The 57,671-nt window shown below is 39.5% G+C and carries 49 protein-coding genes, 2 pseudogenes and 1 riboswitch (1 of these 52 only partly in view); of the genes and pseudogenes, 20 read left to right on the plus strand and 31 right to left on the minus strand.

Annotation, left to right across the window (positions count from 1 at the left end):
* Window positions 1-4 precede the first annotated feature (4 nt).
* A complete protein-coding gene (gene yidA, locus ACYUCW_RS04195; protein ID WP_004248301.1) occupies window positions 5-811 on the minus strand; it encodes a sugar-phosphatase in 807 nt (268 codons plus the stop codon).
* A 123-nt stretch (window positions 812-934) separates the two neighbouring features.
* Window positions 935-1,321, minus strand: coding sequence for a helix-turn-helix domain-containing protein (locus ACYUCW_RS04200; protein WP_460408231.1), 387 nt, complete (start codon window positions 1,319-1,321; stop codon window positions 935-937).
* Between the two features lie 338 nt (window positions 1,322-1,659).
* On the opposite strand from ACYUCW_RS04200, the gene mgrB reads away from it, so the two are divergent.
* Both mgrB and ACYUCW_RS04210 read left to right on the plus strand, forming a co-directional pair.
* Entirely contained in the window at window positions 1,660-1,836 is a 177-nt protein-coding gene (gene mgrB / locus ACYUCW_RS04205) for a PhoP/PhoQ regulatory lipoprotein MgrB (RefSeq protein ID WP_387520973.1), read from the plus strand.
* Between the two features lie 146 nt (window positions 1,837-1,982).
* A complete protein-coding gene (locus ACYUCW_RS04210) occupies window positions 1,983-3,365 on the plus strand; it encodes an amino acid permease (protein WP_004248300.1) in 1,383 nt (460 codons plus the stop codon).
* 100 nt (window positions 3,366-3,465) lie between these two features.
* Here ACYUCW_RS04210 and pagP read toward each other — a convergent pair whose 3' ends face one another.
* Both pagP and ACYUCW_RS04220 read right to left on the minus strand, forming a co-directional pair.
* Window positions 3,466-4,104 carry a lipid IV(A) palmitoyltransferase PagP gene (pagP, locus tag ACYUCW_RS04215; RefSeq protein WP_004243456.1) on the minus strand — a complete coding sequence of 213 codons (639 nt, stop codon included), beginning with the start codon at window positions 4,102-4,104 and terminating at the stop codon, window positions 3,466-3,468.
* A gap of 617 nt (window positions 4,105-4,721) precedes the next feature.
* Window positions 4,722-5,366, minus strand: coding sequence for a hypothetical protein (locus ACYUCW_RS04220; protein ID WP_108716909.1), 645 nt, complete (start codon window positions 5,364-5,366; stop codon window positions 4,722-4,724).
* A gap of 324 nt (window positions 5,367-5,690) precedes the next feature.
* Window positions 5,691-5,779, plus strand: a riboswitch (TPP riboswitch).
* Between the two features lie 50 nt (window positions 5,780-5,829).
* Between ACYUCW_RS04220 and thiD the strand changes: the two genes are divergently transcribed.
* The gene (thiD, locus tag ACYUCW_RS04225) at window positions 5,830-6,627 is read left to right on the plus strand and encodes a bifunctional hydroxymethylpyrimidine kinase/phosphomethylpyrimidine kinase (RefSeq protein ID WP_004250817.1); all 798 of its coding nucleotides are present in this window, start codon (window positions 5,830-5,832) and stop codon (window positions 6,625-6,627) included.
* A gap of 52 nt (window positions 6,628-6,679) precedes the next feature.
* On the opposite strand, the gene fbaB is transcribed toward thiD, so the two are convergent.
* From fbaB to tnpA, 9 genes and pseudogenes are all read right to left on the minus strand, one after another.
* Window positions 6,680-7,729, minus strand: coding sequence for a class I fructose-bisphosphate aldolase (gene fbaB / locus ACYUCW_RS04230; protein WP_004243453.1), 1,050 nt, complete (start codon window positions 7,727-7,729; stop codon window positions 6,680-6,682).
* A 49-nt stretch (window positions 7,730-7,778) separates the two neighbouring features.
* Window positions 7,779-8,672, minus strand: a complete 894-nt coding sequence (gene yegS, locus ACYUCW_RS04235) for a lipid kinase YegS (RefSeq protein WP_004243451.1) — start codon at window positions 8,670-8,672, stop codon at window positions 7,779-7,781.
* A 308-nt stretch (window positions 8,673-8,980) separates the two neighbouring features.
* A complete protein-coding gene (trhP, locus tag ACYUCW_RS04240) occupies window positions 8,981-10,360 on the minus strand; it encodes a prephenate-dependent tRNA uridine(34) hydroxylase TrhP (RefSeq protein ID WP_004243450.1) in 1,380 nt (459 codons plus the stop codon).
* 119 nt (window positions 10,361-10,479) lie between these two features.
* A complete protein-coding gene (gene baeR, locus ACYUCW_RS04245) occupies window positions 10,480-11,187 on the minus strand; it encodes an envelope stress response regulator BaeR (protein WP_004243449.1) in 708 nt (235 codons plus the stop codon).
* Between the two features lie 65 nt (window positions 11,188-11,252).
* The gene (baeS, locus tag ACYUCW_RS04250) at window positions 11,253-12,629 is read right to left on the minus strand and encodes an envelope stress sensor histidine kinase BaeS (RefSeq protein WP_460408232.1); all 1,377 of its coding nucleotides are present in this window, start codon (window positions 12,627-12,629) and stop codon (window positions 11,253-11,255) included.
* A pseudogene (mdtC, locus tag ACYUCW_RS04255) lies at window positions 12,626-15,710 on the minus strand (multidrug efflux RND transporter permease subunit MdtC). Before mdtC ends, baeS begins: the two are co-directional and overlap by 4 nt.
* Window positions 15,707-18,838, minus strand: coding sequence for an MdtB/MuxB family multidrug efflux RND transporter permease subunit (locus tag ACYUCW_RS04260; protein WP_460408233.1), 3,132 nt, complete (start codon window positions 18,836-18,838; stop codon window positions 15,707-15,709). Before ACYUCW_RS04260 ends, mdtC begins: the two are co-directional and overlap by 4 nt.
* The gene (locus tag ACYUCW_RS04265; protein WP_004243444.1) at window positions 18,838-20,073 is read right to left on the minus strand and encodes an MdtA/MuxA family multidrug efflux RND transporter periplasmic adaptor subunit; all 1,236 of its coding nucleotides are present in this window, start codon (window positions 20,071-20,073) and stop codon (window positions 18,838-18,840) included. The genes ACYUCW_RS04260 and ACYUCW_RS04265 overlap by 1 nt, the downstream gene beginning before the upstream one ends.
* Window positions 20,074-20,376: 303 nt before the next feature.
* A pseudogene (tnpA, locus tag ACYUCW_RS04270) lies at window positions 20,377-20,793 on the minus strand (IS200/IS605 family transposase).
* A 22-nt stretch (window positions 20,794-20,815) separates the two neighbouring features.
* Here tnpA and ACYUCW_RS04275 point away from each other — a divergent pair.
* From ACYUCW_RS04275 to ACYUCW_RS04285, 3 genes are all read left to right on the plus strand, one after another.
* Window positions 20,816-22,024 (plus strand): RNA-guided endonuclease InsQ/TnpB family protein, encoded by a 1,209-nt coding sequence (locus tag ACYUCW_RS04275; protein WP_285236047.1) that lies wholly within the window; start codon window positions 20,816-20,818, stop codon window positions 22,022-22,024.
* Between the two features lie 361 nt (window positions 22,025-22,385).
* Window positions 22,386-23,852 carry a dipeptide/tripeptide permease DtpA gene (gene dtpA / locus ACYUCW_RS04280; protein ID WP_163748886.1) on the plus strand — a complete coding sequence of 489 codons (1,467 nt, stop codon included), beginning with the start codon at window positions 22,386-22,388 and terminating at the stop codon, window positions 23,850-23,852.
* Between the two features lie 184 nt (window positions 23,853-24,036).
* Entirely contained in the window at window positions 24,037-24,666 is a 630-nt protein-coding gene (locus ACYUCW_RS04285; protein ID WP_004248294.1) for a helix-turn-helix domain-containing protein, read from the plus strand.
* 7 nt (window positions 24,667-24,673) lie between these two features.
* On the opposite strand, the gene ACYUCW_RS04290 is transcribed toward ACYUCW_RS04285, so the two are convergent.
* A complete protein-coding gene (locus ACYUCW_RS04290; protein ID WP_004248293.1) occupies window positions 24,674-25,354 on the minus strand; it encodes an RES domain-containing protein in 681 nt (226 codons plus the stop codon).
* Between the two features lie 214 nt (window positions 25,355-25,568).
* Entirely contained in the window at window positions 25,569-26,942 is a 1,374-nt protein-coding gene (locus tag ACYUCW_RS04295; protein WP_004248292.1) for an MFS transporter, read from the minus strand.
* Between the two features lie 766 nt (window positions 26,943-27,708).
* Here ACYUCW_RS04295 and ACYUCW_RS04300 point away from each other — a divergent pair.
* Window positions 27,709-27,930 carry a hypothetical protein gene (locus tag ACYUCW_RS04300; protein WP_063215491.1) on the plus strand — a complete coding sequence of 74 codons (222 nt, stop codon included), beginning with the start codon at window positions 27,709-27,711 and terminating at the stop codon, window positions 27,928-27,930.
* A 63-nt stretch (window positions 27,931-27,993) separates the two neighbouring features.
* Here the strand turns inward: ACYUCW_RS04300 and mgtE are convergent, their stop codons facing one another.
* The 6 genes from mgtE to purM all read right to left on the minus strand — a co-directional run bounded on the left by mgtE (window position 27,994) and on the right by purM (window position 35,741).
* A complete protein-coding gene (gene mgtE, locus ACYUCW_RS04305; RefSeq protein ID WP_012368037.1) occupies window positions 27,994-29,457 on the minus strand; it encodes a magnesium transporter in 1,464 nt (487 codons plus the stop codon).
* Between the two features lie 233 nt (window positions 29,458-29,690).
* Window positions 29,691-31,226: an exopolyphosphatase gene (ppx, locus tag ACYUCW_RS04310; RefSeq protein WP_004243438.1), complete on the minus strand. Its 1,536-nt coding sequence runs from the start codon at window positions 31,224-31,226 to the stop codon at window positions 29,691-29,693.
* 3 nt (window positions 31,227-31,229) lie between these two features.
* The gene (gene ppk1, locus ACYUCW_RS04315) at window positions 31,230-33,311 is read right to left on the minus strand and encodes a polyphosphate kinase 1 (protein ID WP_460408234.1); all 2,082 of its coding nucleotides are present in this window, start codon (window positions 33,309-33,311) and stop codon (window positions 31,230-31,232) included.
* Window positions 33,312-33,357: 46 nt separating this feature from the next.
* Window positions 33,358-33,948 carry a spermidine N1-acetyltransferase gene (speG, locus tag ACYUCW_RS04320; protein ID WP_004243436.1) on the minus strand — a complete coding sequence of 197 codons (591 nt, stop codon included), beginning with the start codon at window positions 33,946-33,948 and terminating at the stop codon, window positions 33,358-33,360.
* A 109-nt stretch (window positions 33,949-34,057) separates the two neighbouring features.
* Window positions 34,058-34,687 (minus strand): phosphoribosylglycinamide formyltransferase, encoded by a 630-nt coding sequence (gene purN, locus ACYUCW_RS04325; protein WP_004243435.1) that lies wholly within the window; start codon window positions 34,685-34,687, stop codon window positions 34,058-34,060.
* Window positions 34,688-34,700: 13 nt separating this feature from the next.
* Window positions 34,701-35,741 carry a phosphoribosylformylglycinamidine cyclo-ligase gene (gene purM / locus ACYUCW_RS04330; protein ID WP_004248288.1) on the minus strand — a complete coding sequence of 347 codons (1,041 nt, stop codon included), beginning with the start codon at window positions 35,739-35,741 and terminating at the stop codon, window positions 34,701-34,703.
* Window positions 35,742-35,972: 231 nt separating this feature from the next.
* Between purM and upp the strand changes: the two genes are divergently transcribed.
* From upp to hda, 4 genes are all read left to right on the plus strand, one after another.
* Window positions 35,973-36,599 carry a uracil phosphoribosyltransferase gene (gene upp, locus ACYUCW_RS04335; protein WP_004248287.1) on the plus strand — a complete coding sequence of 209 codons (627 nt, stop codon included), beginning with the start codon at window positions 35,973-35,975 and terminating at the stop codon, window positions 36,597-36,599.
* 108 nt (window positions 36,600-36,707) lie between these two features.
* Complete coding sequence (gene uraA, locus ACYUCW_RS04340) at window positions 36,708-38,009, plus strand: uracil permease (RefSeq protein ID WP_020945844.1); 1,302 nt, start codon at window positions 36,708-36,710, stop codon at window positions 38,007-38,009.
* Between the two features lie 295 nt (window positions 38,010-38,304).
* Window positions 38,305-39,510, plus strand: coding sequence for a mechanosensitive ion channel family protein (locus ACYUCW_RS04345; protein ID WP_004243426.1), 1,206 nt, complete (start codon window positions 38,305-38,307; stop codon window positions 39,508-39,510).
* 162 nt (window positions 39,511-39,672) lie between these two features.
* The gene (gene hda, locus ACYUCW_RS04350; RefSeq protein ID WP_036896130.1) at window positions 39,673-40,380 is read left to right on the plus strand and encodes a DnaA inactivator Hda; all 708 of its coding nucleotides are present in this window, start codon (window positions 39,673-39,675) and stop codon (window positions 40,378-40,380) included.
* A gap of 109 nt (window positions 40,381-40,489) precedes the next feature.
* Here the strand turns inward: hda and ACYUCW_RS04355 are convergent, their stop codons facing one another.
* The 3 genes from ACYUCW_RS04355 to bepA all read right to left on the minus strand — a co-directional run bounded on the left by ACYUCW_RS04355 (window position 40,490) and on the right by bepA (window position 44,425).
* Window positions 40,490-41,740: an MFS transporter gene (locus ACYUCW_RS04355; protein ID WP_004248286.1), complete on the minus strand. Its 1,251-nt coding sequence runs from the start codon at window positions 41,738-41,740 to the stop codon at window positions 40,490-40,492.
* Window positions 41,741-42,587: 847 nt separating this feature from the next.
* Entirely contained in the window at window positions 42,588-42,944 is a 357-nt protein-coding gene (gene arsC, locus ACYUCW_RS04360) for an arsenate reductase (glutaredoxin) (protein ID WP_004243423.1), read from the minus strand.
* A gap of 8 nt (window positions 42,945-42,952) precedes the next feature.
* Window positions 42,953-44,425 carry a beta-barrel assembly-enhancing protease gene (gene bepA / locus ACYUCW_RS04365; RefSeq protein ID WP_049199531.1) on the minus strand — a complete coding sequence of 491 codons (1,473 nt, stop codon included), beginning with the start codon at window positions 44,423-44,425 and terminating at the stop codon, window positions 42,953-42,955.
* A 154-nt stretch (window positions 44,426-44,579) separates the two neighbouring features.
* Here bepA and ACYUCW_RS04370 point away from each other — a divergent pair, with 154 nt between their 5' ends.
* Entirely contained in the window at window positions 44,580-45,668 is a 1,089-nt protein-coding gene (locus tag ACYUCW_RS04370; protein WP_004243419.1) for an AI-2E family transporter, read from the plus strand.
* 110 nt (window positions 45,669-45,778) lie between these two features.
* Here ACYUCW_RS04370 and bcp read toward each other — a convergent pair whose 3' ends face one another.
* Both bcp and ACYUCW_RS04380 read right to left on the minus strand, forming a co-directional pair.
* Entirely contained in the window at window positions 45,779-46,249 is a 471-nt protein-coding gene (gene bcp / locus ACYUCW_RS04375; protein ID WP_063215489.1) for a thioredoxin-dependent thiol peroxidase, read from the minus strand.
* Between the two features lie 19 nt (window positions 46,250-46,268).
* Window positions 46,269-46,826: a glycine cleavage system transcriptional repressor gene (locus ACYUCW_RS04380; RefSeq protein WP_004248283.1), complete on the minus strand. Its 558-nt coding sequence runs from the start codon at window positions 46,824-46,826 to the stop codon at window positions 46,269-46,271.
* Between the two features lie 216 nt (window positions 46,827-47,042).
* On the opposite strand from ACYUCW_RS04380, the gene dapA reads away from it, so the two are divergent.
* The 6 genes from dapA to ACYUCW_RS04410 all read left to right on the plus strand — a co-directional run bounded on the left by dapA (window position 47,043) and on the right by ACYUCW_RS04410 (window position 53,642).
* Window positions 47,043-47,942 carry a 4-hydroxy-tetrahydrodipicolinate synthase gene (dapA, locus tag ACYUCW_RS04385; protein WP_004243415.1) on the plus strand — a complete coding sequence of 300 codons (900 nt, stop codon included), beginning with the start codon at window positions 47,043-47,045 and terminating at the stop codon, window positions 47,940-47,942.
* 16 nt (window positions 47,943-47,958) lie between these two features.
* Entirely contained in the window at window positions 47,959-49,005 is a 1,047-nt protein-coding gene (gene bamC / locus ACYUCW_RS04390) for an outer membrane protein assembly factor BamC (RefSeq protein WP_004243414.1), read from the plus strand.
* A 223-nt stretch (window positions 49,006-49,228) separates the two neighbouring features.
* The gene (gene purC, locus ACYUCW_RS04395) at window positions 49,229-49,942 is read left to right on the plus strand and encodes a phosphoribosylaminoimidazolesuccinocarboxamide synthase (RefSeq protein ID WP_004243413.1); all 714 of its coding nucleotides are present in this window, start codon (window positions 49,229-49,231) and stop codon (window positions 49,940-49,942) included.
* A gap of 246 nt (window positions 49,943-50,188) precedes the next feature.
* Window positions 50,189-51,073, plus strand: a complete 885-nt coding sequence (gene ypfJ, locus ACYUCW_RS04400) for a KPN_02809 family neutral zinc metallopeptidase (protein WP_004243412.1) — start codon at window positions 50,189-50,191, stop codon at window positions 51,071-51,073.
* 62 nt (window positions 51,074-51,135) lie between these two features.
* Complete coding sequence (locus tag ACYUCW_RS04405; protein ID WP_004243411.1) at window positions 51,136-51,588, plus strand: DUF441 domain-containing protein; 453 nt, start codon at window positions 51,136-51,138, stop codon at window positions 51,586-51,588.
* 2 nt (window positions 51,589-51,590) lie between these two features.
* Entirely contained in the window at window positions 51,591-53,642 is a 2,052-nt protein-coding gene (locus ACYUCW_RS04410) for a tRNA(Met) cytidine acetyltransferase TmcA (RefSeq protein ID WP_004250833.1), read from the plus strand.
* On the opposite strand, the gene ACYUCW_RS04415 is transcribed toward ACYUCW_RS04410, so the two are convergent.
* Entirely contained in the window at window positions 53,584-53,781 is a 198-nt protein-coding gene (locus ACYUCW_RS04415; protein WP_004243408.1) for a YpfN family protein, read from the minus strand. The genes ACYUCW_RS04410 and ACYUCW_RS04415 overlap by 59 nt on opposite strands.
* A 97-nt stretch (window positions 53,782-53,878) precedes the next feature.
* Here ACYUCW_RS04415 and ACYUCW_RS04420 point away from each other — a divergent pair, with 97 nt between their 5' ends.
* A complete protein-coding gene (locus tag ACYUCW_RS04420; protein ID WP_004250834.1) occupies window positions 53,879-54,253 on the plus strand; it encodes a DUF454 family protein in 375 nt (124 codons plus the stop codon).
* Between the two features lie 16 nt (window positions 54,254-54,269).
* On the opposite strand, the gene ACYUCW_RS04425 is transcribed toward ACYUCW_RS04420, so the two are convergent.
* The 3 genes from ACYUCW_RS04425 to ACYUCW_RS04435 are packed head-to-tail and all read right to left on the minus strand — an operon-like array spanning window position 54,270 to window position 56,442.
* A complete protein-coding gene (locus ACYUCW_RS04425) occupies window positions 54,270-54,938 on the minus strand; it encodes a M15 family metallopeptidase (RefSeq protein ID WP_004250835.1) in 669 nt (222 codons plus the stop codon).
* On the minus strand, window positions 54,935-56,065 hold the full coding sequence (gene dapE / locus ACYUCW_RS04430; protein WP_004250837.1) for a succinyl-diaminopimelate desuccinylase: 1,131 nt from the start codon (window positions 56,063-56,065) through the stop codon (window positions 54,935-54,937). The genes ACYUCW_RS04425 and dapE overlap by 4 nt, the downstream gene beginning before the upstream one ends.
* A gap of 5 nt (window positions 56,066-56,070) precedes the next feature.
* The gene (locus ACYUCW_RS04435) at window positions 56,071-56,442 is read right to left on the minus strand and encodes an ArsC family reductase (protein WP_004248275.1); all 372 of its coding nucleotides are present in this window, start codon (window positions 56,440-56,442) and stop codon (window positions 56,071-56,073) included.
* A gap of 200 nt (window positions 56,443-56,642) precedes the next feature.
* Between ACYUCW_RS04435 and ACYUCW_RS04440 the strand changes: the two genes are divergently transcribed.
* Window positions 56,643-57,203, plus strand: coding sequence for a hypothetical protein (locus ACYUCW_RS04440; RefSeq protein WP_004248274.1), 561 nt, complete (start codon window positions 56,643-56,645; stop codon window positions 57,201-57,203).
* Window positions 57,204-57,272: 69 nt separating this feature from the next.
* On the opposite strand, the gene ACYUCW_RS04445 is transcribed toward ACYUCW_RS04440, so the two are convergent.
* Window positions 57,273-57,671: the 3' portion of a response regulator gene (locus tag ACYUCW_RS04445; RefSeq protein WP_004248273.1), read on the minus strand. It continues 225 nt past the right edge of the window; the window shows 399 of its 624 coding nt (coding positions 226-624); its start codon lies off the right edge, out of view — the gene reads right to left on this strand; it ends in the stop codon at window positions 57,273-57,275.

Consider the following 57,671-nt stretch of genomic DNA (forward strand, 5'->3'; position numbering starts at 1 on the left):
GTGTTTAAATAAATTTATTGATAGCGACAGCAACACCGTGTTCTTTATTAGATAATGTAATAAATTTCGCCACTTTTTTGATCTCTTCAGGGGCGTTTCCCATCGCAACACCCAATCCTGCATACTGTAACATCGCTAAATCATTATCTTGATCGCCAATACACATTATTTTCTCTGGAGTGATTTTTAAATGTTCTGCTATTTTTTGTACCGCGTTTCCTTTATTGACATCGGTATTTAATATCTCAATAAAATAAGGAGCACTACGTAATATGCTGTATTGTTGATAGATATTAGCAGGTAAATATTGCATTGCGTTATCTAATACCGTAGGTGTACCAACGATCATAAATTTACTAAAGCGCATATCTCTTTGCATTTCGCTTAAGGGGCGATAATAGAGAGGTGTCCACGTTAAGAATGCTTCACGACAAGTAAAATGGCTAATATGGCGATTGGTAGTATAAATTTTATTATCACTTAAAACATGAAAGTGAACACCTATCTCACGGGAGAGATCTTCAAAATAGAGGTAATCTTCAAAATTGAGCAAGTCTTCGGTGATAATTTCACCATTTTCTGCTTGGTGAATTTGGCTACCATTATTGCTAATGCAAAAGTTATCAGATGTATCAAGATTAAGTGCTTTTAAATAGGGAGAGATGCCGTTAAAAGATCGCCCAGATGCAAGAACAATGTGCACTCCAGAATTTTTAGCATGTTGGATCGCTTGATGTACTTCAGGTGTGATCTCATGTTGTTCGTTTAGTAACGTTCCATCTAAATCAATAACGATAAGCTTAATACTCATTATCATCCCCATATTAAAGTAAAGCAGTTAATGGTTGGTAAGGGCGAGGTATTATCATCACATAACTGGGGCTTTATTTATGTGACACGAAAGAGAATATCTCTATGCCACATAAAAGTCAGTCTAATCACAACAAAGTGATTGCAAATGTAAGGGCTGTTTTGTCTCTAACTCGATATTTTGATTTTGCCTAAAGTCAAATGGAGTGATGCCACACTCTTTACGAAACATATAAGTAAAGTGTGATTGCGAGCCAAAGCCGAAATCTAATGCAATATCAAATATTGAGCGGTCACTGGTGCGTAAAAGATGGATAGCCCCCGCTAAACGGCGTTGGCGAATATACTTTCCTAAAGAGGTGCCCGTGACTTCTTTAAAAATTTTCTGCATATGCCAAAGGGAATAGCCGGAGTAAGCCGCTAGCTCTTCAAGGTGTATTACGCGACCTAAATGCTCCTCAATCCATTTACTTAGCGCGCAAACTAATGCGAGATGATTATCTTGTGGCATTACAGTTCCATTCTATCGATGAAGTTAAGGTAAAAAAACAAAATTAACTCCTTAATATTATACAAAAAGTGGCAAACAGAGAAATCCATATTAGTTGATTGCTGTTTCTATGTGTTGGCAAAATGTGTAATTAAAATAAAAATGCCTATTTTGCGTACAATTAAGAAAAAATAGTGCCAATTATCTGTTTTCTGTCGAGGAAGCATTTAACTTTCTTTATGAAAACTATGCTAAATTTAATCTTAGAGATAACTTATTGCGAATTTTATAACAACAGTGATAGGCGTTGTTATCGTATTAAAGCGAATGCCTATTTTGTAATAAGTACTATTAACAAAATGTATTTAAAGGATTTTAATTTGAACGCAAAGAAAATAATTATTAGCTTAATAATTATATTAGCTATCAGCTTGGGGTTGTACCTTGTGGTGTTAGATAATTTTTGCGATCAAGGCGAAGATTTTCAGCAAGGTATCTGTCGCTTTACCATCTTATTCCCCTCTAAGCAGCCGTAAAAAACCCGCTTTCTATGCTTTTTCCCCTCTATCACAAAATGTATTTGTTATTCAAGTCAGATTAGTGTTTTAATGGTGGCTTGAAATAAACAAAATCGTAAACATTGATTTACACTTTTACCTGATAGATGAAGAAAAGAGGATGTATGGCGAAAGAGTCGCAACAAGCAGAATTAAAGCGCGGTCTTAAAAATCGACATATCCAGCTGATTGCGCTGGGTGGGGCTGTCGGCGCTGGTCTGTTTCTTGGTATCGCGCAAACCATTAATATGACTGGGCCATCAGTTATATTAGGCTATGCGATTGGTGGTTTTATTGCGTTTATGATCATGCGCCAACTTGGTGAAATGGTTGCCGAAGAGCCGGTTGCGGGTTCATTTAGTCACTTTGCCAATAAGTATTGGGGGCCATTTGCTGGCTTTTTATCAGGTTGGAACTACTGGGTTATGTTTATTCTTGTCGGTATGGCTGAATTAACCGCCGCAGGAAAATATATTAATTATTGGTTACCTGATATTCCGGTGTGGGTTTCGGTAGCGGTGTTTTTTGTTGCTATTAATTTAATTAACCTAATTAATGTCAGAATGTATGGTGAAACCGAGTTTTGGTTTGCCATTATAAAAGTTTTGGCGATCGTTGGTATGATTTTATTTGGTAGCTATTTATTGGTCAGTGGTAATGGTGGTCCGCAAGCCTCTGTGAGCAATTTATGGGAGCTAGGTTTCTTCCCTCATGGCTTTACTGGGTTTATGTCTGCATTAGCTATTGTGATGTTCTCATTTGGGGGACTTGAGCTGGTGGGGATCACCGCCGCAGAAGCAGAAAATCCTAAAGTAAGTATCCCCAAAGCAACTAACCAAGTTGTTTATCGTATTTTGATTTTCTATATTGGTTCATTGATTGTACTGCTTTCTCTTTATCCTTGGACCCAAGTGGTGAAAGGAGAAAGTCCTTTCGTACTTATTTTCCATAATTTAGATAATTTTGTTGTTGCCCATATTTTAAATGCGGTGGTTTTAACCGCGGCATTATCTGTCTATAACAGTGGCGTTTATTCTAATAGCCGGATGCTGTACGGTTTAGCCAAACAAGGCAATGCACCGCATTCATTATCTAAGGTTAATAAACGTGGTGTACCTGTTATTTCTTTGGGGTTATCTGCGATAGCCACATCACTCGGGATCTTGGTTAACTATTTACTCCCTGATCAAGCTTTAGAGCTATTAATGGCATTAGTGGTAACAACATTAGTGCTTAACTGGATCATGATCTGTTTAGCAAACTTAAAATTCCGTGCAGCTAAAATTAAAGAGGGTGTAGAGCCTTCATTTAAAGCACTTTGGTATCCTTATGGTAACTATCTGTGTTTAGCCTTTTTATGTATGATTTTGGTCATTATTCTAATGATGCCAAAAATTAATATTTCCGTTATTTTGATGCCATTTTGGGTAGGCTTACTCTGGATAGGTTTTAAGATCTCAAGAACTAAAAAATCGCTGACAACCACACAAGCAAGGCAAGATAGTTAAATTATCTTGGCTAAGTTAGCCTAAGCGAAAGATAAGAAAAACGCGATATTAAAAAAGTGACTCTAAAAAGGGTCACTTTATTTTTTATTAGGGCAATCGATCACTGCCAACGTAACCAAGCAAATAAAACATTACCGTTATTATAGGTTCCTGGTACATAAGTCGCCTGTAATGATAAGTGTCCATAACCGACTGACACTAGCGGTAGAGGTAATGGCATAGGAATATAGTTATACTCATGACGAGCAGTCACACTTAAGGTAAAGCCCGCCCCCATGCGAAAACCCTCTCTATCTCCACCGGGATACCACATTTTTTCAAAACCATAGCCCATAATAGGTTGTACACGATTATTGGAATCCATAAAGGCCATAGCATATAAGCCATGCCAATCACCCTCATTATCATAACGATATTTACCCATACCAAATCCCCAAGGCGTTTCGTTATAACGATTGGTTTTTTCTTTATCGTAAGTAAAACGGTTATGCCAAGTCCATACCGGTAAATAGTAGTTATATTGGTCATTATCCCAAGTTTGGGTAAGATTACGTTTAAATTTTCCCCAATAGCTTTCCTCATTTTTTTCTGAGAAAGTGTTCTCTGCTGGCTGAGGTTTTTTTGTCGTAATAGTCTGAGGTGTGTTTTGCGTATTTTCAGAAGCAAAAGCAGGTGCTGTTAACGTAACTGAAAACAGTGTAGCTGCTAATAGGCTAGAGTGAAAATAGGTAGATGACATATATAACTCCGAATACGGCATTGCGGTGGTTCTGGTAATGTTAAAAAAATTTGTGTCATAGTGTTATTTAATTAGTGAAATATTCAGATAAGAGCTATCCGAAATTGAACTATTTTAATAACATTATATTTAATTTCAAATGGTTACAAAGAGATGTATCTCAGTTGCTCCCATTTAAAAGATAATTATTTATAGTATTAGTTAATATAATTGAGGATTTATTAAGCTTAATAATGATACATAATTTATTAGATTTTAGAATAAAACAAACTAAGTAAGATAATAACGATTAAATATTATCTAAAAAACATTATAACATAATATAACGATTACATATCCATCGGTTTTTTTATCGCATATTGAAATATTAATATAACGTTAATAATGAATAGTGTTTGTTATATGGGCAAAATTGCAAAGGAGCAGGATAATAGAGTAATTAATAATGAGAGTTAAATAAAAAAAGCAAAAAACGAAGATGTGTTTATAAAGTGTTTAAGTTTTATGGCTGCTGGATAAAGTGATCACTTCACTATAGCACCCCTAAAGAAGGGGTAAATCTGTGAGTTATGAGTAACGAGGGGAAAACCCACAGATTTTAAGAAAAAATCGTTTAATTATTGAGATAACGGTTCTTTACTAATAACTAATAGTCGATGAGTATGAATATCGCGATCTTTTTCCCAGCAAAAATCTTCCCATTTTTCATAAAGTTCATCAGTGTTATTTAGTTTAATAAGAGGCCGCTCTTCTTCAGTTCCATCAGAAATATAAATGTATAAATTGGCTTTAAAAGCCCAGTCAATCATTGTCTCCCAGAATCGTTTACCAGCGCCCGTTTGTTCTTCATCAGAGACAACGATATTATAATTTTCGAGTAAATAATTAAAAAATGCCCTAGGAATAGCTCGGGTCACAGTACTATGTTCTTCAGCAACCGTGCGCCAAACTTTGACTTGTGTACATATAGTTTTGGTATACACAATGTCTTTACGAAAAATAACTTCTACCAGATAAACGGTTTCAAAAGGAACCGTTGTCGTGATCAAACGATATTGATTTCGTTTTAATGATTTTACAAAACGATATCCTACGGGAATGTTATATTGAGGTAATTCAAAATCTTGAACCCCCTGTTCAAGAAATTCTTTTGTGTGCTCGATATTTTTAGAGTGAATTTTTAATTTCGCATTAAAATCTGCATCAGGAATAAGATAAGGCATTGATTGTCCATTTTGTTGTTGCGATGGTTCATTTTTCATTTAGCCCCTCCGCATATCAGTGGTGGTCAAGAAATGCATTATAAATACCTCATTTAGCAGATTATATATCGATTGTCGTTAAAATGAGCAAAATATTTTATTTTATGCTTATCATTGTTTTATGTTGAGAATATATATTCAAGATTGATAGCTAATAAAATATAAATCATCGAGCCTGCCTCTATTATAGATAAGCTAGATTAATTTATCTTCTAAAATAGAAAAGTTAACTTAAAGCACGTTAAGTGAGCTGATAAAGGTTGTCACTATCAAACTAGCTTCTTTATCTTCTGCATGCGATACTCTTGTGGCTTATATCATATAAGCTTTGGCTCGGGGCGCCTATTGGCTGAGATGAACCCGTATAACCTGATCTGGATAATGCCAGCGTAGGGAAGTCAAGGTCACTGTGCTGATTAACAGAGCCCGACTTTTCTGTAACTGGTAAAGGAGGAGTTAATCAGTGAGATATAACGCGTTGTCTATCGCCGGCACCGATCCGAGTGGTGGGGCGGGGATACAGGCTGATCTGAAAACATTTTCCGCACTGGGTGTATATGGCACAACAGTCATGACTGCACTGGTAGCGCAAAATACCTGTGGTGTACACTCTGTCTATGATTTATCCCCTGATTTTGTCGCAGCACAATTAGATGCGGTACTTTCTGATGTCAGAATAGATAGCGCTAAAATTGGTATGCTTTCTAATGCCAGTATTATTGATGTTGTTTGCGATAAACTGCAGCAATATCCCATTCCTTTTGTCGTACTTGATACTGTTATGCTTGCCAAAAGTGGCGATCCACTGTTACAACCTGATGCTATTGATAAAATGTTCACTCAGTTATTACCCCGCGTTGATTTGATCACGCCAAATCTGCCTGAGGCGGCAGCACTATTAGGTTGTGATATCGCGACAGATGAAACAACTATGAAACAACAAGGTGAAGCATTACTTTATCAAGGTTGTCAGGCGGTATTGATGAAAGGGGGCCATTTAAGCGAGAAAGAAAGTCCTGATTGGTTATTGACCCAAGATGGGCAATGGCGATTTACTTCGCCGCGCATCAATACAAAAAACACTCACGGTACGGGATGCACACTTTCAGCCGCTTTAGCTGCTATTCGTCCTCAAGTTTCTGATTGGCAAAGTTGTGTTAAACAAGCAAAAGCCTATTTACAGCAAGCGTTAGAACAGGCAGACAGTTTAGAGGTGGGACAAGGTTTCGGCCCTGTACATCATTTTCATCGCTGGTGGTGATATCAAAAAGCCCCTATTAAAGGGGCTTCAATGCGTAATTTAATCGTAAAAATTAAGCAATAGTCACAGATTTATCTAAATAGACATCTTGTACGGCATTAATTAGAGCAACACCGTCTTTCATGGATTTCTTAAAGGCTTTACGACCTAAGATAAGCCCCATGCCTCCAGCACGTTTATTAATGACTGCAGTACGTACTGCATCAGCAAGATCGTTATTACCCGATGCTCCACCTGAGTTAATTAATCCTGCACGTCCCATATAGCAGTTAGCTAATTGGTAACGCACTAAATCAATGGGGTTTTCGCTCGTCAGTTTAGTGTAAACACGCTCATCAGTATGACCAAAACCAATCGCTTTAAAGCCACCGTTATTTTCAGCCATTTTCTGTTTAACAATATCGGCACCAATGGTTGATGCTAAATGGTTGGCTTGACCTGTTAAATCAGCACTTGCATGGTAATCAACCCCATCTTTCTTAAAGGCTGGATTACGTAAATATGCCCATAATACGGTAACCATGCCTAATTCATGGGCACGTTCAAATGCCATCGAGATCTCTTCGATTTGGCGGCGGCTTTCTGGAGAACCAAAATAGATAGTCGCACCTACAGCAACAGCCCCCATTTCAAAGGCTTGTTCAACACTGGCATACAGCGTTTGGTCGTATTGAGTTGGATAGCTTAATGTTTCGTTATGATTAAGTTTTACCAAAAATGGGATTTTGTGTGCATAACGACGAGAAACAGAAGCTAGAACACCATAGGTGGAAGCAACACAGTTACATCCGGCTTCAATGGCAAGCTCAACAATATTTTTGGGATCAAAATAGAGTGGGTTCGCGGCAAATGAGGCAGCGGCAGAGTGTTCAACACCCTGATCGACAGGTAAAATAGAAAGATAACCCGTTCCTGCTAAACGACCATGGTTAAACAGGGTTTGCATAGAACGCAATACGGTATTAGGGCGATTGTTATCAATCATCACACGATCAACAAAGTCAGAACCTGGCAGGTAGAGATTTTCGCTTGGGATGGTTTGGCAGCGATGTTCCAATAATGAGTTAGCATCAGCACCTAACAAACTTACTATATCAGTCATTACTTACTCCAGTTCACGATGAGATGATAGTGATTGTCATTTATCTACATTAAGATAACAAGTCACATTGGGGCGGTAACCGGCAGTGGATCGCTTCAGGTAGTACAATAAATTCAAATTTATCCCCTAAAAGGGGTTCACCATCTAAATTAAATACCATTTCATGAGCCGCACTAATAGTGACCCAATCACTTTCTCGCTCAATAATTTTGTCATTTTTCTTACGATCGAACAGACTGGTTAATAGAGAAGGAAGCAATTCACGGGCTTCAACAAGGGTAATATTGAGTTTATTGTCATTAATCAGTGCTTCGGGGCAAAGTTGTTGTCCACCTCCCGCTTGGCGTCCATTACCAATACCGATAATTAAAGCTTCACCTTTCCAATGAAAATTTTCAGCTTCAACGGTGCATTGATCCGCTTTTAAGGTATCAATACGCAATAAACCATTAATAAAATATGCAGCACCACCTAAGGCGGATTTTAGTGCTTCAGGGGTTTCAGTGGTGATCTTGGTACCAAAGCCACCTGAGGCCATATTGATAAAGTAATGTGTTTTGTTCACATTAATAATATCGACAGGAACGGCGCGACCTTTAATCGCTAAACTGAGCGCTTTGTCCATCTCTAATGGGATTTGTGCACTGGTGGCAAAATCATTTGCAGTCCCTAAAGGGATAATGCCTAACGCGGGGGGCGAAGAGGGGGCTAAACGAACCAGCTCAGAGGCGACATTGTTGATCGTACCATCACCCCCTGCGGCGATAATGGTTTGCGCTTGAATATGTAGTGCTTCTTGCACAAAGCGTTGAATATCACTTGATTCCCATGTCACTCTGACTTGGATATCATTACCTTCCTTGCGTTGTTGATAAACCGCTTGTCGCAGAGCCTCATTGCCTGAGTTTTTTCCATTGATAATCAGCAAACTGATTTGGCCCATCAATATGACTCCTTAATTAATATGACTTATTTAAAGATAATGGATATTAGGCGAATTACCATTTTTTTTACAAAGTATCACCAAAGCCAAAAGCAATTTACGTTACTCAAAAAATAATAATAAAAATAGCGGGGGATAAAAAAAGAAAAGGCAAATCCAAGGGAGATTGGATTTGCCAAGGAGGTGGTTCCTAGTCTTACTGTATTCATTCTAGTTCTTTATTTTTCGAAATAGATAATACGGCAAATGAATAGGTATTGATGTGATCTATCTTTGAAATTGACCACATCAAATCAGATAATGATGATTTACTTCACTTCTACCGCATCAATTTTATGAGGTTGACGGGTTGTCGTTCCTGGCAGATTACGAATAAGCAGTGCAAAGTTTAAATCAACATCGTCAGGAACAGGTAAATAAACCACATGGCCATTACCCGGAGCAACATCTGTCGGCTGTTGTTTTTTATTAAATAACGCATCTAAAGTGAATTGAATATTTCCTGTTGGTGTCATTAGCTCTAAGCTATCACCTAAGATAAATTTATTTTTAACATCCACTTCAGCTAAACCGTTAACACGTTTACCTGTAAATTCCCCTACAAACTGTTGTGTATCTGATACAGAATAGCCGTATTCATAGGTTTGGTAGGCATCATGGGTATGGCGACGTAAAAAACCTTCGGTATAACCGCGGTGTGCCAAACCTTCTAGCGTTGTCAGCAGTGTTGGATCGAAAGGCTTACCTGCAACAGCATCATCAATAGCACGGCGATACATCTGTGCTGTGCGTGCGCAATAATAGAAAGATTTAGTACGACCTTCAATTTTCAGTGAATGTACACCCATCTTAGTTAATTGCTCAACGTGTTCGATAGCGCGCAGATCTTTTGAGTTCATAATATAAGTACCGTGTTCGTCTTCGAACGCAGTCATATATTCACCCGGACGTTTAGCTTCTTCAATTAAGAACACTTTATCAGTGGGGGCACCTACACCTAACGTTGGCTCAACATTTTTTACCGGGATAGGTTGGTACTTCTCGACAATATTCCCCACTTCATCTTCTTTGCCTTCTTCAACTTTGTATTCCCAACGGCAGGCATTTGTGCATGTACCTTGGTTTGGATCACGTTTATTGATATAGCCTGATAATAAGCAACGACCCGAATAAGCCATACACAAGGCCCCGTGAACGAAGACTTCAAGCTCCATATCAGGGACTTGTTTACGAATTTCTGCAATTTCGTCAATAGATAGCTCACGAGAAAGAATAACGCGAGTTAAGCCCATTTGACGCCAGAATTTTACGGTAGCCCAGTTAACGGCGTTAGCTTGTACTGAAAGGTGGATATCCATATCAGGGAAAGCTTCACGCACCATCATGATCAAACCCGGATCAGACATAATCAGCGCATCAGGCCCCATATCAATAACTGGTTTTAAGTCACGGATAAAGGTTTTTAATTTTGCATTATGGGGGGCGATGTTAACCACAACATAGAAGCGTTTACCTAATTCATGCGCTTCTTGTATTCCTTTAGCAAGGTTTTCGTGGTTAAACTCATTATTACGTACGCGTAAACTATAGCGAGGCTGACCTGCATAGACCGCGTCTGCGCCATAAGCGAATGCATAGCGCATATTTTTTAATGAGCCTGCAGGAGAGAGCAATTCGGGTGTAAACATGATTAATTTCCTGGTTCTGATTTCAAGTCAGTCCCCTACACAAAAGGTAAGGGTATATCATAAAGGGGAGGATTCTAGCGCTTAACTGTAGCGAGGTTCAATGTATTCCTGAAAAAATATCATCGAAAACGATAGGCTGCGGTTTCCCAACGATAGCCTTGTCCATAAATTGAACGAATAAATTCAATTTGATCGTTAAGTTGCTCAAGTTTGCGTCGTAAGTTTTTTATATGGCTATCAATAGTACGGTCGGTTACGATGCGATAATCATCATACAGATGATCCATTAACTGGTCACGGCTTAACACTTTGCCCGGTTGTGTAGCTAATGCTTTAATAAGACGAAATTCAGCGGTAGTTAAATCAAGAATTTTATTATGATATTGAATTTGGTAAGCCTGCTCATCAATAATAACTAAGGCGCTATTTTGCACAATATCCTGTGGCCGATAATAGCGACGCAATAATGTTTTTACACGGGCAACCACTTCCCGAGGGCTATAAGGTTTGCAAATATAGTCATCAGCACCAATTTCCAACCCTAATAGTCGGTCTACTTCTTCTGTTTTTGCGGTGACCATAATAATAGGAATATCGGAGAACTGACGTAACTCTTTGCATAGGGTAATGCCATCTTTACCCGGTAGCATCAGATCAAGCAGTACTAAATCGTAATGAGATTGTTTGATATGTTGTATAACCTCAGTACCATCTGCCAGCCACTGCGTTTGATAATCAGATGCTTGAAGATAATCAATAAGTAATTGTGCCAATTTCGGCTCATCTTCAACGATTAAAATTGAATATGTAGATGTGGTCGTGGTCATTGTCTATATGGCTCAATAGTTATCAATTAGGACAATAATATTCAGTATAATCAATAGAGCAAAATTTAATTATCTTCAGAATAGACAGGTAATACGATAAGTATTTTTACTCCACCGATAGCGGATGGTATAGCCGTGATTTTACCATTATGAGCTTCGACAATATTTTCGCAAATCGCAAGCCCCAAACCAGAGCCACCGCTGGAACGATTACGAGAGCTTTCGGCCCGATAAAAACGTTGGAATACCGCTTCATATTGTGCTTTATCTAGCCCCGGGGCACTATCTTCCCACACAATCAACACATTATTATGTTCTCTTTTGCTACTAATATGCAATTGACCACCAGAATTGGTATAACGAACACTGTTTTCTAATAGATTATGAAAAAGTTGGATCAACCTATCCGGATCAGCTTGTACAATCAGTTTGACGTTATCATCTAAATCAGTCTGTAAAGCAATCTCTTTGGCTTGATAAATATGCCGATAAGAGGCGACAGCTAACAAAATAATTTCATTAATATCAATAAAATCCTTACGATAGGTCAAAGAGCCTCTATCAGATAATGATAACTGATGTAGATCGTTTACCAGTTTAGTTAAATTTGTTACTTCAAAGAGTAATGAATTTAAGGTTTCTGCAGTTGGCTTTCTTACACCATCTTGTAACGCTTCAAGCTCTCCTTTTAAGATAGCCAATGGCGTACGTAACTCATGGGAGATATCTGCCATATAATCACGGCGAATTTGCTCATTTTTTTCCAGTGTACTGGCAAGTTGATTAAAATCCGTTGCTAACTGGCTGATTTCATCTTTATTGGTTGGGGTCACGCGAACAGCAAAATCGCCAGCGGCTAATTTATGGGTTGCCTCCACTAATCGCTTTACTGGGCGGATCATGCTGCGTGACAGTATTAACGTAATTAATAGCGCAAAAAGCACCGTTAAGCCGGCAATGATCCAACTGGTGCGTAACTGTTGCTTATCAAAGCTAATATCTGCTTCGTTGCTGATTTTATCCGCTGCACTGACAATCACCCAGCCGACAATTTCATCATGGTAAGTAATAGGTTTTTTAAAGGTTTCTGCGGGAAATTGATTATCATGGCCAAATAAGCGTTTCATCTGTTTATCGACGATCCAAAACTGAGTACGCCATCCTCGAGGGGCAGGGCCTTCACCACTTTGACTTATTTGGTCAATGGTTCGTAGTATCTGATAAATAGAGCGATCATCTCGATTAAGAAAACGCCAATCTCCGGTTAATTGATATTGATCGCTTAATGCTTCGGCTAACAAGGTTGCCCGCTGTTCACTGTTCTTCTTGATATAGCCAATAAACCCCTGCTGGAAGCTACTACGAATACCGATATGCATAGCAAATACCACTATCATGCAAGTCGCGAAGATCACCAAAAATAGCTTACTTCTTAATTTCATGCATTTGCCTCTTTTTTGTTATGGCGTCGCTGTTGCCAACGTTGGCGAACACCATCAAAAAACAGATAGATAATCGGAGTGGTATACAGGGTTAATAATTGGCTCATAAGCAAGCCACCCACAATGGTAATGCCTAATGGCTGCCTTAATTCCGCACCATCACCACTACTTAGCATCAGAGGTAAAGCGCCAAAGAGCGCGGCTAAGGTAGTCATAATAATAGGGCGGAAACGCAATAAACTGGCTTGAATAATCGCTTCTTGAGCGGATAGTTTTCCTTCTCGTTGAGCCGTAATTGCAAAATCCACCATAATAATGGCATTTTTCTTCACAATACCAATTAACAACATAATGCCAATAAGAGCAATTAAGCTAAAGGGGGTATCAAACAAGCGCAGTGCTAATAATGCGCCAACACCGGCAGAAGGCAATGTGGATAAAATAGTCAATGGATGAATATAGCTCTCATAAAGCACACCAAGGACAATATAGACGGTGACAATAGCCGCTAAGATCAAGATAAGCTGTGACTTAATGGTTTCTTGAAAAATTTGCGCTGTACCCGCAAAGGTGCCTCGTACCGTGTTAGGTACACCTAACTCTGTCATGGTTCGCTCAATGGCGTTAATGGCATCAGATAAGGTATAGCCCTCTGGCACATTAAAAGCGATGGTAGAGGCGGCAGACAACCCTTGGTGATTAACACTTAAAGGTGCATTAGCGGGATACCAACTGGCAAATGCAGATAATGGAATACGTTCACCTTGTGTATTCATCACATACATTTTATCTAGTGCAGAAACATCTTGCGTATATTGTTCAGACACTTCCATCACAACTTTATACTGATTTAGCGGGGCATAAATGGTAGAGATCTGCCGCTGTCCAAAGGCGTTATTTAATAAATTATTGGCATCACTGACATTAATGCCTAATTGCGACATAGTATCGCGATCATAAGTGAGTGCCATTTCGGCACCTTTATCTTCTTTATCTGAGTTGACATCAACCAGCTCAGGTAATTCGCCTAACGCTTTACGTATTAATGGCTCCCATTTACGTAATTCACTTAAATCATCAGCGAGTAAAGTAAACTGATAACTGGCATTAGCTTGGCGTCCTCCAGCACGTACATCTTGTACAGGCATTAAAAATAGTGTTGCACCGGGTTCATTAGCCAGTTTGATACGAAGGCGATTGATCACTTGATTTGCACTATCTGTGCGCTCTGAGAGCGGATTAAGTGAAATAAACATAAATCCACTATTAATACGTCCTCCCCCCGTAAATCCCGTGACGCTATCAACATCTTTATCTGCATTAATCTCCTGCATAAAACGGGTCATTTTTTCTTTCATCGATTGGAATGAAATACTTTGGTCTGCACGTACAAATCCCATTAAACGACCGGTATCTTGATCTGGAAAGAAGGTTTTCGGCGCACTGATATATAAATAAGTATTCAGTCCTAAGGTGGTAATAAAAATAGCCATGATCCAGCGTTTATGCCGTAATGCCGCTTGTAGTGTGACACTGTAACCTTGTTGTAAGCGAAAAATTAACTTACCAAATCCGCGTAAATGTGACTGTGCTTTGGGTTTTATGCCTTTTAATAAATGGGCACACATCATTGGGGTTAATGTTAAGGAGACAAATAAAGAGATCCCAATCGCGGTGGTTAAGGTAATGGCAAACTCTTTAAAAAGTCGTCCGACAAGGCCATCCATCAACAAGAGAGGAATAAATACCGCCACCAATGAAATACTCATTGAAAGTACCGTAAAGCCCACTTCGCTAACCCCTTTTAGGGCGGCTTGTTTAGGTTTTAAGCCATTTTCGATATGGCGAGAGATATTTTCGAGTACGACAATCGCATCATCCACGACAAAGCCGGTTGCAACCGTTAATGCCATTAATGATAGATTGTTTAAGCTAAAGCCACATAAATACATGGCTGAAAAAGTACCAATTAATGAAACGGGTACGGCAACAGCGGGGATCAAGGTAGCACGCCCTGAACGTAGAAATAAGAATACCACTAAAATAACCAGTCCCACGGCAATCGCTAATGCGCGTTCAACTTCTGCTAATGAGGCACGAATAGTGGGGGTTCTATCTTGAGCTACCTTTAAATTGACACTGGCAGGGAGTAGCTCACGTAATTCGGGGAGTTCATCACGAATGCGGTTGACAGTTTCGATGATATTGGCGCCTGCTTCACGGCGAATAACCAGTAAAATAGCCGGTTCACCACCACTCATTCCTGCCGCCCGTGCGTTTTGTACAGAGTCTGTCACTTGGGCAACATCACTTAAACGCACGATAGCATCTTGATTATAATGCACAATAATTGGGCGATAATCTTGAGCTTTGCTTAACTCATCGTTAGTTTGTATCTGCCAACGATTTTCATCATTATGAATAAAGCCTTGTGGTCTTCTGACATTGGATTGACTAATGGCTTTGCGTACATCATCAAGACTGACATTTTGATTAAATAGCGCATCAGGATTGAGTGCAACACGCACAGCCGGCAGTGAACCCCCCCCCTACGGAAACTTCACTCACTCCTTCAATTTGCGAGATTTTTTGTGCCAAGCGTGTTGATGCGAGATCATAAAGCTCACCGGTATTTTGTGTCTCTGAGGTCAGCGTTAAGATCATAATCGGTGCATCAGAAGGATTTGATTTGTAATAACGCGGGCGACTTGGCATACCTGAAGGTAATAGGCTTTGTGAGGCATTTAACGCAGCCTGTACATCTCTAGCTGCGGTATTAATATCTTTATTTAAGTCAAATACTAATGTGATACTGGTACTACCTAAAGCACTACTTGACGTCATCTCATCAATCCCCGCAATACGCCCTAAGGAGCGTTCAAGGGGAGTGGCAACAGAAGAAGCCATCGTTTCAGGTGATGCCCCCGGTAATGAGGCATAAATATTAATGACCGGATAATCAACTTGTGGCAGTGGTGCGACAGGTAACAACATAAAACCTAACGCACCACAAAGAGAAATGGCTAGGCTAAGTAGTGTAGTAGCAACAGGTCGTTGAATAAATAGAGCAAACAGCTTCATGACACCGCTCCATTATCATGTTCAACGCGTTTATGGCGATTAAGGTAAAGTGATAACTTATCAAACAGCAAATAGATAACAGGGGTGGTAAATAAGGTGAGTATTTGACTCATAATTAAGCCCCCCACCATACATACACCTAATGGTTGGCGTAATTCAGCCCCTACGCCAGTGCTTAGCATTAAAGGTAATGCACCTAATAACGCAGCCATAGCGGTCATTAAAATAGGGCGAAAACGTAGCAGACAAGCTTGATAAATTGCTTCGTAAGGAGATAGTCCTTGTTCTCTTTCAGCGGCCAGTGCGAAATCGATCATCATGATGGCATTTTTCTTAACAATACCAATCAACAAAATGATGCCAATAATCGCAATAATATCTAGCTCATTACCGGCTGCCATCAGTGCCAATAATGCACCGACACCTGCAGTAGGTAGGGTAGATAAAATAGTAATTGGGTGAATAAAACTTTCGTATAACACGCCTAATACAATATACATAGCAACGATGGCCGCAATGATAAGCCACAGCGTGCTGGAAAGGGCGCTTTCAAAAGCTAATGTAGCCCCTTGAAACTGTGTCGTAATATCTTTTGGCATCGCAATTTGCTCTTCTGCTTGCTTAACGGCATTAACAGCAGCTTCAAGAGATGCGTCTTTCGCGACATTAAATGAGAATGTGGTAGCAGGAAATTGCTCTTGGTGATTGATAGATAAAGGCGCGAGACGTTGCTCCACAGAAGCAATAGATAAGAGTGGCACCATAGCACCCTCTTTGCCGGTTAAATGAACTGCAGAAAGTGCCTGTAGTCCTTCACTATTGTGCATATTTTGTTCTAAGACAACACGATACTGATTTGCTTGGGTGTAAATCGTTGAAATAAGTCGCTGTCCAAAGGCATTATACAGCGCATTATCAATGGCACTCATTGAGATCCCTAAGCGACTGGCTGAATCTCTATCTACATTGATATAGGCCATCATCCCATCAGCTTGCCAATCACTGCTGATGTCGGTAAGTTCCGGACTCTCTTGTAGTGCCTGTGATAATTTAGGCACCCAATAGGCAAGCTCATCGAGCGAGGTTGCTTGCAAGGTAAATTGATATTGAGTACGGGAAACTTGTGTATCAATAGTTAAGTCTTGTGTGGGTTGTAAATAGAGTGTAATACCTGCAATAGATGCGACTCGTGCTTGTAAACGAGGAATAATTTCATCAATGCGTGAATCACGTTGATCGAGGGGTTTTAAGGTAATTTGCAAGCGACCTGTATTGAGGGTGGCATTACTGCCATCGATACCCACAAAACTCGCAATATTCTCAACGGCCGGATCGTCAATCAGTTTCTCAACCACTTGTTGTTGTTTTTCAACCATCGCTTGATAAGAGATGGATTGTGAGGTTTCTATTGTACCTTGTAGTAACCCATTATCTTGTAAAGGGAAAAAGCCTTTAGGGATAAATAGATAGAGCAAAACTGTTAATGCTAATGTACTGAGGGCAACGCCTAATGTTATCCATTGATGATTTAATACACGTTTTAACCAAACCGCATACACGGCGATCATCTTTTCAAAAAAGCGCTCACAAGCCATTTCAAAACGATTGTGCTTAATTTGACTTTCTGGTTTAAGTAAGCGTGCGCACATCATCGGCGTTAAGGTTAAAGAGACTACCGCGGAAATTAAAATCGCCACGGCTAAGGTAATGGCAAACTCTCTAAATAAACGACCAACAATATCTCCCATAAATAACAGAGGGATCAGTACGGCAATTAAAGAAAAAGTCAGTGAGATAATAGTAAAGCCGATTTCTCCCGCCCCTTTTAAGGCTGCGGTTAACGGCTTATCTCCTCGCTCTAGATAACGGGAGATATTTTCTATCACCACAATGGCATCATCAACCACAAAGCCTGTCGCAATGGTAAGTGCCATTAAGGTGAGGTTATTGACAGAAAAACCGCAAAAATACATCACCGCAAAAGTACCCACTAAGGAGAGGGGGACGGCAATGCTAGGAATAAGAGTGGCAACACCATTACGTAAAAATAGATAGATAACCATGACCACAAGTGCAATCGCCAGTCCCAGTTCAAACTGGACATCTTTCACTGATGCCCGAATGGTCGTGGTTCTATCGGTTAAGATCTCAACATTTACCGACTTAGGTAAATTAGACACTAAATCCGGTAATAAATTACGAATATTATCCGTTGTTTCAATAACATTAACACCCGGTTGGCGTTGCACATTGATAATAATGGCTTGTTGATTATTGGCCCAAGCACCAAGCTGGTTATTTTCTGGGGCTTGTTCAATGGTGGCAATATCGGCAAGGCGGATGGGGGCGCCATTTTTATAGCTAACAATCAGTTTGCGATAATCATCTAATGATTTCATTTGATCGTTGGCGGATAACGTTACCGAGCGAGTGGGGCCATCAAGGCTACCTTTGGCAGAGTTAACATTGGCATTATTAATAGCCACGCGGATTGTTTCACTATCTAACCCATAAGAGGCGGCTGCTTGGGCATTCAATTTTACGCGCACAGCAGGGCGTTGTCCGCCGGCTAAAGAGACTAAACCAACGCCGTTAACTTGCGATATTTTCTGCGATATTCGCGTTTCTACCATATCCTGTAGCTGTGTCATCGGCAATACAGAACTGGTGACGGCTAAGGTTAGCACTGGCGGATCAGCCGGATTTACTTTGCTGTAAATGGGCGGATAAGGTAAATCAGTAGGTAATAAGTTAGTTGCTGCATTAATGGCCGCTTGTACTTCTTGCTCTGCGACATCTAACGGTAATGTGAGTTGGAACATCAATGTAATGACTGATGCCCCACCTGAACTTTGTGAGGACATCTGTTTTAAGCCTGACATCTGTCCAAATTGACGCTCTAACGGTGCTGTTACCGCAGAGGTCATCACCTCGGGGTTTGCCCCAGGATAGAGTGTGACGACTTGAATGGTCGGATAATCAACTTCAGGCAATGCCGATACTGGCAGCATACGATAACCGACTATTCCTGCTAATAAAATCGCGACCATAAACAGCGTTGTTGCCACTGGACGTAAAATAAATAAACGAGATGGCCCACCACCTGTAGCGGGTATTTTTTCGCTCATTATGCTTTCTCCGCAACAACGGGATCAGTGGTTTTAGCTTTAGGTGCCAGCGGTGTTACAATCTCGACTTTGGCACCTTGCGTTAATCTATCCACACCATCGGTGACAACACGTTGATTAGCGGATAACCCTGAGGCAATGACAACTTTATCTGCATTTTGTGATGCAACCTCAACAGCGAGTTTGCTGACTTTGTTTTCCTCATCAACAACCCAAACAAAGTGTCCTTCATTTCCCATTTGTAATGCTGCATTGGGGATCACTACCGCTTTTTCTAATGTAGTGACATATAAACGAATATTGACAAATTGATTGGGAAATAGCGTACTTTCTTGTTGAGGAAAACGGGCTTTTAATTTGATAGTCCCTGTAGTGGCATCAATTTGATTATCAACACTAAATAGAGTCCCTTGTGCTAATTCAATTTTATTATTTCTGTCTAATGCAATAACAGGTAATGTAGGGCTATTTTTACGGGCTAAGATAACCTGTGATAGATCTTGCTCTGGTAATGTAAAGAGTACATCAACAGGATCCATCTGGTTAATAACGACAATTGGCGTAGATGAGCCACCAGAAATATAGTTACCGACATCAACCTGCTTTAATCCCACCCGTCCTGAAATAGGGGCCGTTATTTTGCTATAGGTTAATTGTAATTGTGCATTATTAATTGCTGCTTTATCGATACTAATACTGGCTTCAGACTGTTTGACTAAAGCCGCTTGGTTGTCTAATTCTTGTTGTGAAACCAAATGGGTCTTTGCCAGTTTTTGGTAGCGAGCTAAATCAAGGCGCGCATTTGCCAGTGTGGCCTGATCTTTTGCCAATTGCCCTTTAGCTTGCGCTAATTGCACTTCAAAAGGACGTGGGTCGATTTCTGCTAACAAATCGCCTTGATTCACTTGTTGGCCTTCGGTGAAATGCAACGCCATTAATTGCCCTTCCACACGGCTTGTCACGGTCACACTATTGACGGCTTTCACTGTACCTAAAGCAGTTAAAAATTGCGGCACATCTTCTTGTGCAGATGTCGCCACTTGTACAGGAGGCATCGGTGGTCGTCTTGAGCCAGCTGTACTTCTATTTGGTGTATTCGCAGTAGGGGTATCTTTACTCACAGGAGGTGCGCTGTTGTTTGAAGAGTATTGCCAATAGGCGATAGCGCCAGCGATAACAATAAGCAGGGTGATAATAAGAGAAAATCTTTTTTTGGTCTTTTTGTTGTTATTCATTGCGTTGGTGATCCTACTGACAACTCGCTAATTGAGAAAAAATGAAATGACACAATCAATTATGACATTCTACCTATTTCTTTAGGGGTAAAAATGGAGGAAATATGAAAATTGAGTCAAGGAATGTGTTTATTGATTATATTCTAATCAGTTGTTGTCACTTAGCAATAATATGCTGGAGTTATCTCTTTTTTATAAAGAGAAAAACGATTTCTAGCTAGCTATCTCGGCGCACTTTATTTTTATCCAAAGCACCGTAAAACTCCGTCCTTCAGGTCGGGGATATAAGGCGCGGTTTTTTAACTAACTCGGTGTTTCCTGTTGCTCAATGTACTGGCGGATAATAGATATTGGTGCGCCACCACAACTCCGCGCGAAATAACTCGGCGATCAAAGAACCCCCTTGTAGTAATCACGTTGGGCAATATCAGGACGATCACGTCGAAGTAATCGACTCGATACCCCTTTAAGGCTGTTAACCAGATTAGATATCGCCAGTTTTGGCAGGTAATTAATCAGTAAATGAACGTGACCCCGTTCCCCATCCATTTCAACCAGTTCAACATCAAAATCAGCACAAACACTGGCAAAGTAGCCTCGCAATTTTTCAATTGCATCCTAAACAAATATTTTTCGCCGGTATTTTGTGACAAAGACCAAATGGACGTGCATCAGGAATACACAATGTCTGCCAAGGCGAATATTAGTTTTATTTTTCATAGACCAAAGTATAATAGGTAATATGAAACGTCTACAAGCCTTTAAATTCCAGTTAAGACCCAATGGTCAGCAAGAGCGTGAGATGAGACGCTTTGCAGGGGCTTGTCGTTTTGTTTTCAATCGGGCATTAGCACGTCAGAATGAGAATTACGAAGCAGGGAATAAATACATTCCCTATACAAAAATGGCTTCATGGATCATTGAGTGGAAATCTGATACAGAGACACAATGGTTGAAGGAAGCCCCATCACAACCGTTACAACAGTCACTGAAAGATTTGGAACGGGCTTACAAGAATTTTTTCCAGAAGCGTACCGCTTTTCCACGATTCAAGAAACGCGGTAAAAATGACGCTTTTCGCTACCCGCAGGGCGTGAAGCTGGATCAATCCAATAGTCGTATATCATTGCCAAAGTTGGGATGGATGCGCTACCGCAACAGTCGTGAAGTCGTCGGAGACGTGAGAAACGTCACGGTCAGTCAGTCATGCGGTAAATGGTACGTCAGCATTCAGACTGAGCATGAAGCGACAGAACCACAACATGAATCAACCTCAATAGTCGGGCTTGATGCAGGGGTTACAAAGCTGGCCACGCTTTCAGACGGTACGGTATACCCGCCCGTCAGCAGTTTTAAAGTAAACCAGCGAAAGCTGGCAAGGCTTCAACGGAAATTAAGCCGTAAAATCAAATTCAGTGCCAACTGGCAAAAACAAAAGCGCAAAATTCAACGTCTGCATTCTCATATTGCCAATATCAGGAAAGACTACCTTCACAAAGTCACCAGCGAAATCAGCAAAAACCACGCAATGATTGTCATTGAGGACTTAAAGGTCAGTAACATGTCTAAATCGGCAAAAGGTACGACAGAACGGCATGGACGGAACGTAAAAGCTAAATCTGGTTTAAACCGCGCAATACTGGAGCAGGGCTGGTATGAAATGCGCCGTCAGCTTGAGTACAAGCAGCTCTGGCGAGGTGGTCAGGTACTGGCAATACCACCAGCCTACACCAGTCAGAAGTGCGCTTACTGTGGTCATACAGCAAAGGAAAACCGCCAGTCACAAAGTCAATTCGAGTGCCTTGAATGTGGATATACAGCGAATGCTGATATCAACGGGGCACGTAACATTTTAGCGGCAGGACATGCCGTGCTTGCCTGTGGAGGGAGGGTGCAGTCAGACCGCCCGTCGAAGCAGGAACCCGCCGAGGTGATTCAGACATCAGTCTGAACGCAGTAGGGATCCACGTCCTTTGGGGCGTGGAGGATGTCAAATAGTGATGATGAATAAACCAGCATAAAATAAATGATTAATAATCAGTGAGTTATTTTGTTTGTTGATTTTTTGAACGCATAACTATTTTGTACAAATGGCGTCAACTATGATAAAACGCAATAGTTAGTTATAATTCTTAGATAATTATTCTTTCCGGTGATAGAATGCCAACCTTGTTTTTCTCTGTGTTGAACTCTTTGTTAAGAATAACAATTCAGTATGAATAACACCGCGCTTTAACTCTGTCTTGAATCACAATGTTTTTGGTAAAAGCAGCCCAAAAATAAGGGCATAATAGAATAACTAGAGGTTTTTAGTGTCAACTGCAAACACACCTGAAGATGAACAGAAACCGAGTCTGAATGCGTTTAAACAGCCTCGTGCATTTTATCTCATCTTCTCAATCGAATTATGGGAACGTTTTGGATATTACGGCTTACAAGGGATCATGGCCGTTTATCTGGTTAAAATGCTGGGTATGAGTGAGGCGGAAGCTATCACTGTTTTTGCCGCATTTACCGCATTAGTTTATGGCTTTGTGGCAATTGGTGGCTGGCTTGGCGATAAAATTCTCGGGACAAAAAGGGTTATTGTCCTAGGGGCTATTGTGCTGGCAATTGGTTATGCCATGGTTGCTTTCTCCGATCATGATAAAGATATGATTTACTGGGGATTAGCCACTATTGCGGTGGGTAATGGTTTATTTAAAGCCAATCCTTCCTCTTTATTAGCCACCTGTTATGAGAAAGATGATCCACAATTAGATGGTGCATTTACCATGTACTATATGTCGATTAATGTGGGATCATTTTTATCCATGTTAGCGACACCATGGTTAGCGGCGAATTATGGTTGGGATGTCGCTTTCGCATTAAGTGTGGTGGGGATGTTGATCACACTGGCAAACTTTATGCTATGTCGCGGTTGGATCAAAGATAAAGGCTCTAGGCCTGACTTTGAGCCACTAAACTACCTGAAACTGTTATTAACGCTGGTGGGGATTGTTGCTTTAACGGCAGTATCAACGTGGTTATTACATAATAATGAAGTGGCAACATGGTCTTTAGTGATTATTTCATTAGGTATTATCCTGATTTTTGCCCGTGAAACTTTTATGATGAAAGGGGTTGCACGGCGTAAAATGATCGTCGCTTTCTTACTGATGGTGGAAGCCGTGGTATTTTTTGTTCTTTATGATCAAATGCCAACATCATTAAACTTTTTTGCAATCCATAATGTTGAACACGCTATTTTAGGCTTTAGTGTTGAGCCAGAGCAATTTCAATCACTTAACCCATTTTGGATCATGCTAGCTAGTCCATTATTGGCTGCTATATATAACTTTATGGGTGATAAATTACCCATGCCTTATAAATTCACAGTGGGAATGTTTTTGAGTGCAACTGCATTCTTAGTATTACCATTGGGGGCGAGTATGGCAAATGAAGCTGGTATCGTTTCATCATGGTGGCTTGTTGCCAGTTATGGCTTTCAAAGTATTGGTGAGCTGATGATCTCAGGATTAGGTCTTGCGATGGTGGCCCAACTAGTGCCACAGCGTTTAATGGGCTTTATTATGGGCGCATGGTTCTTAACATCTGCGGCAGCTGCAATTATTGCTGGTAAAGTGGCAAGCTTAATGGCCGTTCCTGAAGACGTACAAAATGCACACGCATCATTAGAAATTTATAGCAGTGTATTTTTACAAATAGGTATCGTAACAGGTGTTATTGCACTGTTAATGCTATTTACTGCCCCTATGCTGAGTAAAATGACACAGTAATATGTGAAATTTATTGTCAGACAATAAAAGGATGCCTTAGGGCATCCTTTTTTATATCTATTTAAAAATAAAGTTAATTTTAACAAAAAATATCTATAGTACTTGATAATGTTGTTTTTTATTTATACTTGTTTTATACACTTTACTCACTATATAATGAATAAAATGTAAAAGAGAGGTGGGTATGAACAGCGTAATACAAAAACGAACATCACAACAATTATCGGTAGAGAGAGTGGCTGTTCTAGAAAGAATGACTGTTCTTACAAAAGAATTGGTTAATGAATTAGCAGAGAAGAAAAGTTTAGCAAGTGCTTTAAAAATGAGTGATAACGAATTGGCTCAGTTAATTTTTGAAACTCAACTGATACGTTCGTCTGCAATTTCACCAAGAGAACAACGTAAAATAGCCCGTTTAAACGAAGGCGCTATTAAGTTTTCTGAACGGCTAAAAGAGCTTGGAGGCACATGTAGAGCTAGCCAAGCTGCAGCTATTTTGGGAGTAAAACGTCAAACGATTAATAATCGGTTAAAGGCTAATAAACTATTAGCGGTTAAAGTGGGAGGAGAATATCGATTACCTATTTTTCAATTTGATGGTAATCGATTAGTGGATGGATTAGATGAGATCTTAATTTTATTGGATAGTTTAAGCTCAACAACAAAAGTATCATTTTTAACGAGTATGTATTTTTTTGAGGATGAACAAGATATTAATGTTATTGATGCGCTTAAAAAATATGGACGCATGAGTGAACAAATGCAAGAAATTATTCATCAAGCTAAACTTTTTGGAAAACATATTTCAAACTAATAAAAATCTACTCATTATCGTTGATCTTAAAATGTAATGTTTCAGTAATGATCTCAAGTCCTGTAATGTCTTGATAGGGCCAATTTTGCGGAAAATTTTCTTTTTTACAATCTGTGTATAAATCAAGGGAGCAGTGAGAAATATCAACAAGAGGAGGGATAATATGTTTTCTACACCAAAAGGCTGTACACATTCCATAGTAATGCCTTGAAGAGTAGGTTATACCATCATAATCAAGCCCTGGGGTATTGGCTGCCCAATCAACAATATTCTGAGTAATGTCATAACTTTTCCCCATGACTTGGTCTGCAGTGATATGCAATATGCCCTGTAACTTTGGTATATCAATAAGTTTTGTTTTACGTGTAGTTGCAAGTGTGTATATCTGAGCTTTTTTTAGATCACTAAGACCTAAAATAAAAGCCTTATTATGTTGATAGTGACGTCCTAATGATTCAGCAATAGCTACAACTGCATAATCAGCGGTATAGCATATTCCCGTTATGCCTGTTGGATCATTGTAGCGACCCATTTCTAATGGATCTGTAGGTGCAAAATAGTGCACTCCTGACGTGTAATGTTTCCATTGCCATCTTTTTTGCTGGTTTTCCTCTTGGATTTTATAGGGGATATGACCTTCGGCTTCTAATTGTGCCAATTCTTTATGCAAATTTTTTTTGTTAACCATTTAGCTTTAAGCACTCCCTGCGATATAAAAATATTCTTTAACAGGGTAAAGAGCAAATTGTGTATTATCAATTGATTGATATATAACAAGATTAAATTCAGATAAACTACAGTGATTAGATTAATTATATTGATGCAACAACACCACCTATTAGGGTGGTGTTGTTGTGAATAATAAATTCTAAGGAGAGTAAAATATTTCTTGCTAGCAACGATTAACTAGCGACTTTATCAACTTGCAATGCTATCTCTTTTTCCCGTGAGCTGGTGTTTACCGCGATCCAGCCTTTATAAGCTAAAGGTAAGAATGCGATAACAATGGCTAATGCAGAAACAGCTGCAACATAATAAGCTCCTGCCATTGCCGTTTTTTCCAACCAAGCACCCGTTAACATTGGTGTTAAGCCACCAAATACGGCATAGGCCATATTATAAGCAAAAGAGAGGCCAGAAAAACGAATTGAAGGAGGAAATGCTCTAGTACTCACAATTGGCGTTGTGGCAATTGCACCGACAAAAAAGCCCATCAAACCATAGTTAAATGCTAATTGGATACCAGACATATTGGCATCTAAGCTTCCATAAAAATGGAATGCGGTAACAATTAATCCACCCCATGATAAGGTCATGGATGCACGGGTTCCTAATTTATCCCCCAACCAGCCCCAGAAGATACATCCTAAGGTCAGCGTTAAGGTGGCAACACAGTTAGCTTCTAACGATGTTGTTCTGTCTATTTTGTAGATCCCTTCAACAATGACACTGGGTGTCATCAAAATAGTAACAACAATAGCTGTAGATAAAGACCATGTTAATGCTGCAGTAATTAAGCAGGCTTGTTTATGGTTTTTGATAACCGAAACCACCGGCATTTCTTGTGCTAAGGCTTTTTTAGCCGCCATCTCTTTAAAGATAGGTGTTTCTTGTAAAAAACGACGTAAATAAACCGAGATCAAGCCAAATATGCCACCTAAAATAAAGGGAATTCGCCATGCAAAATCATTCACTTCTTGAGCGCTATAGCTGCGTTGTACAATAATAGCGACGATAGAGCCTAATAAGATGCCACCAGTAATACCGGATGTTAAGGTACCCACCCCTAAGCCATAACGCTGTTTCGGGGTGTGTTCGGCAATAAATACCCAAGCCCCGGGCATTTCACCACCGATAGCCGCCCCTTGCATAATACGCATCAATAACAGTAATAACGGTGCAGCCACACCGATGCTGGCATAGGTAGGTAATAAGCCAATCACCAAAGTAGGTACAGCCATTAAAAAGATACTTAAGGTAAACATACGTTTACGGCCGATAATATCGCCATAGTGAGCCATAATGATGCCACCTAAAGGACGAGCAAGATAACCGGCAGCAAAAATACCTAATGTCTGCATCTGAGCGATAAAAGCGTTATCACCAGGAAAGAATAAATGGCTCAATGTTTTCGTAAAGAACACGAAGATCACGAAATCATAGAACTCCAATGTTCCTCCTAGTGAGGATAAACCCAACGTTTTATAGTCGTTGCGGTTTAAAGGTCTTGCCGTAGGTTGACTCAACGGCTGAGTGGAGTGTGATTGTGATGTCATAATAACAACCTATATTAATCATCGTGATAAAAAAGAGTAAATAACCAAACCATCAATAAAATTCTTAAAAAAGTTGATCACAAAGGTGGCAATAAATAACGTTAAAAAGTTATTTATCGTCTTTTATACAAGAAAGAATAATATTGTAATGATGTAAATAGTTATATCAGGAAGCTCTTTATGAAGTAAAGAGCATAAAATAAAACAATTTGATAAGTTGTCATTGTGAACATCTGTAGTTTTTAATGCTAAGTTTTGTTTGTTTTGTGATTTTTAGGACGGTTTTTATTTTCTTGTGTAGTTTTTTAATAAAATTAGAGGTTTTGTTCTTATCTTTATTTCCATTTATTAGTTATGGTTAAAAAAACTATTTATTGAATATCATTTCAATTTTTCTAAATTGAATTAAATAATAAAATTAGCGTTATTTTAATTTATTATTTCTTGTTAATTAAATAATAATTAGATTATTAATTAATAAATATTGATGTTTTGTAGCAATATAACCTGTTATTGGCATTATTTTTGGGGTATTCATCTAAAATAAACTCATTTATTCATTGGTTTTAAATTTCTTAAAACTGAAAATTATTGATATTAAATGTCAATAAAATTGGTTGTTTTAAGCGTGGTTACGCATTTTTATTTAAAATATAGATTTTAAATAGTTAAATGATAAATAGGGAAAAACAGCAAAAATCATCTCAAAGCGTCATTATCTGGTTATAATTACATCAGATGTCGGTGGATATAGCAGGGGGAAATGATGAATTCAATTTCGATAAGTGCGGTGTTGTTAACCGCGATTGTGCTATTTGCATCTGTGTTTGTTGTCGCTTTAGCTAGTAGTCTGCTACTAAAAAAAACGCTGTATGGGAGTCTGCAACAAGATAATTTATCAGTCAGTGTTGCGGTAAGAAGAACGTTTATGGTATCGCTTGTTGTCGCATTACTACTGGTCTATTACTTTCTTTCAACAATAGCCTAAAAAATCTATAAAAACAAAAACGCCACTGTGATGTACTCTACAGTGGCGTTTTTATCTGTTTTGTTAAACTAAGAAAATAGTGGCTAGGCCTAAGAAAATAAAGAAGCCACCAGTATCGGTGATCGCGGTGATCATCACACTTGAGCCAATAGCCGGATCTTTACCCAGTTTTATCATGGTCATCGGTATTAATACTCCCATCAAGGCAGCCATTAATAGGTTGAGTACCATGGCCATTGTCATTACGGCGCCCATCGCAACATCACCATAAAGGAAGTAAGTTACAACTCCCATTATTCCCCCCCAAACAATACCGTTGATAAGGGCAACACCTAACTCTCTTAAAATTAAGAACGAGAAACTACCAGTCTGAATTTGATGTAGTGCTAATGCACGCACAATCATAGTAATGGTTTGGTTACCGGTATTTCCCCCAATACCTGCAACAATGGGCATTAAAGTTGCTAAGGCGACTAATTGGGAAATGGTATGCTCAAACACACCGATAACACGAGAAGCGACAAAAGCAGTACATAAGTTGATAGCAAGCCATGTCCAACGTGTTTTAACCGCTTGCCCGACAGGGGCGAATACATCCTCTTCTGGGCTTAACCCCCCCATACGACGAATGTTGGTATCGCTCTCTTCATGCATATTATCGACGATATCTTCAACGGTTAAACGTCCCATTAACAGGCCATTACTATCAACAACTGCAGCCGAAATTAAGTCATAACGTTCGAACGCACCCGCTGCATCTTCGCCTTTCTCTTCGGGCATAAAGCTGACAGTATCGGTTTTCATGACATCAGAGACCCGTTTATCCGGCGACTGGGTTAATACTGTGGTTAAGGGTAATTCACCTAACAGATGATTGGCATTATCAATAACGAAAATTTTATCCGTGGCTTCAGGAATAGAGCCACGTTGGCGTAAATAACGTTGAACCGTTTTTAATGTTACGTTGCCACGCACGGTGACAAACTCAAAATCCATCATCTGTCCAACACTATCCTTCGGATATTGCAGGACTTCTCTGATCCTATTACGCAGACTTGGTTCTAAATAGGTCAAAAGACGACGCATGGTATCACGGGGTAAATGCTCCGCAATATAGGCTTGTTCATCCACATGCAAAGAAGCGACTGAGCGTAATAATTCACGATCCGTCATATCTTTAATTAGGCTGTCCCAAACGGCGACAGAGGCTTCGACTAAAACCGCACCACGCTCATTATTATCAACCAAATGCCATAGGGCTAAACGTTCATCATAGGGAAGGGCTTCAAGAATATCTGCAATATCTGCCGCGTGTAGATCTTGTAGTAATTCTCTAACAGTGGTGATTTTTTCATGAAGTTCATGGTGGCTCAGCCTATCACTTTCACTTGCTTCACCTAACACTGTTTCAACAAAACGGTCATCTTCAAGAAAGATGTTCAGAATTTGCTGACGCAGGTGTGCCACTTTTTGTGAATATGGATTGATGGCAGCCGCAGTATCATTATTGATAGCTGATTGAGACATGTTATTCCTTTTTAATTCTTACGAGGGAGATAACCATTAGTATTCATTATTCCATTTTAGGATGATTATCGGTCTTCTCCATATAAAAAAATAGCGATCTTGAAAATATTACATTGGGTATTTTCATATTATCGTCACAAATCAAACCTTACGTTGTTATGTGATAGTTGTTGTATGATAAATGCAACAAAAGACGCATTATACCGCGTCTTTTTCTGTATAATATCATATTGTTAAGCAGATTCCTCTTTTATATCCAGTTTCCAGCCTGGAACGGCCTGCCAATGCTCCTGTTCTTTTTCTAAATCCAGTTCCATCAATGTGTTATCGGCAAGATAATTTTTAGGAAAATAGAGTGTCCAGTGATTATCATCGGTCACTAAACGTAAAGAAACCGGTTTAGTGGTTGATTGACGCTGATTATTAAGTAGTGTTGCTAACCTAAGTATTTGTACTAATGGATAATACTGTTTCTTTTTATATAGATTAAATTTAGGTAACTCATCAAACTTAATTGCTTTGCGATGATAACGAACTAATGTAGTTAATAATTGTTGTTGTTCTTGATTAAAACCGGGTAAATCTGTATTCGAAAGAATATAAGCAGAATGACGATGCAAACCACTTAAATTGATACTTAATCCCACTTCATGCAACATCACCGCCCATACTAAAATCGCTTCTAGATCAGGACGAACCAGTTTAGGATTTTGTTCCGCCCACTGAGCATACAGTGATTGCATTGTGGTGAGGACGCGCTTAGCTTGTTCACGATCGATATTATAGTGTTCAGCAAGGCTTTTGGCGGTACGCTGGCGAATATCTTGATGACGAAAACGGCCTTCCATTTCATACAATACACCTTCACGTAATGCACCATCAGATAAATGGAGAGCCTTTAAGCCTAGGGTATCGAAAATACCGCATAAAATGGCTAAACCAGGTACAAAACTGTGTTTACGTTCATCGGATAATCCCGGTAGGGTGATATCCTTAAATTTTTTAAACCGTAGTACCTGTTTGGTCAACATTAATAGGCGTTCAGGGGTGATCACACCATCTTTTTCACCAAATTCAACCAAAATTTCATGTGCAGCTTTGATAGTACCCGATGCGCCTAATGCGACATCCCAGCCGGTCATTTTATATTGCCAAGCAATTTTTTCCATTTTACGTGCTGCTTTTTCGCGTGCTTTACGAAAAGCGGATTCGCTAATTTTTTGGTTCGGGAAAAATTGACGGCTAAAACTGACACACCCCATACGCTGGCTTTCGATCAAGATGGGTTCAAAATTTTCTCCGATCACTAATTCGGTAGAGCCTCCACCAATATCAATCACTAGCTTACGCCCTTTTTCAGATTGCGTATGCTCAACGCCCATAAAGATCAGGCGTGCTTCTTCGTGACCAGAAATAATTTCAATAGGATAGGGCATCACCTCTTTTGCGCGTTGCAAAAAGACTTTGGCATTGCTAGCAACCCGTAACGTATGTGTACCGACCACAGTGACATTTTCTGCTGGAAATCCCTGTAACCTTTCAGCAAAAAGGGAAAGTGCAGAAAGCCCCCGCAACATTGCTTCTTCACTGAGTTTATCATTATCATCAAGGCCATCGGCAAGATATACCCGTTGTTTTAAACGACTTAATACCTGTAAGGCACCATTGACAACACGGGCTATGATCATATGAAAACTATTAGAACCAAGGTCTATAGCCGCAATTTCTAAAGGACGTGGTGAAGAAGAGTCATCTTGTAATAAAGGCATTGATTACGCTCGTGATCCTGGTTGTTCTAATGATTTAAGGTATTCATATACAGCAAGTTGGGCGCGGATCTTACGTTTATTTCCTCGAGGAACATAGCTATTTGTTAGATCTTTATCTAAATATCGTGCTTTTACAGTATCATTAAACTGGATCTCAAGAATATCCAAAATACGCTGTTTTAGCTGAGGGTCGAGTAGTGGTACGGCAACTTCAATACGATAATCAAGGTTACGAGTCATCCAGTCTGCGGATGATAGGAAAATTTTCTCATCCCCTTTATTGGTAAAGACATAAACACGATCATGCTCTAAAAAGCGGTCAACAATACTGGTGACCTGAATATTTTCACTAAAATCGGGCTGATTAGGGACTAAAGAGCACATACCGCGTACTAATAGGCGGATTTTAACACCTGCTTGAGAGGCATCATAAAGACGATTAACTAACTCTTCATCGACTAAATTGTTAACTTTTAAGGTAATACCCGCAGGGTGCCCCGCTTGAGCATTGTGAATTTCATTTGTGATCAACTGGTTTAACAAAATACGTGAGTTTTGCGGTGATACCATTAAATGTTCAAAAGTCACCGGACGATAAGGGTTTTCAATAAAATTGAACACTCGACGTACTTCATTATTAATTTCTGTATTCGCGGTTAACAGAGAATAATCGGTATAAAGGCGTGCGGTTTTTTCATTAAAATTCCCAGTACCAATATGCGCATAGCGAATGATCTCGCCTTCTTCTAAACGAGAAATAATAAATAATTTCGCATGAATTTTTAAGCCGGGCGCTGAAAAGATAACGTGGACGCCAGCTTCGGTTAAGCGTTTAGCCCAATGTATATTCGCGGCTTCATCAAAGCGAGCTTGTAATTCAACGACCACAGTGACACGCTTACCATTGTGGGCGGCGTGGATTATCGAATCGATAATCCGAGAGTCTTTTGCTACGCGATAGATATTGATTTTTATCGAAATAACACTGGGATCAAAAGACGCTTGGCGTAATAATTCCAATACATGCTCAAAGGTATGATAAGGATAATAAAGTAACACATCACGTTCACGGATCGCATCAAAGCCATTACGGAAATTATCAAACCAAACATGCCGTAAACGAGGAATAGGTTTATTTAATAGAAACTTACTACCCTCATTAGGAAAATTAATAAAGTCTTTAAAGTTGTGATAACGCCCACCAGCAATGACCGAGTCATTATTAGATAAACCTAATTTGCTACGCAGTAAAGCAACCATTTCATCGGGCATATCACGTTGGTAGACAAAACGAACAGGTTCAGCGGTAAGACGTTGTTTTAAGGTAGATGACATCATTTCTAATAAGCTGGATTCCATTTCAGTGGCTAAATCATATTCAGCATCACGTGTCATTTTCATGGAATAAGCATTTAAAGAATCATAGTCAAAGAAGCCTTTAAAAATTTCATCAAGACAATAGCGTAAGATATTATCCAGCAAGATCATTGACTTTTTCTTACCTCGGCCTTGTTCTGTGGGCAAAATAACAAAACGAGGGACTTTATCGGAGGGGATCTCTAACAAAGCGTAGTGAATAGTTTGCCCCTGAGCAATTTCAACGGCTAAATATGTGTAGTCATCTTTTAAAAACTCAACCAAATTAGTTTCAGGGTTGATAAGGATCGGCGTGATATGTTTTCTTAAGTTTTGGCGAAAATATTGGCGTAACCAAATTTGTTGATTAGGTGAGATTTGCCGTTCATTGATTAAAAAAATCTGATTACGCGCCATTTCTAAAAGCAAGTCGTTATACAGTGCGTCGAATTCTTGGTCGGCTTTGGCAACTTTAGATTGGATTTTTTTGATTAAATGACGAGCGTGACTAGAGCCAGAGCGTGAGCCGCGCTCCTCATTAATTAAAATACGCCGTTTTACATCCGCAAAGCGAACTTTATAAAACTCATCAAGATTATTTGAATAGATCCCCAAAAACCTGACCCTTTCGATTAGCGGGTTACGTTTATCTGCCGCCTCTTGCAATACTCGCTCGTTAAACGCAAGCCAGCTGATCTCTTTATCAATATAGAGTCGTTCTTGGGACATCTGAACTCCAACATGGGTTAAAGTTAAATCTTATTATCTGAATTAATCAGACATATTGTTTTATCGTTGCACCCGGTTTAACAAAATTTTCCGGTCTTGCTGCTTTGGCTTTTTGTTCAAAATAAGGGGCTTGGAATGTACACATTCTAATCGCAGAACGGTAAGAGCCATTAACAAAAAACTCATCTATTAAATCACCTTCTTTCTTAAAGCCAAGCTTTTCATAAATATGAATCGCTTTAGCATTCTCTTTATCGACGATTAAATAGAGTTTGTATAAATTAAGTACAGAAAAAGCGTAGTCCATCGCTAACTTTGCCGCGCGGGCTGCATAACCATGGCCTTGATGAGCAGGGGCGATAATGATTTGAAACTCAGCACGACGATGAACATAATCAATTTCAACCAGCTCAACTAAACCGACTTTTGTGCCTTCACTTTCAGCAATAAAACGTCGTTCGCTTTGGTCGTGAATATGTTTTTCATATAGGTCGCTTAACTCAATAAAAGCTTCATAAGGCTCTTCAAACCAGTAGCGCATAACGCTAGCATTATTATCAAGTTTATGGACAAAAGGAAGGTCTTCTCTTTCGAGAGGACGTAATTTTATAGGTGGAACTTTCTTACCACCGGACATAAGCACCTCGGTGAAAATGCATTGAATAAAAAGAGAAAAGGGTGACACAATAAAAGTCACCGCGGGCTACAGTGTAGCACAAAGTGACTTTTTATCTTAAGTGAAACCGTTAATCAAGATTGTCAAACAGAACATTACCATCAAGTAGCGCCCGATTATCTATCATTTTTAATCTCTCTTCTGCTAACCAACTAATTGCGAGAGGATAAATGCGATACTCTTGTGTTTGTATTTTTGCTTGCAAACTTTGTTCGGTATCATCAGGAGAGACGGGAATACGCGCTTGAATGATCATCGGGCCACCGTCTAATTCTTCCGTGACAAAGTGTACGGTAGTACCATGAAAAGTATCTTTATTCTCAATAACTTGTTTATGTGTATGCAGACCGGGATATTTGGGAAGTAAAGAGGGATGAATATTTAATAGCTTATGCTGATAATGGTTGACAAATAACGGCGATAAAATACGCATAAAGCCAGCAAGAACCACAATATCAGGCTGATAGCCATCAATTTGAGTGATTAACGCTTTATCATAAGCTTCTCTATCAGGATAATCAGCCGGATCGATAAAGTAAGCAGGGATATCCGCTTGTCTCGCTCGTTCAAGCCCATAAGCTTGTGCTTTATTGCTGAAAACAGCCACAACTTGGCCTGCGATTTTATGCGCCCTACAGGCGTCAATAATCGCCTGTAGGTTGCTACCATTTCCTGAGATCAGGACCACAATATTTTTCATGGGGGTACTTTTACTAATTGATAATCACTTGTGCATCACCCGCTGCTTGCGGGGCAATATCACCAATTAACCATGCCTTTTCACCACAGGCATTAAGATGTGATAGCGTTTTTTCAACATCAGCTTGGCTCACGGCGATTAATAAGCCGACACCACAGTTAAAGGTACGATACATTTCATGAGTGCTGACATTACCTGCCTGTTGTAGCCAGTTAAAGACCTCAGGCCACTGCCAACTTTGGCTATTAATACGAGCTTGCGTATTTTCAGGTAGCACGCGCGGAATATTTTCCCAAAATCCACCACCAGTAATATGTGCCACTGCGTGAATATCAACGTTTTCAATTAATGACAGGAGTGATTTTACATAAATACGGGTTGGCGCTAAGAGTTTATCAGCCAGTGATGTATCACCTAATGGGGTAGTTTCAGCACAGGCACCACTGACTTCAAGAATTTTTCTGATCAGTGAATAGCCATTAGAATGAGGGCCACTTGAAGCGAGAGCAATTAATGCATCACCCGCTTTAACTTTGCTACCATCGATAATCTGTGATTTCTCAACGACACCAACACAAAAACCGGCGATATCATAATCGTTACCATGATACATGCCGGGCATTTCCGCTGTTTCGCCACCCACTAAGGCACAGCCGGATTGCTTACAACCTTCAGCGATACCCGTTACAACCCGTGCGGCAGTATCGACATCTAACTTGCCTGTGGCATAGTAGTCAAGAAAGAAGAGAGGCTCAGCTCCTTGAACGATTAAATCGTTAACACACATTGCGACTAAATCGATACCAATATCATCGTGGCGATTTAAGTCCATCGCAAGGCGAAGTTTAGTACCGACACCGTCAGTGCCTGACACTAAAATAGGTTCGCGGTATTTAGTGGGAATAGCGCATAATGCACCAAAACCACCTAAACCCCCCATAACTTCAGGACGGCGAGTTTCTTTTACTACACTTTTAATACGATCGACTAAAGCATTACCTGCATCAATATCGACACCGGCATCTTTATAGCTGAGAGAGGATTTGTTAGTCACGTCTAGCCCTCACGGCAAGTTGCTGTTAAGAAAAAATGTGTGCGGTGGCTATTCTAACAGGCAAAGCAAACGTTTGCGAGGATCTTCTTTTTAGATCACAATTATTCATGTTAGTGTGGTTAAAAGCTGTGCGATTGATCAATATCAATAGAAAAACGATGGAAAGTCACTAAAAAAGCGGTATAATCTCGCGATTTTTTTGTCTGGCTGCGTCGTACATTAGGAGAAATTATGAAGATCGTTGAGGTAAAACACCCACTCATTCAACATAAATTGGGGCTGATGCGAGATCATGATATAAGCACTAAACGCTTTCGTGAATTGGCTTCAGAAGTTTCCAGTCTACTGACGTATGAAGCTACCGCCGATTTAGAAACAGAGACGGTAACAATTGAAGGTTGGTGTGGCCCGGTTGAGATAGAACAGATTAAAGGAAAAAAAATTACTGTTGTACCTATCCTCCGTGCCGGTCTTGGGATGATGGATGGAGTATTAGAAAATATTCCTAGCGCCCGGATCAGTGTAGTTGGTGTTTACCGCGATGAAGAAACCTTAAAGCCCGTCCCTTACTTCCAGAAACTAGCCTCTCATATTGAAGAACGTATGGCACTTGTTGTTGACCCAATGTTAGCAACTGGTGGCTCTATGATTGCCACAATTGATTTATTAAAAAATTCAGGCTGTACTTCAATTAAAGTTTTAGTGTTAGTGGCTGCGCCTGAGGGGATCAAAGCATTAGAAGAAGCTCATCCTGATGTTGAGTTATATACTGCATCGATTGATAAGCATCTTAATGAGCATGGGTACATTGTCCCAGGCCTTGGTGATGCGGGTGATAAGATATTTGGTACAAAATAATGATTAAGCCGACTTTGATAGTCGGCTTTTTTTTGGATCACTTATTGGTTTGTTTTATCGCTGAAATTTAAATTCCATTTATATCTATTTTAAAGAGAGGTCGTAAGCATGACTCGTCGTGCAATCGGGGTAGAAGAGCGCCCACCATTATTACAAACAATCCCATTGAGTTTTCAACATCTGTTTGCCATGTTTGGTGCTACTGTACTTGTGCCGATTTTGTTTAAGGTTAATCCGGCCACCATATTATTGTTTAACGGTATCGGTACTCTGCTTTATCTCTTTATCTGTAAAGGTCGTATTCCTGCTTATTTAGGTTCAAGTTTCGCCTTTATCTCTCCGGTGTTATTGCTACTTCCTTTAGGCTATGAATTAGCATTGGGCGGGTTTATTGTCTGTGGGGTGCTATTTTGCCTTGTTGCTGGCATTGTGAAAATCGCCGGACGCGGATGGATTAATGTGATGTTTCCTCCTGCGGCAATGGGCGCAATCGTTGCCGTAATAGGTCTTGAGTTGGCCGGAACCGCCGCTAATATGGCTGGATTATTACCTAGCGCAGATAATCCCGTTGATAGTCAAACATTGATAATCTCTATGGTGACACTGGGTGTGACTATTTTAGGCTCAGTGATGTTTAGGGGATTTTTGGCTATTATTCCTATTCTTATTGGCGTGTTAGTCGGTTACGCACTCTCTTTCTTTATGGGCGTTGTTGATGTGACACCGATTAAAGAAGCCAATTGGTTTGCTCTGCCTACCTTTTATTCGCCGCGTTTTGAGTGGAGTGCTATTTTTATTATCTTGCCGGCGGCATTAGTGGTTATTGCCGAACACGTAGGGCACCTTGTGGTAACCGCGAATATTGTTCAACGTGATCTCATGAAAAACCCAGGCTTACATCGCTCTATGTTTGCAAATGGTTTTTCAACCATTATCTCCGGATTTTTTGGCTCTACACCTAACACGACTTACGGTGAAAATATCGGTGTTATGGCTATTACTAAAGTGTATAGCACTTGGGTCATTGGTGGTGCAGCAATTATCGCTATCTTACTTTCTTGTGTTGGTAAACTGGCAGCAGCGATTGCAGCGGTTCCCGTACCGGTAATGGGCGGTGTCTCTTTATTACTGTATGGTGTAATAGGGGCGTCCGGCATTCGCGTATTATTAGATTCGAAAGTTGATTATAACAAACCACAAAACTTGATATTAACAGCGATCATTTTAATTGTCGGTGTAAGTGGTGCATCAATTCAAATTGGCGCAGCTGAACTAAAAGGCATGGCCTTAGCAACGATAGTCGGTATTGTTTTAAGTTTAGTGTTTAAGCTGGTGAGTATTATTCGCCCAGAAACTGAGTTAGTGGATGATACTCTGGAGTCAATTAACAAACATACAAACACCAAGTAATCATTGATGAGCTTTTTTCGCTAATATTTCGTCATTGAACTAAAAAGCAGTCATAGACTGCTTTTTTTATTGGTTATTTTTTATTCTTATAAGATAAACAAGAACTCTTTTGTTATAAAAAGCGTTTAAAACTTAGAAAAAGAAAATAAACTTAATAATAATATTTATTTAACGCAAATAAATGAGACAATGAGATTGTTAGTGGTTTAGTGATAGCGATACTTTTTAGCTATTATTGAGCTAAAAGTTGTTTTAAGGTTGTAACAAAGTTTTTAAAAGGGTGACGACGCTAGTTATGGAAAAACTTGTTGATATATACGACTTTATCGTATCTAAGCAGATTTTCACCACGCTGTTTTTAGTGATCACGTTGCTGGTGGTGTGGTTTCTGGCAAAGATGATCTTTCGTCGTATAGCCAAGCGTCTATTGTTTTTATTCACCGAACTCTCAGATGAAGAGACGATAGAAGATATTGCGAAAAAAAGTGCCTCTATTGTTGCAGTCACTCTGGTTCTCTATATAAACCAGTTATTGCCTTCGTTTTCAGCACAGATGAATATTATCTTTGAAACGGTTTGTCGTGCTTTTATCGTCATCAATATTGCTTCTCTTCTTAATAACGCGTTAGATATTTTCAATATCAGGCATGCTAAAAAATCGTGGCACCGTAACAATTCGATTAAAGGTTATATTGAAATTGCTAAGATAGTGGTGTGGATCATCGCCTTTATTCTTATTATCGCGCTATTTACTGAACAATCCCCACTGATTATTATTTCCAGCTTTGGTGCGATCGCTGCGGTATTGATGTTTGTTTTCCAACATACCCTTATCTCATTCGTCGCTAATATTCTGATCTCAAATGGTAAAGTGTTAAAACTATATGATTGGATTGAATTACCCAGCAGTAATATTAGTGGTGAAGTGATTGATATCGCACTGCACACAATTACAGTACGTAATTGGGATAACACGATTTCTCGTATACCCACAAAGGACTTTTTAACCGAAAAATACACTAACTGGCAACCGATGTTCTCTTCAGGAGGCCGTCGTATCAAGCGTAGTTTCTATATTGATCAATCCTCTATTTCATTTGCTACAGAACAGTTAGTGCAGGAGCTAAAAAATACTGCGCCACTTAAAAAAAGCATTGAAGCGATGTTAGAAGGTAAAGAAGAAGAGATAGGCGATATTAATACTTGGTTAGAAACCAACGGGGTGACCAATCTACAACTTTTTAGAAAGTATATGTTAAATTGGATCAAAATGCGTGGTGATGTGAGGCCGGATATGTATTTGGTGATAAGAACAATGCCCCCCACACCAATGGGATTACCCGTTGAATTATATTGTTTCACTCGTGCTACCACATGGGTGGAATATGAAGAGACGCAATCAGAAATTTTTGAGTATATAAATGCTTGTGCTAAGTATTTTAAATTAGATATTTACCAGCAACCCTCAGGTCACGATCTCTCTAAGATAACGTTTAAATAGTGAAATAGAATGGCTAAACTGATCTTATATTGATGTCAAAATAAACAGTTTCGCTATTTATTGCTGTCATCTTAAGCAGCTCGTCTTGCTTTTTTAATATTGATTCTGTCATTGATAGAATTTGTGTTAGAATCACGACGTTTATTAAACTATTCAGGTGAGGTGCTTCTGAATACGCCATCACAGCTATCATTACCACTATCTCTGCCCGATGATGAGACATTCGATAGCTTTTACGCAGGGGAAAATGCATCACTCGTTGCAGCGATCCAAACTGCTATTCACCAATCACATGGCAGTTATATCTATTTCTGGTCTCGTGATGGGGGCGGAAAAAGCCACTTGTTGCATGCAGCTTGTGCAGAGCTTTCTTTAGCCGGAGATGCAGTTGGTTATGTCCCTCTTGATAAACGGGCTTATTTCGTACCAGATGTGCTTGAAGGTATGGAGCATCTTTCATTAGTTTGTATCGATAACGTTCAATGTATTGCGGGTGATGAAGAGTGGGAACTTGCTCTGTTTAATCTGTATAATCGCGTATTAGAACTTGGTCGCACCTGTCTATTAATCACAGGGGATAGACCTCCCCGTCAAATTGATTTACAACTTCCTGATCTCGCTTCTCGCCTAGATTGGGGGCAAATTTATCGCTTACAACCGCTAAGCGATGAAGAAAAAATTCAAGCACTACAATTAAGAGCGAAACTGCGTGGATTTGAATTACCCGAAGATGTGGGTCGTTTTGTATTAAAGCGCTTAGATAGAAAAATGCGCACATTATTTGAAATGCTAGATGAACTCGATCATGCCTCTATTGTGGCTCAACGTAAGCTGACCATTCCTTTCGTAAAAGATATTCTTAAGCTTTAATCGCAAGCTATTTAAAACAACGTATTATGCAATAGATAACCAGTAATAAAAAACCGCTTATCTCGAAAGATAAGCGGTGAGTGCAACAAATAAAGAATGGGGGAAATAATTAATGTGCTTCTACAACTTTTGTTTTCTTCTGCGGAACCACTAAGTAAATCAGATAAAGTGCGGTGATAGCCACAGTGTAACCCGTAAAGATCAACCAGAATGACTGCCAATCAATAACACCATCTGTGGTATACAAATCAATAACCCAGCCACTTAGCATCGCACCTAAATAAGTACCAAAACCATTCACTAAGGTCATAAACATACCTTGTGCGGTAGAGCGATATTGTAATGGGATCTCTTTTTCTAGGAATAGCGAGCCGGAGATATTAAAGAAATCGAAAGCACAACCATAGACAATCATGGATAACAACAGAACGATTTGGCCTAATGATGAATAGTCACCGTAAGCGAAGAAACCAAAACGTAAGATCCATGCAATCATACTAAATAATACGATAGTTTCTATTCTCACTCGTTTTAATAACAGGGGTAAAAATAGAATAAAGACCACTTCAGAAATTTGAGAAATGGATAAGAAAACAGAAGGATAATGAGCCAAGAAAGAGTCATCAGCATTAGGTGCTTTGGCCATATCTTGTAAGAATGGAACCCCAAATGTATTGGTAATTTGCAATACTGAACCTAACAATGTGGCAAAGAAAAGGAAAATAACCACATTTTTCTTTTTAAACACTTGTAAGGTATTCGATAAGCTAAAAGCGGCCACTTCTTCTTTTGCTTCTGTTTTATCTGTCGCTTTTGTCGCCGGTAAAAACATCGCAAATACCGCTAAGATAATAGAGGCTATTGCAGCAACAAACAGTTGATCGTAGCTATTACCGAAACCTAAGAAGCTAATAACCCACATTGCAGCAATAAAACCCACGGTGCCATAAACACGGATTTTGGGGAAATAGTCATTTGGCTCTAGGTGTTTTTGTTCTAGTAACTCAAAAATAATACTGTTTGCCATAGAAATGCTTGGCATAAAGAACAATAAATGCAGAAGTGTCGCAAAGAAGAGGGTAGTCACTGTGGTCATTTGGGACATCAGCACTAAAGCAAACGCGGATAAAATATGCAGAATAATAAAGACCAGCTTACGGTTATTTATCTTGTCCGCAATAAATCCCATGATCACCGGTGCGATCAGTGATGCTAATCCTAAAGCACTAAAAATTAGCCCAACGTCAGTACCTTTAAAATGTAATTTATCAAATAGATATGAAGCAAACGTAACAAGCCAAGAGCCCCAAATAAAAAATTGGAGGAATGAAACAAGTTTGAGTCTATGTACGATGTTCATTAAATTTCCTATTAGCCTGGCAATCATCTGGTATTTTGATGATTGATTAGTTTTAGTCGCCCATATGTTGGCTATATTTTCAGTTAGTTTGCCGATATCTATACACTTTTAAAAAAAACATAACGCACTATCTCTAGTGAGATAGCGAGTAGGCATGTGTAAAAGAAGTGGCGAATTAACGTATTTTGCTATGTTGCAGTATTGTTTAAATTGTATCTCTAATATTAATTTCTGAATTGGATGATAACGAAAATAAAAATGGTTCGAAGTGTATCGCAAATCAAATCTGCCATCATATTTTCTGAAGACCATAATAAGTAGGAATTCACTCGTGTAAAGAGACTTTTGTCACAATACAAATGAAACGTTTCATAAATTTTTTCTGTTGGCTGTTATTTGTAACAGGATAATGTGATCGTGATAGATATTTTTGATCTTGGTAAAATATTCACTATAAAAAAAATGAAATTAAGATGAAATATTTTGAAAGCAAGCAATAAACTACCTTATTCTACTAATGGAAATAACTATCGTGTTTCCTTAGTGCTTGTAACATAAAATTAATATTAGTGACCTTTAGAATATACAGATGGCGGTAACACCGTTGTGATGTGGTAATAAAGCAGTAGAGAATTGTGTTATTGATATGAAGAGGAGTGAAGTAAGTTAATAGGTATAACGTGTTGGTTTTCTGTCATTTTGAGCGCACTGCAGATAATGAGTTATTAGGGCGCATCACCGATCTTTGAAAACAGCCGTAAGGTTTCTCATCTCAATGCTCTGAAATCACTCAGATTACGTTTTAGTGATGCGCCATACCGTCAATGTCGGCAATTGCCAATTTAGCCTACTTAAAAAGGGCGGTAACTTGCTCAGGTGGACGACCTAAACGCGCTTTATTGCCAACGACCACAATAGGACGTTCAATTAATTTAGGATGATTATGCATGGCCTGAATTAGTGCTTCTTGTGAGCTCTCATCAGCAAGCTTTAGGGTTTTATAAATTTCTTCTTTGGTGCGCATTAATTTTCTTGCATCGTCAAAATCTAGCGCTTTGAGTAATGCTTTTAACTCATCGACAGAAGGCGGCGTATCTAAATAATGAATAACGTCAGGGGTGATATGCATCTCTTCTAATAAATGTAAGGTTTCACGGCTTTTAGAACAGCGCGGATTATGATAAATCGTTACTTTGTTGGTCATATTATCCCTTATTTAAATTGACTGTCTTTATGTTGAAGTTTACGCAATTGATCAATACGTGCATCAAAACGAGCTTGCTCATTACTGCCTAATTTTACTTGACGACTCGCATCACCAAGATAACGAATGGCAGTTTCAAAATCTCCTCGTAATGCCAAATCTTCAGCGTAAGCTGCAAGCTCTTGGGCTCGATTACCTTGTTTTGCCGCATTTTCCGCCACCAACTGCCAACCAATAGGATCGTCAGGGTTGTCAAAGGTATAGCGATATAATAATCGATTAGCTTCGTTATATTGCTTATTTTGCATATAAGCATTAGCTAAATTAACCGTCAGTACTTTGTTATTAGGTGATTGCTTAAGCGCTTGTTGTAAACGTGTTATCGCTTCTGCAGCACGGTTTTGCTCTACGTCAATATCGGTAATGGCATCAATAAGCCAGATATTATTTGGCTCTTTTGCCAGCATAGGGGCGAGTATTTTTCTCGCGTCATTAAATTTACGATCACGAGAATAGAGTAAGGCTTGTGCATAATTGGCGGCTGATTTTTCTAATTCCGTTCCTTGCCTAAACTGATCCAGTGTGGTTTGCAAGGCGTTACTTGATGAGGGGTTTTTCTCAAGCATAGTTAATACCCGCATTTTAGCATAGAGAAAATTAGCCGATTGTGGCACTTTGCGCGGAGCATATTGCGCTGCACGGCTACGTGCATCAGATAAACGGCTGTCAGGTAAGGGGTGCGTTAATAGCATTTCAGGCGGCTTAGAACTATAGCGCACTTGGTCTGCTAAGATCTGCATAAAATTAGGCATACCTTGTGGATCAAATCCTGCACGATAAAGAGTTTGTATTCCTATCCGATCAGCTTCTTGTTCGTTCATTTGCGTGAAGGTGATCATGTTTTGTTGCATCCCAGCCATACTTCCCGTAAAGGTGGCTAAACCGGCATTGGGGTTAGCCATAAATATTAAAATAGAGCCTAATATTCCAGCCATAGCCAGTGGCGTGGTTTTAGACTGATCTTCTAACATTCTTGCAAGATGACGCTGGGTAACGTGAGAAATTTCGTGGGCGATAACAGAAGCTAATTCACTTTCATTGCGACTGTATCTAAATAGTGCTGAGTGCAATACGATATTGCCACCAAAATAAGCAAAGGCATTAATATTGGGGTTATTCACTAAATAAAAGTGAAAGGGGGTTTTTACCGAACTGGCATTAGAGACTAATCTTTGACCTAAATTATTGATGTAATTAGAAAGTAGAGGGTCAAAAACTAATGGTGCACTATTTCTTAATTGGCGAGTATAGTAATCACCCATAGCGATTTCTTGATTGATACTCAATGTTGAGCCTGCTGTCGTTCCCATATCGGGCAGGGTATCTTCAATATCAATCGCAGCGTGAGCAGGCAACACTGATGTTGATAGCAAAGTAGAAACAAGAAGCGCGACCAATGGTTTTTTAAGTCTGAGTTTCATACAACAACATCCTGATAGCTATCTTAACGAAAAATTTATAATTAATGATGTATCATAGCAAAAGCTAACGTAAAATCCGTCAAAAGATTATTGATTATGTAAATCAATACATATAGATATATTTGACTTATTATTATAAAGGACCTCTATTTTCATGCTGGACTTGCTTGTTCAATGGTATAAACGTCGATTTGCTGATCCCCAAGTTATCGCGCTGGTGGTGATCTTAATTGCCGGTTTTTCAATTATCTACTTTTTCAGTGGCATACTTGCACCATTATTAGTCGCCATTGTATTAGCTTATTTGCTGGAATGGCCAACACACTTACTTGAGAAGTTAGGGTGTGCACGAATTTGGGCCGTATCAATCGTTCTGACACTATTTATAGGTATTAGTGCCATTGTTATTTTGATTTTAGCGCCAACGGTATGGCAACAAGCCATGACGCTAATTTCAGATATCCCTAATATGATCAATAAATTCAATGCATTTGCTCGAGAATTACCTGAGCGATTCCCCGCATTAATGGATGTTGGCATCGTGGATATGATGGCGGAAAACTTGCGCAGTAAATTTTCAACGGTGGCAGAGTCAGTGTTAAAAGTCTCTTTAGCCTCTTTAATCGGTGTTATCACGCTCTCTATTTATCTGATCCTTGTGCCATTAATGACGTTCTTTTTATTAAAAGATAAGCAACAAATGCTCAATGCTGTCCGTCGGGTATTACCCAAAAATAGAATTCTTGCAGCACAAGTGTGGATTGAGGTTAATCAGCAAATCACCAACTATATTCGTGGTAAGGTTACCGAAATGGTGATTGTTGGTGTATTTACCTATTTTGTCTTTGCTTTTTTTGATTTGCGTTATTCAGTCTTATTAGCGGTTTTAGTTGGCGTTTCGGTTTTAGTGCCTTATGTGGGGGCGGTACTCGCAACTATTCCAGTCATTGTAATTGCACTTTCTCAATGGGGATTAGGCTCTGATTTTTGGGCGCTATTTATCGCTTACTTAGTGGTTCAAGGTTTAGATAGCAACTTATTAGTACCGATATTATTCTCTGAAGCTGTCAATATGCACCCCTTAGTCATTATCTTATCCGTGATTATATTTGGTGGTATGTGGGGCTTTTGGGGGGTGTTTTTCGCCATTCCTTTAGCGACGTTAATCAAAGCAGTATTACATGCGCTGCCTGATGAAATTGCCAATGAGCCACCTTTAGAAACATTAGAAAAGAAAAAGTAATAAAGTAATCATAGACGCGATTTATCATCAACTTATTGATAATAAAAAAACAGACAGCGATAGTTAATGGCTGTCTGTTTTATTTATCAGCATTAAGCTGTGATCATAAACTATGGGTGTGCAGCTAAATAATCGATAACCACTTGGTGGTGATTGCTGGTTTTAAAATTATCAAACACATGTTCAATCACACCGCTTTTGTCAATTAGGAACGTCGTACGATGAATGCCATCGTAAGTTTTCCCCATAAATTGTTTTTCACCCCAAATGCCAAATTGCTCTGCAACTTTATGATCTTCATCAGAAAGTAAGGTGAAGTTTAACATCTCTTTTTCGGCAAAACGGGAAAGTTTTTCTGACTTATCAGTACTAATTCCCAATACCTCGACGTTGGCTTTTTTTAGTGTATCCATCTCATCACGTAAGCCACAAGCTTGCGTTGTACAGCCTGGTGTCATCGCTTTTGGATAAAAATAAACGAGCACACGTTGGCCAGCAAAATCAGACAGATTAATGATTTCTCCATCTTGATCAGGCAGACTGAATTGAGGTGCCTTATCACCGGCTTTTAATGGGTTCATTACCTAATTCTCCATTCTTTTATTGTTTCATCATCAGACTATTTACGATACTTATTGTGCCTTGAGCGTTTAACTCTGTACATAATTGATTGAATTTCTCATGAATAACGAGACCATGATCATCTAACGGATTATGGGCCGTGATCTGAATTTCTAAACGAGCAGGAGTACCATCCTCAGAAGGGTGAGTTTTAGAAACTAATTCTGCAAGATTAAAGTGATGTTGACTAAATAAATTGGTAAAACGTTCAACAATGCCGGGGGCATCTTCTATATCTACTTTTGCAGTAATGGTTGATGGGTAAGAGACTGGCGCACCCATTTTGGTTCTTTTCATCACAGTCAATAAATCAAGTTCTGCACTTTTTATCGGCAGTAATGCTTCAAGTTGGGCAATCGCATTCCAACCACCAGAAAGTAGCATGATAAACGTAAATTCTTGACCGAACATCGCAAGCCGGCTGTCTTCGATATTACATCCGCATTGGCTAACTAATTGCGTAATGGTATCAACGATACCAGGACGGTCAGTCCCTAATGCAGTGAGTACGAGAAAATGTTTATCAGGTATAGGCAAAATAGGCTTCCTTTTGACTTTCAGTTTATTCCTAACAGGTAAACACAAAATTTGATTTCTGCCAAGATCAGAAGCGCACTATCTTTCATTATTATCTCTCTTTAATTCAAATCAAAGAATATTAGCAAATTTCATTAGAAACCTAGAGTTAAGTAGTTTTCAATAGAGCAATGAATGAGTACCATTGTGTATAAGTCTATCTCGGAGCAATGAATTATGGTAAGTAACAATTTTGATTTTACAGGCAGTATGGTGGCATTAGTCACCCCTATGGATGCGAAAGGCAATGTTGACCGAGTTAGTTTACGCAAGTTGGTCGATTATCATGTTAAAGCGGGTACAGATGCTATTGTCTCTGTGGGAACAACGGGAGAATCGGCAACATTAAGCCATGATGAGCATGTTGATGTCGTATTAATGACTCTGGATATGGCTGATGGTCGTATTCCTGTGATTGCAGGCACGGGGGCTAATGCAACTTCTGAAGCTATTTGGTTTACACAACAGTTTGAAAATAAAGGTATTGCAGGGTGCTTAACGGTTACTCCATACTATAATAAACCTTCCCAAGAAGGGCTTTATCAACATTTTAAAGCGATTTCTGAAAGCACGGCTTTACCCCAAATCTTGTATAATGTGCCCGGCCGTACAGGATGTGATTTATTGCCAGTAACAGTTGCACGTTTAGCTCAGTTGGATAATATTGTGGCAATTAAAGAGGCGACAGGGAACTTAAGTCGTGTTAGTCAAATCCAACAGTTAGTTAATGATGATAGTTTTATCTTATTAAGTGGAGATGACGCATCCTCATTAGACTTTATGCAACTTGGCGGTCATGGTGTTATTTCGGTTACTGCTAACGTTGCTGCGTTAGAAATGGTAGAATTATGTCGATTGGCAAAAGCGGGTGAGTTTGCAAAAGCACGTGAACTTAATCGACGCCTGATGGACTTACATCATCAGTTATTTGTTGAACCTAACCCAATCCCAGCTAAATGGGCGTGTCAACGTATTGGATTGATTGAAGACGCCACATTGCGCTTACCGATGACTCCATTAACATCAGCGGGTCAGGATATCGTAGAGAAAGCGCTGTTAACAGCGGGAATACTGTAAAACTTAGGGAATTTTAATGGCAACACTATTGCATAAATCAAAGATTATGAAAGTCGCGGGTCTGTCGCTGGTGGTTTTATTGGCAGCCTGTTCCAGTGATCAGCGCTATAAACGTCAAGTCAGTGGTGACGAGTCGTATTTAGAGTCAGCAGCGCTAAAAAATTTAGTTGTCCCAGCGGGTATGGTGTTGCCTTTGCAAAATGGGGAATATGATATTCCTACGCCTAAAAAGAGTGAGCCTGTGGGTTTAGCATTAGATATTCGCCCACCAACACAGGCTTTAAACTTATTAAGTGGCTCACGTAGTGAGAATAATGCGGATAATAGCCGACTGTTATTACCCAACACGCCCGAAAATACCACCTTATACGAGCAAGTTTCTGCTGTTTTAGCGGATAAAGGTGTGGCACTGGCTAAAAGTGATGCAGGACAAAAACAGATTGTTACCGATTGGATCACTTGGACTCGTGCTGATGAAAATGTGCCTTTCCAAAGTCGCCATAATTTAGCGATAAGTCAGTCAGGTAATGTTGTGATATTAACGATTACGAATACTGGGTTACGCCAAGGTGAAAACGAGATTTCCGATCCAATGGAAGTGAAGCGTTATAACACCTTACTATTAAATGAAGTGGTTGACGGTTTAAACCGCATGCGTAACTTAAGTGAAAATAGCGCAACGAGTAATTTGCAAGGTATTATCGACGTACAAACAGGAAGTGATAATGCCGGACTGCCTGTCATTATTGTTCGAGCACCATTTGATGTTGTATGGGATAGATTACCTATCGCGCTAGAAAGCGTGGGAATGAAAATGGGCGATCGTACTCGTTCGAAAGGTTCAATTGAAGTGACTTATAAAGGCTTAAGTAGTGCAAGTTGGAGCACGTTAGGGGTTGATAAACCAACAATTAATGAAGGGGATTACAAACTACAAGTCGGTGACTTAAATAACCGCAGTAGTTTGCAATTTATCAGTGATAAAGGTAAACCTCTTACACAGTCTGAAAATGATCAGATGGTTGCTGCAATGAAAGCGGCCTTTAGTAAGCCAATAAAATAAAAGCTCTTTTTATCTATTAAATATCAGGCCGTACATAAAATGTGCGGCCTTTTTATCACTCAATTCACTTATTTCTCTTATTGATTAGAGCCGCTAAAAAATAGTCGACAGTGATATTTTTTAGTGATCCCCTCCACGTTTTAAAAGCTTTTTTATCCAATCTAGAGTAGAGTATGGAAAGCAAGTTTCTTGTTAAACCTATCACATCTTTGGAGTGTGTCAGATGCAAAAAAAAGCTGAGTTGTATCGTGGTAAAGCGAAAACAGTTTATACCACTGAGTCTTCTGATTATCTTATTCTTGAATTCAGAAACGATACATCAGCGTTAGATGGCCAACGTATTGAACAGTTTGATCGTAAAGGAATGGTGAACAATAAGTTTAATTATTTCATTATGAACAAATTGGAAGAAGCGGGTATCCCAACGCAGATGGAACGTTTGCTCTCTGATAATGAAGTGCTAGTAAAAAAACTCGATATGGTGCCTGTTGAATGTGTTATTCGTAACCGAGCGGCTGGATCACTGGTTAAACGTTTAGGTATTGAAGAAGGTACTGTCTTAAACCCACCTATTTTTGATCTCTTCTTAAAAGACGATGCCCGTCATGATCCGATGGTTAATGAATCTTACTGTGAAACTTTTGGTTGGGTATCAAAAGAAAACCTCGCAGAAATGAAACGTCTTAGTTATAAAGCAAACGATGTCCTCAGTGAACTATTTGATAAAGCCGGTCTGATCCTCGTTGACTTTAAATTAGAGTTTGGCCTCTTTAACGGTAAAGTTGTGCTGGGGGATGAATTCTCACCAGATGGTAGCCGTTTATGGGATAAAAACACCTTAGATAAAATGGATAAAGATCGCTTCCGTCAAAGTTTAGGTGGATTAATTGAAGCCTATGAAGAAGTTGCACGTCGAATTGGTGTTTCTTTAGACTAACTGCGCAATCGATTACGTCAGCAATATTATCCATAAAAGAAAAAGGTCAGCTTAAAAACTGACCTTTTTAATATGCTATAAAGAAAAATTAACTAAGATGAATTGAAAGTGACTAATGGGTGCTATTATTTTGCTCTTAAAAAATAGGCAATAGCGATGAGATAATTTTTGTTATTATCTAAGATAAGTTGTCATTAAAATGACCTAGCAATTAAAATTAAGTAAATTACATAATGGGGAAGGGTTATGCGTTGGAATGATCGCCGAAGAAGCAATAATGTTGAAGATAGAAGAGGGCAGCCTTCTTCTGCATCCGGTGGTGGTAATCTCCCATTAGGATTAATTGCACTATTATTGCGTACAAAATATGGCTTTGTGATCATTATTATTTTGGTGATCGCAAGCTTTATGGGGTTTGATTTTAATTCGCTTACAGGGCAAACATCACAACCAACACAAAATAGCCAACAACAATCCGCCCTTTATAATGAAGCGGCAGATTTTAGCAGTGTTGTATTAGCCAGTACGGAAGATTTTTGGCAAGGGATGTTTGCCAAAGCCGGCGAACAATATCGTGATCCTAAATTAGTGCTATATACCAACAGTACCACAACGCAATGCGGTACCGGCACTAAAATGATGGGGCCTTTTTATTGTCCTGCAGACCAAAAAATTTATCTCGATCTCTCTTTTTATAATGAAATGAAAAACAGCCTTGGTGGGGGTGGAGAGTTTGCTCAAGGTTATGTGATTTCTCATGAAGTGGGACATCATGTTCAGCATCTACTTGGTATCACCACACAAATGCGTGAAAAACAGCAAATGGCACGTTCAAAAGTGGAAGCAAATCGCTTATCAGTAAGACTAGAACTGCAAGCTGATTGTTTTGCGGGTATGTGGGGACGCTTTATTGCCGGTGAAGGCCGTGTTGATGAAGCGGACTTACTGACGGCCATTAAAACCGCACAAGCTATCGGTGATGATAGGCTGCAACGCCAACAACAGGGTTACGCTGTACCGGATAGTTTTACTCACGGCACTGCAGAACAACGTAAGACATGGTTTATGCGCGGCTACAATAGTGGCGATATTAAATCTTGTGATACATTTGCTTCTTCGTCATTGAACTAATAACATCTCACGCTTAAATGATATTAGAATGATTCAGAGAAAGAGAAGGATTATAAAAATAGATGAGTAATGTTGATCCCTCATTGCTAATTTTGCTGGTACTCGCAGGCCTGGGCATTATTAGTCATAATATGACTGTCACTTTAGCAATGATCTTTTTATTGGTTATTAAAATCACACCGTTAAACCAATATTTTCCATTAGTCGAAAAATACGGTATGACCATTGGGATCTTGATCCTCACCGTAGGTGTTATGACACCGATTGCCACAGGCCGCATTTCCGCACAAGAAGTTTTCAATTCTTTTTTAAATTGGAAATCATTACTAGCGATTGCAATTGGTATCATCGTCTCTTGGTTAGGGGCACGAGGGGTGTCACTTATGAATAACCAACCGTCAACGGTAGCGGGTTTACTCGTAGGAACCGTTATTGGTGTCGCCCTATTTAGGGGGGTTCCAGTAGGTCCACTGATTGCTGCGGGGATCCTTTCGTTATTGATAGGTAAGTCATAGTAGTGCCATCTTTAGATTTATTGCGCTATCAACAAGCCTTCGCTCGACTAGGCCAGCGGCGATTACTCCTTTTAGCGGGGAGCTATACATGGCAAAGGGAACAACTTCGAGCTATCCAACAGCAGTGTAAAGGCGATTGGCTAATACTCTCTTCAGAGATGTCTGAGGCGATAAAACCAGAACATGCTCATCAACTATTAGGCCGTGAATATCTTCACGCTGTATTTGACGCTAACCATGCTTTTAATGCTGATGCACTAGCGATGCTAACGGGAACGTTGAAAGCAGGAAGTTGGCTTATCTTATGTTTACCCGATATTGTTCAGTGGCAACATTATATTGATAACGATAGTCAGCGCTGGAATGATGCGCAAGGGGTTATATCTACTCCCCATTTTATGGCTTGGTTAGCAAAAATTACACTAGCAGATAAACAGGCCATTATTTGGCAAGCATCGCAGCCCCTTGTTCTACCTGAAATAAAAAATACAGGCCAACAGTGGGCGTTGCCTCAAGGGATGCCAACCATACAACAGCGACAGTTATTAGCGCATCTTTTACAGGCAAAATCCGGCGTATGGAGTATCACGGCACCACGAGGCAGAGGAAAATCAGCGTTAGCAGGAATGTTGATAGAGCAATGGCCTGGCTCAGTGACGGTTTGTGCCCCTGCGAGAAACAGTATTGAAGTGCTATTATCTCATACACATAAAACCATCGAGTTCTACTCACCGGATAATTTGTTAGCCCTTTGTGATACAGAGCATTTGTGTCGAGATTGGTTAATTATTGATGAAGCGGCGACTATACCCATTGCTCAACTGATAGCTCTTTGTCAGCACTTCCCTCGAGTGTTAATGACCACCACGGTACAAGGCTATGAAGGAACAGGGCGCGGCTTTATTTTAAAACTGGGTGATAGCATTCCAAAGTTACAAAATTATCAACTTACCGTACCTATTCGCTGGGCGCAGGACGATCCACTCGAAAATTGGCTTAATCAACTGTTGTTACTTGATGAGCCTTCTTTTCATCATGCTAACCAATCTGGCGAGGTGGTGATCACCTCATGCCAGCATTTCGATAGTGAACAACGAGCCAATTTTTATCAACTTTTAACCAGTGCTCATTATCGAACCACACCTTTAGATCTTCGACGTTTATTCGATGGACAAAAACAGCATTATTGGTCTGCATTTATTCATCGGCATCTTGTTGGGGCGGTGTGGTGTATTGAAGAAGGGGGACTAGCGAAAGCCTTAGCACAAGATGTTTGGCGAGGTATACGTCGACCAAGAGGTAATCTTGTTGCCCAATCGTTAGTCACTTACGGCTTATCCATTGAGGCAATGTGTTTAACTTCATTACGCATCAGCCGAATTGCGGTATTGCCAGCATATCGACGTCAAAAAGTCGCTGCAAAATTAGTTGCGGATATTGCTAAGCAGTGCCAGAAACAGAATATTGATTACCTTTCTGTCAGTTTTGGCTATACCGACGCATTAGCCAATTTTTGGCAACAATGTGGTTTTTATCTGGTGAGATTAGGCGTTCATAAAGAAGCCAGTAGTGGCTGTTATACTACTATGGCTATTTACCCAATCAGTGCTCAGGGGCAGCAATTATTACAAGTTGCACAACAAGCACTCGCATTACAAAGTGATTATATCACTCAGCAAACAGGTATCTCTCTTGCTACTGCATTGCCTAGCGCCAGTGAAGCAGATCACTGGCTGATGATGGCAGGTTTTGCTTTCGCCCATCGCTCTATATTAACGGTATATCAAAGTGTTGGTTATTTTCTGCAAGGTGATAGATCACGCTACCCGTTATTAGTGGCATTTTTTATTGATAAGCAATCTGTAGAGGCCTGTGTAAAACAATTTTCGTTATCGGGCAAGAAAGCCCTTGTCACGACACTGCGTCGGCAATGCCAACAACTGATGGCAGAAAAAGATGAGCAATTAGCACAGGCTTACCAACATTGGTTAACGACTACTTCTTCTGGTCATTTTTGTTGGGCCAATCGTCCTCATCATCCCATTTATCATTAAAATCGCGATGGGGAGGCAGTTTCCGTTTATTTTTTAGAAACTGTTTTGGATCTATTTTATTCATATCTTTTATGGCATTAATAATTATTCCAACTAAAAGAATTAAAATAACCCACCAATAGTCAGTGATCCAGTGCATAAACCCGCCTTATGTTTTAAAATTGTTATTGAGAATGAGGAGCTTTTTTATTTACTCTTTACCCTAGAGCGACCAAGCATAATTTGGAAAGCATAACATGAAACGGATATTATTGATTATAGCAGGGTGGTTATCTGTTGGATTAGCCACATTAGGTGTTGTTTTACCCGTGTTACCCACTACACCATTTTTGTTATTAGCTGCATGGTGTTTTTCTCGCTCATCAACACGCTTTCATCACTGGTTGCTATATCGCTCTTGGTTTGGTGGTTATTTGCGTTATTGGCAAACTTATCGCGCCATGCCTAAGGGGGCTAAGCCGAAAGCTATTTTAGTCATTTTAGTGACTTTTGCTATCTCGCTATGGTTGGTCTCAATGTGGTGGGTGAGAATTTTATTGCTGATAATTTTAGCCTGTCTGTTGATATTTATGTGGAGACTTCCTGTAATAGATAAACAAGATGTCTCCTAAGATAAATAAAATCTAATTATTCTGGTAGCACAATATAGCGTTGATAAACCGTTTCTAAGTTATCTAATAGCCATTGTTTACCTAAAATCGGCTCTTCTTCTAAAACAGCGCGAAGGATATCGATAGTATAGGCCTGTGAAGCTTCATAAGAGAGAGGCAAATAACTGATATGCCAAGGCTCATAGGCAATATAACTCTCTTTATCGGTAAAAGGGCGATAAAAATCGTAAGCTGACATATTTTCAGTCAGCCAGTCATTAAGTTGTGCAAAATAGCCCCCTTGTTCATACTCCCAAGGTTCTAATTGCAATGATTGCCCATTAGGTAAACGGAAAGGATCGTAAAAATCAATTTCGGTGCCCCAATGATGGCGACTTGCTCCGGGTAATGCAGACCATTTTAAAATCGCCTCACAGCGTTGGCCTTCTGATAATGTCTGAATATCAATAGGTTGACTTTCAGCATCTAATACAGGGCGAGTGCCTTCAAATTTGCCATTCCATATCGCTAACTGACGTTCAAAACTTCTAAATGAACTGGCAGGCATTAATTTAAATCCCGCTTTGGCCGCTTGTTGTTGTAACGCTAAAAAGGCTTTTGTCGCGTTAAACTGTAAATGATGTCGTTCTGATAAAGTCACTAAATGATCCGTAGAACGACCCGTTAACATTAAAGGGGTTATCATAAAATAATCTGCTCCATGATCCGCTGATAGATGCGACTAAGTTGTTGTAAATCAGCAGCACTGACACACTCATTTACTTTATGAATGGTGGCATTAATAGGCCCTAATTCAACAACTTGCGCACCCATTTGGGCGATAAATCGTCCATCGGAGGTGCCTCCGCTAGTTGAAAGCGTTGGCTCTATATTGGTGTAGTGTTTTACTGAATAACGTACCGCATCCAGTAGTTTTCCTTCACCAGTGATAAAAGGTTGCCCAGATAAAGACCAAGAAATGTGATAACGCAACTGATATTTTTGTAGTAATGCTTCAGTACGTTGACGAATTTCTTCATCTGTAATAGCGGTGCTAAAACGAAAGTTAAACTGTATAAATAACTCACCTGGGATCACATTATTACTGCCTGTTCCACTATGAATATTGGCAATTTGCATGGTAGTGGCGGGAAAATACTCATTGCCATTATCCCATACCGTATTCACTAACTCGTGAATAAAAGGTGAAGCCATATGAATAGGGTTTTGTGCAAGGTGAGGGTAAGCAACGTGGCCCTGCGTACCATAAATAGTGACATTTGCTGTTATTGAACCCCGTCGGCCATTTTTTATCATATCGCCGAGTTGATGCTGACTTGATGGTTCACCCACTAAGCAATAATCAAGTCGCTCTCCTCGAGATATTAATGACTCGACCACTTTAACGGTACCATCATGAGCATCGGCTTCTTCATCGGAGGTAATTAAAAAAGCAAGACGTCCACGATGTTGCGGATAAGCATGCACAAATCGTTCAGCCGCGACAATCATGGCTGCGAGAGAGCCTTTCATATCGGCGGCACCTCGACCATATAACATTCCATCACGAATAGATGGCTCAAAAGGTGGATTATCCCATAATGCATTAGCGCCAGGAGGCACAACATCGGTATGTCCTGCAAATGCGAGGGTTTCTCCCTCACCACCACGACATGCCCAAAGATTTTCGGTCTGACCAAAAGGCATTTTTTCAATGGTAAAGCCCAAAGGTGCTAATCTTTCGATGATCAGTTGCTGACAACCTTGGTCATCTGGGCTTACGGAAGGTCGAGAAATAAGTTGTTGTGCGAGTTCAATAACAGGGCAGGACATAAAAATTAGGCTCCTGTAAAAGTCAGGTAATCATTAGCATTAAAACCTACCATAAAACGATTATCAGAAGAGACTAAAATTGGGCGTTTAATAATGGCAGGTTTATCAAGCATAAGTGCAATGGCTGCATTCACATCAGTGATAGCATTTTTTTCTTCATCAGATAATTGACGCCAAGTTGTTCCTCTTTTGTTCACCAATGTCTGCCAATCTAAATTTTCTGTAAAGGTGAGTAATAATGCTTCCTTCAAACCGTCTTTACGGTAATCATGAAAAACATAAGGAATATGATTATCATCTAGCCATTTACGTGCTTTTTTGATTGTATCGCAATTTTTTATGCCGTACATCGTGTATGTCAGGTTAGTAGTAGACATGATATTTTCCTTATATGACAATACGTAATATTGGTATCAATACGTATAAGTGTTATACAGATCCAAAGTAGCAGGTTTTGTTGTAGTGAAAAATCCTATTTACATTATAAAATATATTGGATATTAACCTGTCACCTAAGTGTAACGAATTGTGTAACGTAGAGTAATAGAAATAAAGATTTCCGTTGGTAAAAGAAAATATGAAAAGTATTTCACTGAGTCTTATATTGCTTTTACTCTCTACTTTTAGCTGGGCTAATGAAGATGAAGACAGCAAAAAGGTTGATGAGTATAAAACAGCCCTACAGGCATTTTTTAACAGTGATTATTTATTGTGTTTAGGCGAAGGGAAATGGCCCGTTTACAGTAATGAAAATGATGCTCCATGGGTTTTAGAGCGAATGAATGCATTAATGGATGCTGGTTTAATTGAACAAACTGTCGATGGTGACGAGTGGGTGTTCTCTCTAAGCGAGAAAGGACGAAAAGCTTGGCAACCATATCAAGATTTTTGTTATGGACACCTTTTTATTAGCCAAATAAAAGAGATACAACCTATCGATTCAGATAAAAGTACTATCTATTTTTATTATGGAGTCAAAGATATTCCTGCTTGGGCTAGAAATAGTGATGTACAGTCAGCATTTAGTGAACTGGATATAGTGATTAACGGTATCAACCGAGAGCTTTATCAGTTAAAAATTGAAAAGTTACCCGATAATCACTTCAAAGTATTAAGTTATCCTGTCCCTATTGAGTGATTTTCTAAAGTGAGAGAATGGCTTCCTTAAGAACTTAATTACCCCGACTTAATGTCGGGGTAAATTCGTTTAGTGCTGATGCTTAATTAAGATAAGGCTCGCCGCTAAACGTGATGTCACTTGTAGTTTCTTTAAGATATTACGAATATGTACTTTGACGGTTTCTTCTGAGATAAACAGATTTTCGGCAATCTGTTTATTTTTCATTCCCACCGCCACTTCTTGAAGGACATCAAGTTCTCTTTTTGTTAACGCAGATAGCGGATCAGAATAGTTTTGTCTTAATTGGATATATTGCCAAACTTTTTCACTGTAAACGGGGCGCCCAACCACCGCTTTACGTAAACTGAGTAGCAACATATCAAGTTCACACTCTTTCAATAAATAACCGTTAGCACCAGCATCTAATGCAGCATACACATCATTGCGAGAATCTGAAATTGATAAAACCAATACATAAGATGTTAA

Source organism: Proteus sp. MB838, assembly GCF_054767435.1.

Coding starts and splice junctions, on each gene's coding strand:
- yidA (WP_004248301.1), bottom strand. CDS start 811: ATGAGTATTAAGCTTATCGTTATTGATTTAGATGGAACGTTACTAAAC.
- ACYUCW_RS04200 (WP_460408231.1), bottom strand. CDS start 1,321: ATGCCACAAGATAATCATCTCGCATTAGTTTGCGCGCTAAGTAAATGG.
- mgrB (WP_387520973.1), top strand. CDS start 1,660: ATGTATTTAAAGGATTTTAATTTGAACGCAAAGAAAATAATTATTAGC.
- ACYUCW_RS04210 (WP_004248300.1), top strand. CDS start 1,983: ATGGCGAAAGAGTCGCAACAAGCAGAATTAAAGCGCGGTCTTAAAAAT.
- pagP (WP_004243456.1), bottom strand. CDS start 4,104: ATGTCATCTACCTATTTTCACTCTAGCCTATTAGCAGCTACACTGTTT.
- ACYUCW_RS04220 (WP_108716909.1), bottom strand. CDS start 5,366: ATGAAAAATGAACCATCGCAACAACAAAATGGACAATCAATGCCTTAT.
- fbaB (WP_004243453.1), bottom strand. CDS start 7,729: ATGACTGATATAGTAAGTTTGTTAGGTGCTGATGCTAACTCATTATTG.
- yegS (WP_004243451.1), bottom strand. CDS start 8,672: ATGGGCCAAATCAGTTTGCTGATTATCAATGGAAAAAACTCAGGCAAT.
- trhP (WP_004243450.1), bottom strand. CDS start 10,360: ATGTTTACACCCGAATTGCTCTCTCCTGCAGGCTCATTAAAAAATATG.
- baeR (WP_004243449.1), bottom strand. CDS start 11,187: ATGACCACGACCACATCTACATATTCAATTTTAATCGTTGAAGATGAG.
- baeS (WP_460408232.1), bottom strand. CDS start 12,629: ATGAAATTAAGAAGTAAGCTATTTTTGGTGATCTTCGCGACTTGCATG.
- ACYUCW_RS04260 (WP_460408233.1), bottom strand. CDS start 18,838: ATGAGCGAAAAAATACCCGCTACAGGTGGTGGGCCATCTCGTTTATTT.
- ACYUCW_RS04265 (WP_004243444.1), bottom strand. CDS start 20,073: ATGAATAACAACAAAAAGACCAAAAAAAGATTTTCTCTTATTATCACC.
- ACYUCW_RS04275 (WP_285236047.1), top strand. CDS start 20,816: ATGAAACGTCTACAAGCCTTTAAATTCCAGTTAAGACCCAATGGTCAG.
- ACYUCW_RS04285 (WP_004248294.1), top strand. CDS start 24,037: ATGAACAGCGTAATACAAAAACGAACATCACAACAATTATCGGTAGAG.
- ACYUCW_RS04290 (WP_004248293.1), bottom strand. CDS start 25,354: ATGGTTAACAAAAAAAATTTGCATAAAGAATTGGCACAATTAGAAGCC.
- ACYUCW_RS04295 (WP_004248292.1), bottom strand. CDS start 26,942: ATGACATCACAATCACACTCCACTCAGCCGTTGAGTCAACCTACGGCA.
- ACYUCW_RS04300 (WP_063215491.1), top strand. CDS start 27,709: ATGAATTCAATTTCGATAAGTGCGGTGTTGTTAACCGCGATTGTGCTA.
- mgtE (WP_012368037.1), bottom strand. CDS start 29,457: ATGTCTCAATCAGCTATCAATAATGATACTGCGGCTGCCATCAATCCA.
- ppx (WP_004243438.1), bottom strand. CDS start 31,226: ATGCCTTTATTACAAGATGACTCTTCTTCACCACGTCCTTTAGAAATT.
- ppk1 (WP_460408234.1), bottom strand. CDS start 33,311: ATGTCCCAAGAACGACTCTATATTGATAAAGAGATCAGCTGGCTTGCG.
- speG (WP_004243436.1), bottom strand. CDS start 33,948: ATGTCCGGTGGTAAGAAAGTTCCACCTATAAAATTACGTCCTCTCGAA.
- purN (WP_004243435.1), bottom strand. CDS start 34,687: ATGAAAAATATTGTGGTCCTGATCTCAGGAAATGGTAGCAACCTACAG.
- upp (WP_004248287.1), top strand. CDS start 35,973: ATGAAGATCGTTGAGGTAAAACACCCACTCATTCAACATAAATTGGGG.
- uraA (WP_020945844.1), top strand. CDS start 36,708: ATGACTCGTCGTGCAATCGGGGTAGAAGAGCGCCCACCATTATTACAA.
- ACYUCW_RS04345 (WP_004243426.1), top strand. CDS start 38,305: ATGGAAAAACTTGTTGATATATACGACTTTATCGTATCTAAGCAGATT.
- ACYUCW_RS04355 (WP_004248286.1), bottom strand. CDS start 41,740: ATGAACATCGTACATAGACTCAAACTTGTTTCATTCCTCCAATTTTTT.
- arsC (WP_004243423.1), bottom strand. CDS start 42,944: ATGACCAACAAAGTAACGATTTATCATAATCCGCGCTGTTCTAAAAGC.
- bepA (WP_049199531.1), bottom strand. CDS start 44,425: ATGAAACTCAGACTTAAAAAACCATTGGTCGCGCTTCTTGTTTCTACT.
- ACYUCW_RS04370 (WP_004243419.1), top strand. CDS start 44,580: ATGCTGGACTTGCTTGTTCAATGGTATAAACGTCGATTTGCTGATCCC.
- bcp (WP_063215489.1), bottom strand. CDS start 46,249: ATGAACCCATTAAAAGCCGGTGATAAGGCACCTCAATTCAGTCTGCCT.
- dapA (WP_004243415.1), top strand. CDS start 47,043: ATGGTAAGTAACAATTTTGATTTTACAGGCAGTATGGTGGCATTAGTC.
- bamC (WP_004243414.1), top strand. CDS start 47,959: ATGGCAACACTATTGCATAAATCAAAGATTATGAAAGTCGCGGGTCTG.
- purC (WP_004243413.1), top strand. CDS start 49,229: ATGCAAAAAAAAGCTGAGTTGTATCGTGGTAAAGCGAAAACAGTTTAT.
- ypfJ (WP_004243412.1), top strand. CDS start 50,189: ATGCGTTGGAATGATCGCCGAAGAAGCAATAATGTTGAAGATAGAAGA.
- ACYUCW_RS04405 (WP_004243411.1), top strand. CDS start 51,136: ATGAGTAATGTTGATCCCTCATTGCTAATTTTGCTGGTACTCGCAGGC.
- ACYUCW_RS04415 (WP_004243408.1), bottom strand. CDS start 53,781: ATGCACTGGATCACTGACTATTGGTGGGTTATTTTAATTCTTTTAGTT.
- ACYUCW_RS04420 (WP_004250834.1), top strand. CDS start 53,879: ATGAAACGGATATTATTGATTATAGCAGGGTGGTTATCTGTTGGATTA.
- ACYUCW_RS04425 (WP_004250835.1), bottom strand. CDS start 54,938: ATGATAACCCCTTTAATGTTAACGGGTCGTTCTACGGATCATTTAGTG.
- dapE (WP_004250837.1), bottom strand. CDS start 56,065: ATGTCCTGCCCTGTTATTGAACTCGCACAACAACTTATTTCTCGACCT.
- ACYUCW_RS04435 (WP_004248275.1), bottom strand. CDS start 56,442: ATGTCTACTACTAACCTGACATACACGATGTACGGCATAAAAAATTGC.
- ACYUCW_RS04440 (WP_004248274.1), top strand. CDS start 56,643: ATGAAAAGTATTTCACTGAGTCTTATATTGCTTTTACTCTCTACTTTT.